Annotated in this window: 51 protein-coding genes (2 of these 51 only partly in view); 28 read left to right on the forward strand and 23 right to left on the reverse strand. The window is 65.1% G+C overall.

Translation table 11 applies throughout. The annotated features are described in order from the left end of the window. The 15 genes from J2X67_RS00545 to gspG all read right to left on the reverse strand — a co-directional run. On the reverse strand, positions 1–1667 hold the 5' portion of the coding sequence (locus J2X67_RS00545; RefSeq protein ID WP_309949557.1) for a phosphocholine-specific phospholipase C. 577 nt of this gene lie to the left of the window's left edge; 1667 of the gene's 2244 nt are visible here — the first part of the coding sequence; it begins with the start codon at positions 1665–1667; its stop codon lies off the left edge, out of view. Positions 1668–1680: 13 nt separating this feature from the next. Beyond that, positions 1681–3885, reverse strand: a complete 2205-nt coding sequence (locus J2X67_RS00550; protein ID WP_309949558.1) for a phosphocholine-specific phospholipase C — start codon at positions 3883–3885, stop codon at positions 1681–1683. Between the two features lie 73 nt (positions 3886–3958). Continuing rightward, entirely contained in the window at positions 3959–4183 is a 225-nt protein-coding gene (locus J2X67_RS00555; protein WP_309949560.1) for a hypothetical protein, read from the reverse strand. Positions 4184–4379: 196 nt separating this feature from the next. Further along, positions 4380–5279 (reverse strand): 5'-nucleotidase, encoded by a 900-nt coding sequence (locus J2X67_RS00560; protein WP_309949562.1) that lies wholly within the window; start codon positions 5277–5279, stop codon positions 4380–4382. 28 nt (positions 5280–5307) lie between these two features. After that, a complete protein-coding gene (gene gspF / locus J2X67_RS00565; RefSeq protein WP_309949564.1) occupies positions 5308–6543 on the reverse strand; it encodes a type II secretion system inner membrane protein GspF in 1236 nt (411 codons plus the stop codon). 15 nt (positions 6544–6558) lie between these two features. Beyond that, complete coding sequence (locus tag J2X67_RS00570) at positions 6559–7950, reverse strand: ATPase, T2SS/T4P/T4SS family (RefSeq protein WP_309949566.1); 1392 nt, start codon at positions 7948–7950, stop codon at positions 6559–6561. 44 nt (positions 7951–7994) lie between these two features. Further along, positions 7995–10313 (reverse strand): type II secretion system secretin GspD, encoded by a 2319-nt coding sequence (gene gspD, locus J2X67_RS00575; protein ID WP_309949567.1) that lies wholly within the window; start codon positions 10311–10313, stop codon positions 7995–7997. Positions 10314–10315: 2 nt separating this feature from the next. Continuing rightward, positions 10316–11116: a type II secretion system protein N gene (gene gspN, locus J2X67_RS00580; protein ID WP_309949568.1), complete on the reverse strand. Its 801-nt coding sequence runs from the start codon at positions 11114–11116 to the stop codon at positions 10316–10318. A gap of 16 nt (positions 11117–11132) precedes the next feature. Further along, positions 11133–11663 carry a type II secretion system protein GspM gene (gene gspM / locus J2X67_RS00585; protein ID WP_309949569.1) on the reverse strand — a complete coding sequence of 177 codons (531 nt, stop codon included), beginning with the start codon at positions 11661–11663 and terminating at the stop codon, positions 11133–11135. After that, a complete protein-coding gene (gene gspL, locus J2X67_RS00590; RefSeq protein ID WP_309949571.1) occupies positions 11660–12871 on the reverse strand; it encodes a type II secretion system protein GspL in 1212 nt (403 codons plus the stop codon). The genes gspM and gspL overlap by 4 nt, the downstream gene beginning before the upstream one ends. A 136-nt stretch (positions 12872–13007) precedes the next feature. Next, a complete protein-coding gene (gene gspK, locus J2X67_RS00595) occupies positions 13008–14009 on the reverse strand; it encodes a type II secretion system minor pseudopilin GspK (RefSeq protein WP_309949573.1) in 1002 nt (333 codons plus the stop codon). Next, complete coding sequence (locus J2X67_RS00600; RefSeq protein ID WP_309949575.1) at positions 14006–14692, reverse strand: prepilin-type N-terminal cleavage/methylation domain-containing protein; 687 nt, start codon at positions 14690–14692, stop codon at positions 14006–14008. The genes gspK and J2X67_RS00600 overlap by 4 nt, the downstream gene beginning before the upstream one ends. Beyond that, positions 14692–15066, reverse strand: a complete 375-nt coding sequence (gspI, locus tag J2X67_RS00605) for a type II secretion system minor pseudopilin GspI (RefSeq protein ID WP_309949577.1) — start codon at positions 15064–15066, stop codon at positions 14692–14694. The genes J2X67_RS00600 and gspI overlap by 1 nt, the downstream gene beginning before the upstream one ends. Beyond that, positions 15063–15527, reverse strand: a complete 465-nt coding sequence (locus J2X67_RS00610) for a GspH/FimT family pseudopilin (protein WP_309949578.1) — start codon at positions 15525–15527, stop codon at positions 15063–15065. Before J2X67_RS00610 ends, gspI begins: the two co-directional genes overlap by 4 nt. Next, positions 15502–15942, reverse strand: a complete 441-nt coding sequence (gspG, locus tag J2X67_RS00615) for a type II secretion system major pseudopilin GspG (protein ID WP_258504315.1) — start codon at positions 15940–15942, stop codon at positions 15502–15504. Before gspG ends, J2X67_RS00610 begins: the two co-directional genes overlap by 26 nt. A gap of 49 nt (positions 15943–15991) precedes the next feature. Here gspG and J2X67_RS00620 point away from each other — a divergent pair, with 49 nt between their 5' ends. Next, a complete protein-coding gene (locus tag J2X67_RS00620; RefSeq protein WP_309949579.1) occupies positions 15992–16639 on the forward strand; it encodes a type II secretion system protein N in 648 nt (215 codons plus the stop codon). Positions 16640–16651: 12 nt separating this feature from the next. Here the strand turns inward: J2X67_RS00620 and ilvA are convergent, their stop codons facing one another. After that, positions 16652–18265 (reverse strand): threonine ammonia-lyase, biosynthetic, encoded by a 1614-nt coding sequence (ilvA, locus tag J2X67_RS00625; protein ID WP_309949581.1) that lies wholly within the window; start codon positions 18263–18265, stop codon positions 16652–16654. Between the two features lie 49 nt (positions 18266–18314). Between ilvA and J2X67_RS00630 the strand changes: the two genes are divergently transcribed. Continuing rightward, on the forward strand, positions 18315–19445 hold the full coding sequence (locus J2X67_RS00630) for a hypothetical protein (protein WP_309949582.1): 1131 nt from the start codon (positions 18315–18317) through the stop codon (positions 19443–19445). Between the two features lie 90 nt (positions 19446–19535). Here the strand turns inward: J2X67_RS00630 and J2X67_RS00635 are convergent, their stop codons facing one another. After that, the gene (locus J2X67_RS00635) at positions 19536–20774 is read right to left on the reverse strand and encodes a porin (protein ID WP_309950805.1); all 1239 of its coding nucleotides are present in this window, start codon (positions 20772–20774) and stop codon (positions 19536–19538) included. Positions 20775–21048: 274 nt separating this feature from the next. On the opposite strand from J2X67_RS00635, the gene J2X67_RS00640 reads away from it, so the two are divergent. Further along, the gene (locus J2X67_RS00640; RefSeq protein ID WP_309949584.1) at positions 21049–21498 is read left to right on the forward strand and encodes an OsmC family protein; all 450 of its coding nucleotides are present in this window, start codon (positions 21049–21051) and stop codon (positions 21496–21498) included. An 11-nt stretch (positions 21499–21509) separates the two neighbouring features. Here the strand turns inward: J2X67_RS00640 and coq7 are convergent, their stop codons facing one another. Next, entirely contained in the window at positions 21510–22139 is a 630-nt protein-coding gene (gene coq7, locus J2X67_RS00645; protein ID WP_309949586.1) for a 2-polyprenyl-3-methyl-6-methoxy-1,4-benzoquinone monooxygenase, read from the reverse strand. 281 nt (positions 22140–22420) lie between these two features. On the opposite strand from coq7, the gene J2X67_RS00650 reads away from it, so the two are divergent. From J2X67_RS00650 to ygiD, 8 genes are all read left to right on the forward strand, one after another. After that, on the forward strand, positions 22421–23677 hold the full coding sequence (locus tag J2X67_RS00650; protein WP_309949588.1) for a porin: 1257 nt from the start codon (positions 22421–22423) through the stop codon (positions 23675–23677). Between the two features lie 192 nt (positions 23678–23869). Beyond that, positions 23870–24850 carry an ABC transporter permease gene (locus tag J2X67_RS00655; RefSeq protein ID WP_309949590.1) on the forward strand — a complete coding sequence of 327 codons (981 nt, stop codon included), beginning with the start codon at positions 23870–23872 and terminating at the stop codon, positions 24848–24850. A gap of 1 nt (position 24851) precedes the next feature. Continuing rightward, a complete protein-coding gene (locus J2X67_RS00660; RefSeq protein WP_281147355.1) occupies positions 24852–26117 on the forward strand; it encodes a M20 aminoacylase family protein in 1266 nt (421 codons plus the stop codon). Positions 26118–26151: 34 nt separating this feature from the next. Beyond that, complete coding sequence (locus tag J2X67_RS00665) at positions 26152–27735, forward strand: ABC transporter substrate-binding protein (protein ID WP_309949592.1); 1584 nt, start codon at positions 26152–26154, stop codon at positions 27733–27735. Positions 27736–27806: 71 nt separating this feature from the next. Next, a complete protein-coding gene (locus tag J2X67_RS00670) occupies positions 27807–28718 on the forward strand; it encodes an ABC transporter permease (RefSeq protein ID WP_309949594.1) in 912 nt (303 codons plus the stop codon). Between the two features lie 21 nt (positions 28719–28739). Beyond that, the gene (locus J2X67_RS00675; RefSeq protein WP_309949596.1) at positions 28740–29810 is read left to right on the forward strand and encodes an ABC transporter ATP-binding protein; all 1071 of its coding nucleotides are present in this window, start codon (positions 28740–28742) and stop codon (positions 29808–29810) included. Next, positions 29807–30844, forward strand: a complete 1038-nt coding sequence (locus J2X67_RS00680; protein ID WP_309949598.1) for a dipeptide ABC transporter ATP-binding protein — start codon at positions 29807–29809, stop codon at positions 30842–30844. The genes J2X67_RS00675 and J2X67_RS00680 overlap by 4 nt, the downstream gene beginning before the upstream one ends. A 62-nt stretch (positions 30845–30906) precedes the next feature. Further along, on the forward strand, positions 30907–31839 hold the full coding sequence (ygiD, locus tag J2X67_RS00685; RefSeq protein WP_409050457.1) for a 4,5-DOPA dioxygenase extradiol: 933 nt from the start codon (positions 30907–30909) through the stop codon (positions 31837–31839). Positions 31840–31846: 7 nt separating this feature from the next. On the opposite strand, the gene zwf is transcribed toward ygiD, so the two are convergent. Beyond that, entirely contained in the window at positions 31847–33313 is a 1467-nt protein-coding gene (zwf, locus tag J2X67_RS00690) for a glucose-6-phosphate dehydrogenase (protein ID WP_309949602.1), read from the reverse strand. Between the two features lie 139 nt (positions 33314–33452). Between zwf and J2X67_RS00695 the strand changes: the two genes are divergently transcribed. The 4 genes from J2X67_RS00695 to J2X67_RS00710 are packed head-to-tail and all read left to right on the forward strand — an operon-like array spanning position 33453 to position 38452. Beyond that, positions 33453–34466 (forward strand): ABC transporter substrate-binding protein, encoded by a 1014-nt coding sequence (locus tag J2X67_RS00695; protein WP_309949604.1) that lies wholly within the window; start codon positions 33453–33455, stop codon positions 34464–34466. Continuing rightward, on the forward strand, positions 34467–36728 hold the full coding sequence (locus J2X67_RS00700; RefSeq protein ID WP_309949606.1) for an iron ABC transporter permease: 2262 nt from the start codon (positions 34467–34469) through the stop codon (positions 36726–36728). It abuts the gene before it with no gap. A 17-nt stretch (positions 36729–36745) separates the two neighbouring features. Further along, positions 36746–37798 carry an ABC transporter ATP-binding protein gene (locus tag J2X67_RS00705; RefSeq protein WP_309949607.1) on the forward strand — a complete coding sequence of 351 codons (1053 nt, stop codon included), beginning with the start codon at positions 36746–36748 and terminating at the stop codon, positions 37796–37798. 12 nt (positions 37799–37810) lie between these two features. Next, positions 37811–38452 carry an HAD family phosphatase gene (locus J2X67_RS00710; RefSeq protein ID WP_309949609.1) on the forward strand — a complete coding sequence of 214 codons (642 nt, stop codon included), beginning with the start codon at positions 37811–37813 and terminating at the stop codon, positions 38450–38452. Here the strand turns inward: J2X67_RS00710 and J2X67_RS00715 are convergent. Further along, the gene (locus J2X67_RS00715) at positions 38439–39116 is read right to left on the reverse strand and encodes a lipocalin family protein (RefSeq protein ID WP_309949611.1); all 678 of its coding nucleotides are present in this window, start codon (positions 39114–39116) and stop codon (positions 38439–38441) included. The genes J2X67_RS00710 and J2X67_RS00715 overlap by 14 nt on opposite strands. 244 nt (positions 39117–39360) lie before the next feature. On the opposite strand from J2X67_RS00715, the gene tal reads away from it, so the two are divergent. Both tal and pgi read left to right on the forward strand, forming a co-directional pair. Further along, positions 39361–40320: a transaldolase gene (gene tal, locus J2X67_RS00720; protein ID WP_309949613.1), complete on the forward strand. Its 960-nt coding sequence runs from the start codon at positions 39361–39363 to the stop codon at positions 40318–40320. Positions 40321–40322: 2 nt separating this feature from the next. Further along, positions 40323–41879 (forward strand): glucose-6-phosphate isomerase, encoded by a 1557-nt coding sequence (gene pgi, locus J2X67_RS00725; RefSeq protein ID WP_309949615.1) that lies wholly within the window; start codon positions 40323–40325, stop codon positions 41877–41879. Between the two features lie 214 nt (positions 41880–42093). Here the strand turns inward: pgi and J2X67_RS00730 are convergent, their stop codons facing one another. Beyond that, positions 42094–43155 carry a 4-hydroxythreonine-4-phosphate dehydrogenase PdxA gene (locus tag J2X67_RS00730; protein WP_309949617.1) on the reverse strand — a complete coding sequence of 354 codons (1062 nt, stop codon included), beginning with the start codon at positions 43153–43155 and terminating at the stop codon, positions 42094–42096. A gap of 54 nt (positions 43156–43209) precedes the next feature. Beyond that, positions 43210–44187: a tripartite tricarboxylate transporter substrate binding protein gene (locus tag J2X67_RS00735; protein WP_309949619.1), complete on the reverse strand. Its 978-nt coding sequence runs from the start codon at positions 44185–44187 to the stop codon at positions 43210–43212. A gap of 92 nt (positions 44188–44279) precedes the next feature. On the opposite strand from J2X67_RS00735, the gene J2X67_RS00740 reads away from it, so the two are divergent. From J2X67_RS00740 to xylB, 11 genes are all read left to right on the forward strand, one after another. Then, the gene (locus J2X67_RS00740; RefSeq protein ID WP_309949621.1) at positions 44280–45215 is read left to right on the forward strand and encodes a LysR family transcriptional regulator; all 936 of its coding nucleotides are present in this window, start codon (positions 44280–44282) and stop codon (positions 45213–45215) included. A gap of 175 nt (positions 45216–45390) precedes the next feature. Continuing rightward, positions 45391–46701, forward strand: a complete 1311-nt coding sequence (locus J2X67_RS00745; protein ID WP_309949623.1) for a sugar ABC transporter substrate-binding protein — start codon at positions 45391–45393, stop codon at positions 46699–46701. 156 nt (positions 46702–46857) lie between these two features. After that, a complete protein-coding gene (locus J2X67_RS00750; protein WP_309949625.1) occupies positions 46858–47715 on the forward strand; it encodes a sugar ABC transporter permease in 858 nt (285 codons plus the stop codon). A gap of 13 nt (positions 47716–47728) precedes the next feature. Beyond that, positions 47729–48553, forward strand: coding sequence for a carbohydrate ABC transporter permease (locus tag J2X67_RS00755; RefSeq protein WP_258504338.1), 825 nt, complete (start codon positions 47729–47731; stop codon positions 48551–48553). 17 nt (positions 48554–48570) lie between these two features. Continuing rightward, positions 48571–49608, forward strand: a complete 1038-nt coding sequence (locus J2X67_RS00760) for a sn-glycerol-3-phosphate ABC transporter ATP-binding protein UgpC (protein WP_309949627.1) — start codon at positions 48571–48573, stop codon at positions 49606–49608. 85 nt (positions 49609–49693) lie between these two features. Then, entirely contained in the window at positions 49694–51091 is a 1398-nt protein-coding gene (dalD, locus tag J2X67_RS00765; protein ID WP_309950807.1) for a D-arabinitol 4-dehydrogenase, read from the forward strand. Beyond that, the gene (locus J2X67_RS00770) at positions 51088–51876 is read left to right on the forward strand and encodes an L-iditol 2-dehydrogenase (protein WP_309949629.1); all 789 of its coding nucleotides are present in this window, start codon (positions 51088–51090) and stop codon (positions 51874–51876) included. The genes dalD and J2X67_RS00770 overlap by 4 nt, the downstream gene beginning before the upstream one ends. A gap of 26 nt (positions 51877–51902) precedes the next feature. Further along, positions 51903–52574 (forward strand): transaldolase family protein, encoded by a 672-nt coding sequence (locus J2X67_RS00775; RefSeq protein ID WP_309949631.1) that lies wholly within the window; start codon positions 51903–51905, stop codon positions 52572–52574. A 23-nt stretch (positions 52575–52597) separates the two neighbouring features. Further along, positions 52598–53566: a carbohydrate kinase gene (locus J2X67_RS00780; RefSeq protein WP_309949633.1), complete on the forward strand. Its 969-nt coding sequence runs from the start codon at positions 52598–52600 to the stop codon at positions 53564–53566. Between the two features lie 14 nt (positions 53567–53580). Then, positions 53581–54519 (forward strand): AraC family transcriptional regulator, encoded by a 939-nt coding sequence (locus J2X67_RS00785; RefSeq protein ID WP_309949634.1) that lies wholly within the window; start codon positions 53581–53583, stop codon positions 54517–54519. 14 nt (positions 54520–54533) lie between these two features. Then, the gene (gene xylB / locus J2X67_RS00790) at positions 54534–56009 is read left to right on the forward strand and encodes a xylulokinase (protein ID WP_309949635.1); all 1476 of its coding nucleotides are present in this window, start codon (positions 54534–54536) and stop codon (positions 56007–56009) included. A gap of 75 nt (positions 56010–56084) precedes the next feature. On the opposite strand, the gene groL is transcribed toward xylB, so the two are convergent. Then, positions 56085–56535, reverse strand: the 3' portion of a protein-coding gene (gene groL / locus J2X67_RS00795) for a chaperonin GroEL (protein WP_281149289.1). The gene runs 1202 nt beyond the window's last position; only the last 451 of its 1653 coding nucleotides appear in the window; its start codon lies off the right edge, out of view; it ends in the stop codon at positions 56085–56087.

Consider the following 56535-nt stretch of genomic DNA (forward strand, 5'->3'; position numbering starts at 1 on the left):
TGCAGTTCGTAAGGCAGCGCACGCGATGGGCGCGTGCCCGTTGGCTGGCGCGGCAGCTGCGGGTCGATCGGCAGCGGCACCTGGCCGAGCGCCTCCTGGCTCAGGCGCAATTGGTCGGCCTGGTTGCGGGTGCTGCGTCCCGCGAGCGTGGGCAGCGGCTCGTCGTTGGGATTGGCAAAGTTGAAGGCGCTGGTGAGGTCGCCGCACACTGTGCGCCGGAAGGCGCCGATATTGGGCTCCTTCACGCCGAAACGCGCTTCGATGAAGCGGATCACCGATGTGTGGTCGAAGGCCTGCGAGTCGACCCAGCCGCCGCGGCTCCAGGGCGAGATCACGTACATCGGCACGCGCGGGCCAGGGCCGTACACGCGGCCGTCGGGCGCAGGCTGCTTGGTGCTGCCGGGCGGCGCCGCATGGGTGAAATACTCGGGAGCCAGGTCGGCCGTGGGCAGGGTGGTCTTGCCGGCAAAGGTGCCGTCGCCAAGCGGCGATGGCGCCGAAGGCGAAGGCACGTGGTCGAAGTAACCGTCGTTCTCGTCGAAGTTGACGAGCAGCACGGTCTTGCTCCACACCTCGGGCACGGCGGTGAGCGCGTCCAGCACCTCTTGCAGGAACCATGCGCCCTGCACCGGGCTCGACGGGCCCGGGTGCTCGCAGTAGATCGACGGGGCGTTCATCCAGCACACCTGTGGCAGCTTGCCTTCGCGAATATCGCGCCTGAAGGCGTCGAGGTAGTCCTCGGGCCGTGTGCCGGGCAATGTGTTTGCCACGCCCTTGTAGAGTGGACTCTTCGCATCGTCCGTCGCTCGGTCGTAGGCGCGGTAGGGCAGCGGCTGGCCGGTATCGGCATAGGGCGAGTTGGGCTCGCCGCCGCTGGACACCGGAAAGCCCGAATCGAGGTTCGCCTGGCGGAACTGCCGAAAGGCACCCAGCATGTTGTCGCCCCATTCGTCCGGCATGTTCTGGTAGCTGATCCAGCGCACGCCGGCCTCTTCGAGCCGTTCGGCATAGGTCTTCCATGTGTAGCCGGTGTTCACCGACTCTGGCCGCCCGTCGATCCAATCCCACTCGTTCTTGACGAAAGCGGTGTTGGTGGGAATCGCACCGTTGGTTCCGGTGAGATGGAAGGCGCGGTTCGCGTCGGTGCCGGTATGCATGCTGCAGTGGTACGCGTCGCAAAGCGTGAAGGCGTTGGCCAGCGCAAACTGGAACGGGATCTCCGCCTCCTTGTGGTAGCCCATGGCCTTGCTGGTCTTGTAGCGCGGCCACTGGTACATGCGGCCGCTGTCCCAGGCGTTCTGGCTGTCGGCCCAGTCGTGGGGTGTGCCGCCGTCGCGCTGCGCGTTGCCCTTGCGGCTGTCCAGGTGGTAGGGCAGCACCAGCTTGCCGCTGCCGTCGGTCTGCTGCCAGACGTTCAGGCCCTTGGGCAGCGGAATGGTGAACCGGTCGCCAAAGCCGCGCACGCCCATGAGCGTGCCGAAGTAGTGGTCGAACGAACGGTTCTCCTGCATGAGGATGACGATGTGCTCGACGTCCTGGATGGTGCCGGTCTTGTTGTTGGCCGGAATGGCCAGGGCGCGCCGGATGCTCGGCGGAAAGGCCGAGAGCGCGAGCGCTGCGGCACCGGTAGTGGCGGTGCCCGTGAGAAACCTGCGGCGTGAGTTCATGCGCGTGCAGCCCTCACAGGTCGGCCAGGCCCATTGCCGGATCACTCACCGAGTGCTTGCCGGTTTCCACGCGGCCCGCAAAGCGGCGCACGAAGCTCGTGTCGGCATCGCAGCTCACCGCAAAGTCGTACCAGGCGCCGCTGGCTGCCAGGTCCCAGTGCAGTTCGGCCTTGGCGCCGCCCGCTACCGTCGCGGTCCACGGGCCGTCGGTGCGGTAGGCCTTGGCGCGCACGGTGAACTTGCAGGCATTCTTGCCGCCGTTGAGCATTTCCAGGTACACGTTGCCGTTGGCAATGTCGTAGCACACGCGCACTTCAGGCGCAGCCGCGTCGCCGCTGCGAAGGGCGTTCAGGTCGCCCTTGAAGTGGCGATGAAAGCCATTCGGCCCCAGCACCCACAGGTCGTAGAAGCCGCTGTTGTCGCTCATCGAGTTCCACGTGTCGTCCAGCGTCTTGCCGGGCTCGACCGTGTAGCGGCGCGGCAGGCGATCGAGGTTGAGCTTGTCGTACACGTGGAACACCGCGGCGGCCGTGCCGGTGTTGGCGAACAGCAGTTGGGTTTTTCCGCCGGTGGCGTCGATGCGGGCGCTCGTGTGCAGCTCGTAGGGCAGCGCGCGCGAGGGGCGCGTGCCTTTGGCTTGAAGCGGCAGTTGCGGCAGCGCCGGAAACGGCACCTGCGAAAGTGCCTCCTGGTCCGTGCGCAACTGGTCGGCCTGCGCCTTGGTCTTGCGGCCTGCGAGCGTGGGCAGTGCTTCGTCGTTGGGCGAAGCGAAGTTGAACGCAGTGGTGAGGTCGCCGCACACCGCACGGCGGAAGCCGCTGATGTTCGTTTCCTTCACGCCGAACCGTGCTTCGATGAAACGGATCACAGAGGTGTGGTCGAAGGCCTGCGAGTTGACCCAGCCGCCGCGGCTCCAGGGCGACACCACGTACATCGGCACGCGCACGCCGGGGCCGTACACGCGGCCGTCGGGCGGCGGCTGGTCGGTGGTGCCGGGCGGATTCGGATGGTTGAAGTATTCGGGAGCGAGCGCTTCGACCGGCAGCGTCGTCTTGCCAGCTGGCGTTCCGTCGGCGTTGATGGACGGCGCGGCCGGCGAAGGAACGTGGTCGAAGTAGCCGTCGTTCTCGTCGAAGTTGATGATGAACACGGTCTTGCTCCACACCTCTGGCACCGCGGTGAGCGCGTCGAGCGTTTCCTGGATGTACCAGCCGCCCTGCACGGGGCTCGAAGGGCCGGGGTGCTCGGAATAGGTGGCGGGCGCGACGATCCACGACACCTGGGGCAGCTTGCCGTTCTTGATGTCCTGGCGGAACCGGTCGAGAAAGCCGCCGTCGGGCATGGTGTTGGCAATGCCCTTGTAGAGCGGATTGCCGGCGTCGTCGCTGGCCGGGTCGTAGGCGGGCGAGGCCACGTCGTTGCTCACGGGCTTGCCGGAAGCTTCGTTGGCGAGGCGGTACTGCTTGAAGCCGGCCAGCGAGTTGTCGGTGAAGTTGTCGGGCATGTTCTGGTAGACGATCCAGCTGACCTTGGCTTCCTGCAGGCGCTCGGGGTAGGTCTTCCAGGTGTAGCCGTTGGCGGAGCTGTCGATGCCGTCCCACTCGTTATTGACCGTGGCCACGTTCGCGCCGGTGGGGCCGTTGGTGCCGGTCCAGAGAAACATGCGGTTCGAATTGGTGCCGGTGTGCATGCTGCAGTGGTACGCATCGCAGACCGTGAAGGCGTTGGCCAGCGCAAATTGAAACGGCAGTTCCGCATCGTTGAGGTAGCCCATCGATTGCGTGAAGGGTGCCGTCTTGGTCTTCTTGTATTTCACCCATTCGTGCATGCGCCCGCCGGCCCATGCAGCCTGGCCGTCGCTCCAGCTGTGCGGCGTGCCGGCCACGCGTTGCGCGTTGCCCTTGGAGCCGTCCAGGTGATAGGGCAGCACTTCCTTGCCCGCGTCGTCGAGTTGCTGCCACACGCTGCGTCCGTTGGGCAGCGGAATGGTGAAGCGGTCGCCGAAGCCGCGCACGCCCATGAGCGTGCCGAAGTAGTGGTCGAACGAACGGTTCTCCTGCATGAGGATGACGATGTGCTCGACGTCCTGGATGGTGCCGGTCTTGTTGTTGGCCGGAATGGCCAGGGCGCGGCGAATGCTCGGCGGAAAGGCGGCGAGTGCGAGCGCTGCGGCACCGGTGGTGGCCGTGCCCTGCAGGAATTTGCGACGTGAATTCATGGCTTGTTTTGCTTGGTCTTGGGGTTTGCGGTCGGGCGCTGGGATGGGCTGTGCAACTTGTTGCAATGGGCGCTCAGGGCGCGCAGCGCATCTCGGGCTTCACGCCGGTGTCGGGTGCAGGCGGGTTCGGGTTGGCCGGCGTGTCGGGTCCGCCTGGTGTAGTGGGCGTCGTGGGCGTGCCGCCACCGGGCAGGAAGCCCGAAAAACCGCCGCCTCCGTCGCCGCCACCGCAGGCGGAAAGAGCACAGGCCAGGGCCACTGCGGAAAAGAGCCGCACGGAGGGAAATGAAAATCGCATGATGGGTTTCCTTGGTGTTGTGGTGTGTGCGCTCGGATGCGGCAAAAAAAATGGCGCCATGAAGGCACCGCGCACCGGACAGACCGCAAGACTAGGGAGAACCCGTTACATCGCCATGAAAGAGCGATGACAACGCAAAGGCGCGAGACGCGCCACCGGAGCGGGGCGCCGCAATGGCGCCCGCGCCGCAAGAGGCTCAGCGCTCGTTGCTGATGCCGCTGGAAACGTGGCCTGCCGGCACGTGGCGTGCCGCGGCGTCGACGTGGCCGGTCTGGTCGTCGAAGAAGAAGTCGGGTTCGAATTCGCGCAGGAATTCGCCCTTGGGCAAACCGCCGAGGAACATCGCTTCATCGACGCGGATGTTCCACTTCATGAGCGTGCGAATCGCGCGTTCGTGCGCGGGAGCGCTGCGTGCGGTAACCAGCGCGGTGCGGATGCGCATTTGCGCATTGCCGGCCATCTGCAGCCGATGCAGCGCGGACAGCAGCGGCTTGAACGGGCCTTCGGGCAGCGGCAGGTCGGCCTTGCTGAGCTCGTGCGCCTGGAACGCGTCGAGGCCCTCGGCCTGGAACACGCGCTCGGCCTCGTCGGAGAACAGCACCGCGTCACCGTCGAAGGCAATGCGCACTTCGTTCGGCCAGGCATCGCTGGCCTTGACCGATTCGACCAGCACCCGCGCGGCCGGAAAGCCCGCGTTGAGCGCCTCGCGCACGTCTTGCGCGTTGACCGAAAGGAACAGGTGCGCACGCAGCGGCCGCAGGTAGCCGAAGGGCGGACGGCCCTGGGTGAACACACCGCGCTGCAGCTTGATGTCGGCCGCCGCGCTGGAGCGGAAGATGCGCATGCCAGAGACGGGGTCGTTGCGCGAGAGAATGACCACCTCGACGCGCTGCACGCCGTCGTCGTTGAAGCGCAGCAGCTTGCGGATCAGCGAGTAGGCAATGCCCGGTGCGGCCGGCACGTCGATGCGGTCGAGCTGCAGCTTCATGTAGCCCTCGTTGTCGCCGGCCTCGAAGATCTTGTTTTCTTCTTCGAGGTTGAACAGCGCGCGCGAAGATATCGCGACCACGAGCTTGTCTTCGAGCGTAACGGGCATGGGGTTTCGGGCTTCCTTGCGGGCGTTGTTACTTGACGAACTGGTTCAGCTGGATGATGGGCAGCATCACCGCCAGCACGATGAGCATCACCACCCCGCCCATGGCCACGATCAACAGGGGTTCGAGAATGGTGGCCAGGTGCATTGCGCGGCGCTGCACTTCGGCGCCGAGCTGGTTGGCCGCGCGCTGCAGCATCAGCGGCAGCGTGCCGGTCTGCTCGCCGAGGCGGGCAAACATCGATACCAGTCCGGGAAAGCGTTTTTTCTGCGCCAGCGCCGAGGCGAGCGGCGCGCCTTCGCGCACCAGCACCAGCGCATCGAGTGCGTCCGCGCGCATTGCGCGGTTGCCCAGCGTTTCGGATGCGGCCTGCAGCGCACGCAAGATCGGCACGCCGGCAGTCGCGAGCATGGCCAGCGTGCTTGCAAAGCGCGCCGCGTTGTAGCCTCGCGCGAGCTTGCCGACCAGCGGCAGCTTGAGCCACGCGGCGTCGAACTTCAGGCGGAAGGCTTCTTGCGCCAGCGCCAATCGCGCAGCGATGGCAACGAACACCACGCCGCCCAGCATCCACCAGCCGTAGTTGCGCACCGCCGCACTCAGCGACAGCATCACGGTGGTGAGAAAAGGCAGCGAGCGCTTGGTGCCCGCGAACACCTGCGCCACCTGCGGCACCACATAGCTCACCAGAAAGATCACGATCACGATGGCAACCAGCGTGACGATGGCCGGGTAGAGCGCCGCGCCGACAAGCTTTTGCTGCAGCACCTGCCGCTCTTCGAGGTCGTCGGCCAGGCGGTCGAGCACGAGGCCGAGGTTGCCGCTCTGCTCACCCGCGCCGATCACGGCCGTGTAGATGGGCGAGAACTCGCGCGGATGCGCCGCAAGCGCACGCGCAAAAGGCGAGCCTGCGTTGACTTCGGCGCGCAGCGATGCGACCAGGTTGCGCTGCGGCTCGGTCTCTGCTTCGTCGGTGAGCGCGGTCAGCGCGCGTTCGAGCGGCAGGCCCGAAGACACGAGCCCCGCGAGTTGGCGCGTCCACACCGCGAGGCCCGTTGAATTGAAAATTCTTGCGCCGCCGCCGAGCCACCGGCGCAGGCCCCCGTTGCCCGTGCCGTTGACGTGGCTGCTGCCGACCGGCGTGACCGACAGCGGAATGAGCGCCTGTGCGCGCAGCAGGCTGCGGGCGCTGCGCGCTGTGTCGGCCTCGAGCACGCCTTCGCGCGACTGGCCGCTGGCATCGATGGCTTCGAAGGAATAGGCGGGCATGGCAGAGCGAAGAGCTTATTCGCGCGTGACCCGCAACAGTTCGGCACGCGACGTGATGCCGGCCTGCACCAGCCGTTCGCCGTCCTCGCGCATGGAGCGCAGGCCGCCGCGCGCGCCGGCCTCGAAGAGCTGGCTTTCCGCGGCCTTGCCGTGGATGAGCGCCTGCACTTCGTCGTCGGCCACCAGCAGCTCGAAGATGCCGGTGCGGCCCTGGTAACCGGTCTGGCCGCAGACCTCGCAGCCGGCGCCGCCGCATGCCGTGCACACCTTGCGCACCAGGCGTTGGGCCAGCACGCCCAGGAGCGACGAGCTCAGGAGGAAAGGTTCCACCCCCATGTCGGTGAGGCGCGTGACGGCGCTCACCGAGTCGTTGGTGTGCAGCGTGGCGAGTACCAGGTGGCCGGTGAGCGAGGCCTGGATGGCGATCTGCGCGGTTTCGAAGTCGCGGATTTCGCCGATCATGATCACGTCCGGGTCCTGCCGCAGGATGGCGCGCAGCGCCTTCGCGAAGGTGAGTTCGATCTTGGCGTTGATCTGCGTCTGGCCCACGCCGGGCAGTTCGTATTCGATGGGGTCTTCCACCGTCATGATGTTGCTGCGGCTCGCGTCGAGCCGGGCCAGCGCGGCGTACAGCGTGGTGGTCTTGCCCGAACCCGTGGGGCCGGTTACCAGGATGATGCCGTGCGGCTGTGCGATGAGTTTTTCAAAGCGCTCCAGCGTGTCGCCCTGCATGCCGACCGATTCGAGTGTGAGCTTCGATTCGGTCTTGTCCAGAAGGCGGAGCACGGCGCGTTCGCCATGGGCGCTCGGCAGCGTCGAAACCCGCACATCGACCGCGCGCGTGCCGATGCGAAGGCTGATGCGTCCGTCCTGCGGCAGCCGCTTCTCGGAAATGTCGAGGTCGGCCATGATCTTCAGGCGCGAGATCAGCGCGGCGTGCAGCGCGCGGTTGGGCTGCACCACCTCGCGCAGCGTGCCGTCGATGCGAAAGCGCACGGACGAAGTGCGCTCATAAGGCTCGATGTGAATGTCGCTTGCGCCGTCGCGCGCTGCCTGTGTGAGCAGCGCGTTCAGCATGCGGATGATGGGCGCATCGCCCGCGCTTTCCAGCAGGTCTTCGACCGCGGGCAGCTCCTGCATCATGCGCGAGAGGTCGGCGTCGCTCTGCACCTCGCTCACCACCGCGGCGGCGCTCGATTCGCCCTGCGCATAGGCCGCGCTGATGCGTTGCGCGAGCGGGCCGTCGGCCAGCACTTCGAAGGCCTGTACGCCATATTTGCGCGTGACCTCACCAAGTGCGCTGCGCGAGGGGTGGCTGGACATCCACAGCGTGTAGTGGCCGTCATCGGCCTCTTCGAGCAGCAGCTGCTGGCTGCGTGCGAACGCGTAGGGCAGGGGGTGGCGCATGGGCGGTAACAGCGGTGCGTTTGTTGGAGCGGCGGACCGGGGCTTCAGGGGAGTTCGCGCGAGCTGGTCGGGTCGGCAGTGGGCGGCAAGGCACCGCGCAGCGGGCTCGGGCGCAAGCTGCGTGTGTCGGCCGGCGGGCGCGGCGGCGGAATGAGTTGCGTGCCCTGGATGCGTTCGCTGCTGTTGCTGCTGCTTGTGCGCTCGGTCTGGCGCGGTGCCGGGGCCTCCGGCAGCACGGGCGCGGAATCGACGCCGCGCAGCATGATGTTGTCGGTGTTCGGCTGGGTGCGCTGCTGCATGCCGCGGATCTCGTCGTAGCGGTCGTAGGCAAAGGCTTCGGTCGAGGCGCCGTCGCGCATGACCGCGGGGCGCAGGAACATCATCAGGTTGCTCTTGTTGCGCGTACGGATCTCGTTCTTGAAGAGGTTGCCGAGCACTGGAATGTCGCCCGCCAACGGCACCTTTTCGACCGTGTTGCCATAGTCGTCCGACAGCAGCCCGCCGAGCATGACGAGGCCGCCGTCTTCCACCAGCACGCTCGATTCGATCGAGCGCTTGTTGGTGGTCGGGCCGTTGGGGTTGTTGACGGTGTTGCCGTCGACCGTGGAGGTCTCCTGGAAGATGGTCATCTTCACGGTGCCGTTCTCGTTGATGGTCGGGCGCACACGCAGCGTAAGGCCCACGTCCTTGCGTTCGACGGTGGTGAACGGGTTGATGCCCACCGAACCCGAGGTGCTGGCGTACTGGCCCGTGACGAAGGGCACGTTCTGGCCGATGACGATCTTGGCTTCTTCGTTGTCCAGCGTCAGCAGGTTGGGCGTCGAGAGCACATTGGCGTCGCCGTCGCTGTTGAAGAAGTTGGCGATGGCGCCCAGGATGTATTGCCCGCCGATCTTGCCCGCGATGCCGAGGTTGAGCCCCGAGGACGGCCGCACATTGGCCACGTCGCGCGTGGCCAGGGCCTGCGTCAGTGCCAGGATGTTGGCGCTGGCCAGGCTTGAATTGGTGCCGATGACCGCGTTGTTGCCCAGCGCGCTCTGCCACTGCACGCCGAAGTTGGCGGCCTTCTTGGCGCTGACCTCGACGATCAGCGCCTCGATCATCACTTGCGCGCGCCGGCCGTCGAGCTTGTCGATTACCGCGCGCATCTGCCGGTATTGGGGCTCTGGCGCCGTGATGATCAGCGAGTTGGTCGAGGGGTCTGCCTGGATCTGCCCGCCGGTGGAAGGCTGGTTGGCATTGTTCAGCGGCGCGTTGGCGGCGGCCGAGCCGCCTTGGCCGCTGAGGTTGACCTGCTGCATGGCCTGCGGAATGTTGGCTTGCTGCTGTGCCTGGGCACCGCCGCCTGCAGCGCCTGGCGTACCCGGCGTGCCGGGCAGCTGGTTGGCTGCCATGGCGGCGCGCAGCGTGGCTGCAAGGCGCACCGCATCGGCGTTCTTGAGATAAACCACGTAGATGTTGCCGGCCGCGCCGTTGCTGCTTTCGGCCGGGGCGCGGTCGAGCTTTTCGACCAGCGTGCGCACCAGCGCAGCGCGCGCCGGATTGGCCGCACGCAGGATCAGCGCATTGCTGCGCGGGTCCGCCAGCAGGGTGGTGCGGAAAGATGCGTCGGCCGTGCCCGGCGCGGCGGCGCCCGGTGCGCCCGAGCCGCTGCCGTCGACCAGGCGGGTGATCAGCGGCAGCATGTCGGTGGCGATGGAATGCTTGAGCGGAATCACCTCGATGTCGGACGCGTTGGGCACGTCGAGCGCCGCGATGATGCGGCTCAGGCGGCGCATGTTGTCCGCGTAGTCGGTAATCACGAGCGAGTTGTTGCCCGGATTCACGTTGATGGTGTTGTTGGGCGGAATGAGCGGGCGCAGCACCGGCAGCAGGCTGTTGGCGGACTCGTAGTTGAGCCTGAAGATCTGCGTGACGATCTGGTTGCCGGCCACCGCGCCGGCGCTGGGCGTGGCGGTATTGACCGTTTGTGTCTGCAGCTTGGCGTCGGCCTCGGGCACCACCTTGTAGAGCCCTTCGGACTCGACCACCGCGAAGCCCTGCAGGCGCAGCGCCGAAGCAAACTGGTTGAACGCAGCGGCTGGTGCAATGGCGCGGTCGGTCACGAGGTTCATGGTGCCCTTCACGCGCGGGTCGACCACCACGTCGCGGCCGGTGACCACCGCCATGGTGCGCGCAACAGCCTCGATGTCGGCGTTGGCAAAGTTGAGCGTGATGGGTTCGCCCCGGCGCGGCGCATCGGGACTGGCGGCTTGCGCGAACGCGGGCGGCACGGCTTGCAGGAAGGTGGCGGCGATCAGCATTTGCGCTGCGAGTGCAACGATGCCGAGGCGGCTGCCGTGCGAAGTCAATGGCTTCATCATGATCAACCCAGGGTGATGATCGAACGCGTGTTGTCACGTCGTCCGATGATGTTCAACAAATTGGAAAGTGCGTCTTCTCGACCGGGCGCGGCACTGGCTTCGCCGTTGAAGCGAAAGGCCGTGCCGTTCCAGCTGCCGCTGCCGTTGAGCTGCAGGCTGCCTTCGCGCGTGCTCAGCAGCAGGCTCGGCCGGCTGCCGCCTTCGAGCGTGAGCCGGTAGCTGCCCATCGGCTTCAGGGTCGAAAGGCTCGACGACACATCGGTGGCGTCGAGCGTGGCCTGGCCTGCGATGCGCAGCACGGGGCCGTCCCACTGCATCGTGAGGGCCCTGGTGGAAAGATCGAGCGTGCCTTCGAGCTTGAGTGTGTTCCAGGGCGCGCCCAGGCCGGTCAGCAAGGTGGCGGGCCAGCGCGAGCTGCCGTCGCCCCATTGCAGCTGCATGCCGTCGGCTCGCGGGCTGGCCTTGAGCTGGATCGGCCGCGCGGCGCAGCAGGGCAGGTCGAGCACGGCGAACATGCCGTTCCAGGTGGGCCGCATGCGCCAGTTGAGAGACCCGGGCAGCGACACCGCTTCGGCGCCGCCTGCACCGCTTGCAAGCACCACTGCGGCCGCACCGTTCCAGACCGTGCCGCGCGGGTTGACGAGCAGCAGCCGGCCCTGGCTCCAGCTGGACAGTGCAGAGGCGAGCCAGCGGGCCGGCGCGAACAGGACGAGCGCCAGCAGCGCACCGATCACGATGCCGAGCAAGGCCCAGCGCCAGCCGCCGCGCGGCGTGGGTTCGGAGAGGGAAGAGCGCGTCACCATGCGGCGGTGCTCGTGCTCAACGGGCCGCGGGCAGCGCCATCACGAGCGTGCCCTCCCAGCGCACCTTTGGAGGTTGCGCGTCTTTGCTGCCCGCCGCCGGCGGCGCCGCGGCCGCACGGGTCAGGTGGGCTTCACGCGGCACGGCGTGGGCATTGCCGCGAGCCTGCGAGAGCCACTGGGCCAAGTCGTCCGGCGTGGCGCGCAGCGTGACGGTAGCGGCACCGTCGCCGCTGGCCGTGATGAGCTGGGCGTTGGTGCCCAGGCTCTGCCGCACGGAAGTTTCGAGGGCACGCAGTGCGTCGTCGCGGTTCAGGCGGGGCTGCGCCTGCAGCGCCTTTGCGCGGTTCTGCAACGTGGCCATCTGCTGCAATTGCGCGTCGAGCCGTGCGTGTTCGGCCGGTGCCGCTGCGAGCGTTCGCAGCGCCGGGGCGAGCGCAATCCACCACAAGAGGGCGAGCACCACGAGCGCCACGGCAACGGCGACCATGCGCCGCTCGCGCAGTTCGAGCGAAGCCCAGCGGGCCCGGAGTTGTTCGGTGAAGTTCATCGCGAAGCCTCGGCTTGCACCAGCAGCAGATCGCCTTCGGCGCGCACGCTGTAGCCACGCGGGCCCATGGCACCCGAGAGCTTTGTGAGTTCGGATGGCTGCAAGCCCAGGCCGCGCAGGCGCAGCTGGCCGGCGCTGTAGTCCACGGCGGTGGGTATGCGGCCCGGTGGCAGATTGGAGGCGAGCGCGCCGATCATCGGTTCGAAGTCGCTGCCTGCGACGTCGCCGACGGCCTGCTGCAGCGCCGCGACTTCGCGAGCCATTTGCACGGGCGCATCGACCACCAGCTTCACCGACGGAAAGGTCTGGGTCAGCATGGTCTTGACTGCCTGCCGCTTGGCATCGAGTGCATTGCGTTCTTTCCAGGCCCAGGCGTTGAGACCGACCAACTGGGTGAGCAGCAGCGCAATGACGCCCCAGCGCGCGGCGCGCCATTCGGGTGCGTAGCGCAGCGTCTGGACCACCGATGCAAATTTTTTGCCGGCGCGGGCGCGGCCCGTGACGGCGAGATCGAACTGCGCGAGCTCCCAGGGCGAGCGCGTGGCCTGCAGCCAGCGCTGGGGTGCCTGCACGATGGGCAACCGGCGCTCTAGCAGTTGCTCGGCGGCCTGGGCGACGGCGGGTTCGGCGGCGATGACGGCGGTGTCGAGTGGCAGGCTGCCGGAGAGCGCCAGCCCGGCACCCGCAAGCGGCAGCGAGACGACGCCGTCGGCATCGCACACCGTGAGCTGCGGCGCCTCGGCTTCGCCGGTGATCTGCAGGAGCGGCGGACCGTCGGCCGGTTGCGGCGCAAACTCAGGAACGATGCGCACCACGCGCCGTCCCGCCGATTCGAGCCCCTGCACGATGCTGCGCAGCCAGATGCGGTTGCAGGCCGCCACCCACACCGGCCCGCCGGCCTTGGCATCGGGTTCGAGGGCAAAGTGCAACGCCTCGGGATCGTCGAGCAAGTGCTCTTCGAGCAGGCCGTCGAGCACGGCGCGCAACTTGGAGGCGCTGCCCATGCTTCCCTTGGGCAAGGTGACGCGGTGCCACGAGAGCGCTGCGGCAGGAATGCCGAGCGTGATGTCCGCGCTGGCCGGCAGCAGTGCGAGCAGGGCGCGGCCATGGTCGCGCAAAGCGATGCCGTCGTCGCCAGCCTGGGCCCAGTCGTACTCGCCCGCGGCGTCCGCCGGAGGGAGGGGGGCGATGAGCAACAGCGGTGTCATTTCGATTTCGGAAGGGCGGCTGATTGTAGGGGTGCGCTTATTGCATTGACGCTACCTTATTTGTAGCGTGTGACGTAGTTGCGACGGGCGTTAGGCAATGATTTTGGTGCAAGAAAACCGGTGGAGGAAGCCGGACTCAGGGTTTAGCCGGAGGTGCTGTCATTCCGGCTCCGCGATTGCGCCAGATCGTCTTCACGGTGATGCCGTCGCGCTGCAGCAGCGACCGCTCTTCTACCCAGGTGCGGTCGAGCCGAAGCCTGCCGTAGACCTCGAAGAACTGGGTGCTCACGCTGTGCTGGGCCGCGTTGAATTGCGTGCCGCCATTAGGCAAGGCGGCGTTGGCGTCGGCAATCTGCTTGAAGAACGAGCGTGTGCGCTTTTCGACCAGCTGGCGCGCATCGCTGATGCTCAAGGACGGCAGGCTGGCGCTGATGGCCTCGGCGCTCGCGGTGTTGATGTTGAGAGGGGTGCGAATCGGCAGGATCGTTACGTAGGGCTCGAGGGCCGCCGCCGTCGAGGGCGAAAGGCCAAGCCACACCAGCTGCGAAACTTCTTGCGGCATGAGCGGCGCGGCGCCGCTGTCGCCGCCGCCGGACGCGTCGGTGCCCGTTGCCAGGGCCCGCAGGAGCGAGCTTGTCATTACGCTGAGCTCGGACGCCGGCAGGCCCAGGATGTTGAACAGCTTGGTGAAGGTGGCAACACTCGCCGGGACAGGCTTGTTTCCATCGATCAGGGACAGCACGTTGAGCTTGGATTGGGCATCGACGATGCGGCCCGACAGAAACGCGTCGGGCAGGCCTTCGAGGTTGTCGCTTGCCACGTTTTTTTCGGCCGACAGAAAACTGGTGAGCCGCGCCTCCGCGAGCGGTACGGCCCACGGTTCGGCCAGGTGGTCGGGGCCGCCGGTGAAGGCGTCTTCGCGCAGGATGAGGCGCGACCAGTCGAGTGCGCCAATCAACACCCACGCCGCCTGCACGCGCCCGCGCTCTGCGGCCTCGACCTCCGACGAACGCCATTGCTGCCACAGCGCCGCCGCCGAGAAGGTTGCGACCAGCATCACCGTGAGCATTGCCGCGAGCAATGCGGCGCCGCGTTGCCGCAGCGGGCGCCGGCGGTTTGCAAAGAAGCGCCCGGTCATGAGCGCGGCGCTCCCACCGTGGGCTTGACCCAGTCGCGCGTGAGCGTGCCGGCGAGCCCTTCGCCGGGAGCGAGGTTCAGCACCAGGCGAATGCCATCCGGCATGTTCACGATGGCGCCTGCCGGATTTGCGGGGTTCGCCGGGTTGGGCGCGCCGCTCGGCAACTCGCCCGCGAGGGTCCAGGTGTTTTCGCGAAAGTAATAGAGCTGCCAGCTGTCCACCGGCATCAGTGCGACGTCTCCGGCGCCGCCCTCCTGCGCCCAGGAGGCGGCCATGTTCCAGGCCTGCTGCCATTCGCCGCGCGTGGTGAATGGCGGCGACTGCCAGCGCCGCCAGCGGGTGCCGTCGGCACCGGAGCGCAGCGTCCATGCGACCACGTGCATGGCCGGCGCTGCCGCATCGCTGCCGCGGCGTGTGAGCCGCAATACGCGGCCGTTCCAGTCGATGGGGCGGGTTTGCGCGAGTGCGGTTACGGCGTCGAGATCGGCGCTCCATTGCGCGAGCGTGGTCTGCAGCGTCAATACTGCGTCGGCGCGCTGCTGGTTTTGCGTGGTGGCGCGTGACATGCCGTCGAGCCCGCGCCAGCTCACGAGCGACAGCAGCGCCATTACCGCAATGGCCACGAGCAGTTCGATCAGGGTGAAGCCCAGCTGTTTTTTTTGCTGGCGGGCGGCGCGGCGCATCAGAAGCGGCCCACCACGGTCGAGATGCGCAGCACCGGCGCGTTTGCTTCGTCGCGCACCTGCACGTCGACGCGCCGGAAGTTGGGGTTGAGCGTGGCGATGGTGGAAGTGGTCACGTTGAACGAGACGCCAGCCTGCACGCAGATCGAACCCGAATCGCCCACGGCCGGCATTTGCCGCGCGAGCCGGGCCTTGGCAAGCTCGTTCTCGGCGCACAGGTCGGCCAGAAGCAGGTCCGACTGGCGCTGCGCATTGCGCGTGAGCGACATGGTGGCTTGCGAACCCGCCGCGAGCGCCAAGGCAACGATGCCGAGCGCAATCAGCACTTCGATCAGCGTGAATCCGCCGTGTGCCGAACGTGGGCTGCTGCTCATGGCGTGGTGACGGTGAAAGGCCGCAAGCCGTCGGTTGCAATGCGCAGCGACCGCGCAGGCGGGCCTTCGGAATACAGCACGATCTGCTGTGCGGCAATGATCGGGTCCGGGCCCAGTTGCACGGCCGCAACCGGCGCGCCGCCTGCCAGCGAAGCCTGGGCACTGATGCCGCTGGAAGCCCATCCGCTGGGCAACGCACCCGGGGCCAATCCGTCGAAGACGAAGCTTCCGCCTTCCACAATGCGCCAGCGCACCGCAACGCCGCTTGCGCGCGACTGGGCACGGGCCGATTCGAGCAGCGCGGCCAGCCGGTCGGCCTCCCGGTCGAGCGTGGCGGCGCTGCTGTCGCGCAAGGCAAAGCTCACGCCGGCAGTGGCCATCGCGATGATCGCGATCACCACGATCAGCTCGAGCAGCGTGAAGCCGCGAGCGCGGCTATTGCCAGCTGCCGATGTCGGCATTCTTGCCCTCGCCGCCGGCCTGGCCATCGGCCCCGAGCGAGAGCACGTCGATTTCGCCCTTGATACCCGGATTCATGTATTGGTACGGATGGCCCCACGGATCGTTCGGCAGCTTCTCGACATAGGGCTTCCAGTTGGGCGCGGCAGGGCCGGCCGTGGGGCGCGTGAGCAGCGCCTGCAGGCCTTGCTCGGCCGTGGGGTAGCGCTGGTTGTCCAGGCGGTAGAGCTTGAGCGCCTGCATCAGGTTGTTGATGTCGGTCTTGGCTGCGGTCACGCGGGCGTCATCGGCGCGCTCGATCACGTTCGGCACGATCAGCGCGGCGAGCACGCCGATGATGACCAGCACCACCATCAATTCGATCAGCGTGAAGCCGCGCTGGGCGGTGCGGGCTGCGTCGCGAAGGATTTTTTTCATAGCTTGGATGACATGTTTCGGAAAGCGCGCTGCATGATAATCCGCGGCCATGACAAGTCCCTATTCCGCTGCCCGCTGGCACGCCCCCGTTGCAACCACGGGACTCTGGGCGCTGGCGGCCGGCGCCGCGGTGTTCTGGGGACTGCGGCTCGCCAGTCCGGCCGAACCGGTAGCGGCGGCGGCAACAATGCCGCGAGCGGCGGTGTCGGCCGATGCGGAGGCTGTCGCAAGACTGCTGGGCGCGATTTCGGGAACCGAAGCGGCGCCTGCGGCACCCGAGGCAGCCAGCCGCTTTGTGCTTTCGGGTGTGGTGGCCGATCCTTTCAACCAGGGCGCAGCGCTGATCTCCATTGACGGCAAGCCGCCGCGACCGTTTCGCGTTGGTTCGCGTGTGGGCGAGAACTATGTGCTGCAGTCGGTGGGCGTGCGTGCGGCAACGCTCGGCACCAGCGCGCAGGGGCCGGCGGCGTTTACGCTGCAGTTGCCGGTGCGGGCGCCGATCAGCGTCGGCAACACGGGCTTGCCGAGCATGCCGGCGGCGCCTTCACCTGCGGCACGGCCCAGCGGGCTCTTTCCGGCAGCGGTTCCGCCGGTGATTGCGCCTTCGCCTGCTGCCGATGCGGCTGCGCAGCAATTGCAGCAACCCCAACAACCCCAACAGGTGCCGCCGCCGGCACCTGCGCAACTCGCGCAATAGGCCGACGGTCGGTCAGGCCTGCAGGAACAGGCGGTACGCGGGGTTTGCCGTTTCCTCGACGTAGGGGTAGCCCAGCGTTTCGAGAAAGGCATCGAACGCAGCCGCATCGCCGGATGGCACCTGCAAGCCCACTAGGATGCGCCCGTAGTCGGCGCCCTGGTTGCGGTAGTGAAAGAGGCTGATGTTCCAGTTCGGCCGCATCAGGTTCAGAAACTTGAGCAGCGCACCCGGGCGTTCGGGAAAGACGAAGCGCAGCAGCCGCTCGTCATGCGCAAGGCCCGTGCGCCCGCCCACCAGATGCCGCAGGTGTTCCTTGGCAAGCTCGTCGTGGGTCAGGTCGAGGGCGTCGAATCCGTGGGCGTTGAAGGTCTGCGCAATGGTCGTCGACTCGCCGCGCGTAGACGTGGTCAAGCCCACGAACACATGCGCCTTGGCCGCATCGCTGATGCGGTAGTTGAACTCCGTCACATTGCGCAGCGCGCCGCCGGTGGAGCCCGCCTCTTGCGATTCGCTCGCCGGCATTTCGCCGACCAGTTCGCAGAAGCGGCGGAAGCTGCCACGCTCTTCGGGGATCGTTACTGCGAACAGCGCCTCGCGCTCCTCGCCCACCTCGGCGCGTTCGGCGACGAAGCGCAGCCGGTCGAAGTTCATGTTGGCGCCGCACAGAATGGCTGCGTAGGTTTCGCCATTGCGGCCATGGCCGGCCACGTATTGCTTGATGGCAGCCACGGCGAGCGCGCCCGCCGGTTCCACGATGCTGCGGGTGTCGACGAAGACGTCCTTGATGGCCGCGCATACGGCATCGGTATCGACCGCGATGTATTCATCGACCAGGTTGCTCGCAATGCGAAAAGTTTCTTCGCCCACGAGCTTGACCGCGGTGCCGTCTGAAAACAGTCCTACGTCGGACAGGCTCACACGTTGGTGCGCGGCCACCGATTGCATCATTGCGTCGGAGTCGTTCATCTGCACGCCGATGATCTTGATCTCGGGACGCACCGCCTTGATGTAGTTGGCCACGCCAGAGATGAGCCCACCGCCGCCGATCGCGACAAAGACGGCATCGAGCCGGCCTTGATGCTGTCGCAGGATTTCCATGGCGATGGTGCCCTGGCCTGCAATCACATCCGGGTCATCGAACGGATGCACGAAGGTCAGGCCTTGTTGCGCCTGCAGCTCGAGTGCATGCAGATAGGCATCGGAATAGCTGTCGCCATGCAGCACGACTTCGCCGCCGAAACCGCGCACTGCATCGATCTTGAGCCTGGGTGTCGTCACCGGCATGACCACCACTGCGCGCGTACCGAGCTTGCGCGCGCCGAGTGCAACGCCTTGCGCGTGGTTGCCGGCCGATGCGCAGATGACCCCACTCGCGAGCTGCTCGGACGTGAGATGCGCCATCTTGTTGTACGCGCCGCGCAGCTTGAAGCTGAAAACCGGTTGCTGGTCTTCGCGCTTGAGCAGCACCGTGTTGCCGAGCCGCTGGCTGAGCGCATTTGCTTTCTCGAGCGCGGATTCGACGGCCACGTCGTAAACACGGGCGTTCAAGATTTTTCTGAGATAGTCGGCAGGCGTCAGCGCCGGTACAGGGGCATCGCGCACGATTTTTTCCAAGGGAGTTTTCATTTGATAACTGACGATGATAAGAGGCATCGGGATTGCTTGTGGATATGACATGGACACAAATGTCATAAACCTCATTCAAAGACCCCCAGCCGCTAACGATTCGGGATTTTTTGCACGTGCTTATCCCGCGGTTCATCCGTCCGCAAGTCAGTTAACAAATGAGCAAAATTTGTTATCAGTTTCTGTCAGCGACCTTTCCAAATGCTTGATGCAAGCAGAAGCTGCGCGCGTACAGCGCGGTGAAATTGGTCGGCCTACCTGGCAGGTGATGGGCAACAGGTTGCGAGCCCACATCGTTCCGCTGCTGGGTGCCGTGCAGGCGCAGGCATTTGCTACGTCTGATGCGCAACGCCTGATCGACCATCTTGGCGAACAAGGCTTTACCAGTACGACGATCGCCCAGTACCTGGTCTTGCTGCGCAAGGTAGTGACGCACGGCGTGAACATCGGGGTACTTCATAGCGCGCCGGCGTTCCCGAAAGTCAAGGTTCGCAGTCAGCCGCGCGGCAGCTTCAGCGTTGCCGAGTACCGGGCTGTTGTGGCGGCTGCGCGCAGATTGCGCGGGCAATCGCACCCAATGCTCGATCAACTCGGTTCGGGTGAGCGCTTCTGGATTGCGCGCGAGTTGCTCGTCATGCCGGAGGAACTGCCCTGGCTGATTCGCTGGATGGTGAACACCTTCGTCCGTCCGAGCGACATCAAGCTCATGAAGCACAAGCACATAGAAGTCGTGCGCGCAAAGCACGTCTATTTGCGAATGAATTTGCCCGAAACCAAGCGGCACAGCCAGCCCATCGTGAGCTTGCGTCCGGCGGTACGAGTTTATGAATGCCTGCTTGCTCATCGTCGCGAGCAAGGCTGTGGCGGGCCGGAAGACTACATCTTCATGCCGCAGCTGAAGAATCGTGAGCACGCACTGGCAGTGCTCAATTTTCTTTTCCATTGGGCGCTCGAGGTCACAGCGCTGGAGAAAGGTCCGCTCGGTCAATCGAGAACGCTCTATTGCCTGCGCCACACCGCAATTACGTTGCGGCTGTTGTACGGGCAGGGCATCGACATGCTGACTCTGGCGCGCAATGCACGCACGAGCGTGAACATGGTCGAGCGGTTCTACGCTTCGGTCCTGAACGGTGAAATGAATGTGGGCCTGCTGCAAAGCAGGCGTGGCCGCGTAAGTTGAACAAAGCCAAAAAGCCGCCCGGCTTGCGCTGGGCGGCTTGACACTGAATCGACTCGAACTGGCTGGAGCCAGCATCGGATCAGACGTCGATCAGAAAGCGTGGCGGATGCCGAAGTCGTAGCCGGTCGAGGTCTTTGGGGTGAAGGCCGCGCCGCCGGCGAAAGGCTGGTTGGCTACCGACAGCGATGCGCCGTTCTTGTTGCTCACGCGAGCCACCGTAGCGTACAGGGCCGTGCGCTTCGACAGGTTGTGCACATAACCAAGAGCCAGCTTGTTGGCCTTCGGATTGCTGTGTTGGTCGTTGAAGAACAGGTCATCGGTGCTGTGGCCCGTCTTGTACTTCACGCCCGAGTAGGCAGCGCGAATCAAGCCAGCGCCCACGGGGACCGTCACGCCCAGCAACCAGCCATTGAGCTTGGTCGACGGCACGGAGCCCGGACGAACGATGAAGTTGCCCTCGATGTCGGTCTTCAGCTTGGCTTGCGACAGTTCGCCGAAGAGCTTGGCGGGACCGAAGTCGTACGAAGCGCCGAGGTTGAGCGTGTTGACCTTGTCGGTCACGCCAGCGTAGAAGTCGTCGCCCACGGTGCTTTGGCCGTAGGCCAGTGCGACGTCCAGCGGGCCGTTGGCGTAGCCGAAGCGGCCACCTACATAGCGGCCGGCACGCGAGTTGTTCGCGACATCAGGCGTGGCCAGGCCTGGGCTGTACTTGGTCTTTTCGTGGAAGGCGTACATCACTTGACCGTAGAAGCCACCCAGGTTCGGCGGCAGGAAGTAGCCGATCGAATTGCTGGCGCGCGTCGAGTTGAGGTTGCCGCCGAAACCACCCGCGCCGCCGTCGGTGTTGAAACCGTTGGCTGTCGAGATCAGGTTGGTGCCAACGCCATTGGTGCCGAACGGATCGAACACGGTGTCGTTCCAGAAGGTCGGGGTGTAGTCACGGCCGAGGCGGACTTCACCGAAACCACCGGACAGGCTCACGGTCGAGCGGCGAGCGAACGTCGAGACACCGGTTGCGCCGTCGTCGTTGGTGATGGGTGCTTCGAGCCAGAAGCTTGCAGCCAGGCCACCGCCGAGGTCTTCGGTGCCACGGAAGCCCAGGCGACTGGAGTTGTAGCCTGAATTGGCCATGCCGGTCTTGCTGGTCTTGACGCTGCCGCGGTTGACGTAGTTCGGGTTGTAGATGGGAAAGCCGAAGGCGTTGTACGAGACGCCGTTGTACATGTCACGCGAGGTGGACGAGTAGCCGCTGATCGACGCGTCGACCACACCGAAGAGCGTGACGGACGACTGAGCCGAGGCAACACCGGCAACAGCCAGGGCAGCCAGAGCAACTGCCCTTTGGGGCGTCGAAACTAGAGTAGGTGTCGGCTCTTCAGGTACCTGACGGCACAAAGAAAAAAGCCCCGAGCTTTGCAGCTCGGGGCTAAATCCACCAATTGGAAGGGTGGAGGAGACAACCGGTGCGCACGTCTTCGTGCGCGATGAAATAAAGTATATCGGTTGTTTGCTGCGTTGCAACAAGCGAGTGACGCTTTTCCCACACACAAATTGATGTCTCAGCGAACTTTTTTCACTGAACATCCTGATTGGATCTGACAAGATGGAATGCACAGTAAGTTGGACCGGCGATTCCGGCACCCGGTCCGCCATGGGATTCGTGGCTGAAACAGGCAGCGGCCATGTATTGACGATGGACGGCGCGCCGGATGCGGCAAAGCCGGAGAACGGCGGCCAAAACCTCGCTCCCAGGCCGATGGAAACCGTACTCGCTGGCACGGGCGGCTGCACCGCCTACGACGTGGTGCTCATCCTGAAGCGCGGCCGCCATCGCGTGGAGCGCTGCAGCGTCAAGTTGACCAGCGAAAGGGCGGAAAAAGATCCCAAGGTCTTTACCAAGATCCACATGCACTTCACGGTTGCCGGAAAGGGCATTCCTGCCGCTGCCGTCGAGCGCGCCATCGCAATGAGCCACGAGACTTATTGCTCGGCGAGCATCATGCTTGCGAAAACCGCCGAGATCACCACCAGCTTCGATCTGATCGAAACCTGAAGCGGCGAGCTTCAGATCCGATGCGCCACCGTGGTCATCACGCGAGAGGCGAATCGCATCAGGGCCTTGGCCGGGGCCGGCAATTCCACGGCTCCGGCATCGATGGCTTGGTCGGCATGCCGGGCCTCATCGATTTTCATTTGTTCGACCACGGCCCTTGAGGCCCGGTCAGCAGGCGGAAGGCGGCCCAGGTGGCTCTCCAGGTGAGCTTCTACCTGGCGTTCGGTTTCTGCGACGAACCCGAGGCTCAGAGGGTCTCCCAGGCGGCCGGCTATCAAGCCCAGGCCGAACGCACCCGCGTACCACAGCGGGTTCAGAGCCGACGGCCGCGCACCCAGGTCGTCCAGGCGTTGCCGCGTCCACGCCAGGTGGTCGGTTTCTTCGTGGGAGGCCTCGAGCAGTCGGGCGCGGAGGACGGGATCGCGTGCGACTGCGGCCTGTGCGGTGTAAAGCGCTTGCGCACACACTTCCCCGACATGGTTCACCCGCATCAGCGCGCCGGCCTCGCGCCGCTCCGAAGCAGTCAATTCACCTGGAGCCTGATCCGGGTGTGGCATGGCCCGTGTGGCATGGGCCCGTCCAAAAAGAGTACGTAATGCCGCATCCGCTGCGGCCAAGGCAGGATCGAGCGAAAAGATCATCGGCCTATTTGAACCCAAGCAAAAAGTGAGCGGGCGAAACCCCGTTTCATTTCATATTGTGGTTTGAGAGGGCGCCCGAGCCCTTTGTTGCAGGACTGCAACGAAACGGATGGACCACCGGAGTTTTCGGGCGAATTGTTTTGCCCTGCCGCAGCGCCTCTGGTGCAATAGCATCAACTTCCCAAAAGGAGGTTGGCCCGGGGTCCGGTGGGAGCACAAAGTGCAAGTCACGGTGAGCCCTTCGCACCGGAGCCCTATGTTTAACCTTGGAGAAACTTGCAATGAAAAAATCTCTAGTTGCTCTGGCTGCCCTGGCTGTTGCCGGTGTTGCCTCGGCTCAGTCGTCCGTCACGCTCTTCGGTGTGGTCGACGCGTCGATCAGCGGCTACTCGTCCACCTCGCGTGACTTGAACCCGACGGTTTTCCCCAATGCTTTCGGCATTCCCGTCTACCTGAACCAAGGCAGCGTCAAGGTCAGCCGTCGCGAACTGGCTAACTCGGGCTACAACTCCAGCCGTATCGGCTTCCGTGGTACGGAAGACCTCGGTGGTGGCCTGGCAGCCAGCTTCTGGCTCGAAGCCCCGATCTCCAACGACGACGGCCAGCAAGGTATCGCGACGTTCGCTCGTCGCTCGACCGTGAGCCTGTCGGGTGGTTTCGGTGAAGTCCGCCTCGGCCGTGACTACACCCCCACCTTCTGGAACGACACCGTGTTCGATCCGTTCGGCACCAACGGCGTTGGCTCGAACCTGATCAACACCGCCAACAACTCGTTCGGCAACTTCCTGACCCCGGCAGCTTCGACGGCTCCGTTCACGAACGTTGGCAACAGCAACTACGTTCGCGCCAGCAACACCATCGGCTACTTCCTGCCGCCGAACCTGGGTGGTTTCTACGGCCAAGTTCAGTACGGCTTCAGCGAGAAGACCAAGTACGACAACGGCACGTTCACGCCTAACGTTGCGAACAACTCGCGCGCTGGTCGTTACGTTGGTGGCCGTTTCGGCTACGCCAATGGCCCGCTCGACGTCGCAGTTGCTTACGGCAGCAGCACGATCGGTGACCAGTTCTATGTTGGCACGACCACCAAGGTCAACACGCTGAACCTCGGCGCTTCGTATGACTTCGGTCCCGTGAAGCTCTTCGGTGAAGTGTCGCGCGCCAAGAACAAGGTTGACTACGAAGTCACCCCCCTGTTCACCGGCGGCCGTCCTGACGTTGACCTGACCGGCTACCTGCTCGGCGTGACCGTGCCGGTTGGCGCTGGCCTGATCCGCGCTTCGTACTCGCGCGTCAAGTACGACTTCAACGAAGTCCAACTGCCGTTCGAACCCGCAACGGCTGACCCGAAGGCTAGCAAGCTGGCTCTGGGCTACGTGCACAACCTGTCGAAGCGCACGGCTCTGTACGCTACGGTTGCTCGCGTGAGCAACAAGAACGGCGCAGCTCTGACCGTTGGCGGCCCTGGCTTCGTGACCGGTGCCTTCACCCCGAAGAACTCCACCGGCTACGACTTCGGTATCCGTCACGCTTTCTAATTTGAGGCTGGCTTACGCCAGCTTTGAATCGAAAAGCTGAAAGCCACTCGACGAAAGTCGAGTGGCTTTTTTTATTTGGGATTTTGCTTCGAGTCGGCTCAGCCACACGCACCATCGGCGTGCACCCCCGGGGAATCACCGTGCGGGCACGCACCTTGCACTGCTAGCATGCCTGCTCACTCTGTTTGCTGAATGATTGCCTTCGTCCTGCGCCGCCTGATCCAGGCCGTGATCGTCATGATCGCGGTTGCGTTCATTGCCTTTCTTCTCTTTCAATACGTAGGCGACCCTGTCGTCTTTCTGCTGGGCCAAGATGCGAAGCCCGAGCAGATTCGCGAAATGCGCGCCGCATTGGGGCTCGACCAACCCTTCTTCGTGCAGTTCTGGCACTTTCTCGCCAATGCAGCGCAAGGCGAGTTCGGCCTCAGCCTGCGTCAGGGCGCAAAAGTGTCGCGCCTCATCGGCGAGCGCTTTCCAGCCACGCTCGAGCTCGCACTCGTGGCTGCTGTGCTGGCCCTGTTCATCGGCATTCCGATGGGCGTCTACACGGCGTTGCGCCGCGGCACATTTCTGAGCCAGGTCTTCATGACCGTATCGCTGCTCGGCGTGTCGCTTCCCACCTTCCTGATCGGAATCTTGCTGATCCTCGTCTTTGCCGTCACGCTGGGTTGGTTTCCGAGCTTCGGCCGCGGTGAAACAGTGCAGTTTGGCTGGTGGAGCACCGGACTTCTCCGGGCCGATGGCTGGCATCACATCGTCTTGCCTGCAGTCACGCTCGCAATATTCCAGCTCACCCTGATCATGCGATTGGTTCGCGCGGAAATGCTCGAGGTCTTGCGTGCCGACTACATCAAGTTTGCGCGGGCTCGTGGCTTGACGAACCGCGCCATTCACTTCGGCCATGCGCTCAAGAACACGCTGGTGCCGGTCATGACCATCACCGGCCTGCAGCTTGGTGGCCTGATTGCCTTTGCCATCATTACCGAGTCGGTGTTCCAGTGGCCGGGCATGGGCTTGCTGTTCATCCAGGCCGTGACTTTCGCCGACGTTCCGGTGATGGCAGCCTACCTGTGCCTCATTGCGCTGATCTTCGTGGTGATCAACCTGGTGGTCGATCTGTTGTACTTTGTGGTCGATCCAAGGCTGCGCGTTGGCAAGGCGGGAGGACATTGAGATGACGGCTGTCGCAGCACCCCGGCTGCAAGCTTCGGGAAGGGCATTTGCTCACATCGCGAGTTTTTATCCGGAGATCACGGCCTTTCGCCGCGACCTTCATGCGCATCCTGAACTCGGCTTCGAAGAGGTCTATACGGCCGGCCGCGTGCGCGAAGCACTGCGTGCCTGCGGGGTCGACGAAATTCACGACCGCATCGGCAAGACCGGCGTGGTGGGCGTCATCCGTGGAAAGTCCACTGCAAGCGGACGAATGATCGGACTTCGTGCAGACATGGACGCACTGCCCATGCGCGAAGACAACGACTTCGGCTGGCGCTCGGCCAACGACGGCCTGATGCACGGTTGCGGGCACGACGGGCACACTGCCATGCTGGTGGGTGCCGCGCGCTACCTTGCCGAAACCCGCAACTTCGACGGCACGGCGGTGCTGATTTTCCAGCCGGGCGAAGAAGGCTTTGCCGGTGCGCGCGTGATGATCGAAGACGGCCTGTTCGACCGCTTTCCGGTGCAGTCGGTCTATGCAATGCACAACTGGCCCGGTATGCCGGCCGGCACTGTCGGCATCAACCGCGGCGCCATGATGGCTGCGGCCGACCGCATCACCATCGAGATCAAGGGCAAGGGCGGTCATGGTGCCCATGCGTACCAGACCATCGACCCCGTGGTGGTTGCCGCGCACATCATCACTGCTGCGCAAACCATTGTGTCGCGCAGCGTGCGTCCCATCGACGCGGCGGTCGTCAGCATCTGCGCCGTGCAGGCGGGCGACCTGGGCGCTATGAGCGTCATTCCGGGCGAGGCCACGCTGGTTGGCACCGTGCGCACCTTCAGTGCGCGCGTGCAGGCGCAGGTCGAGCAGCGGTTGACCGAGCTTTGCACGGCCGTTGCCGCGGGCTTTGGCGCGACCGCCACCATCAAGTACGAGCGCATCTACCCGGCCACCATCAACACAGCCCCCGAGGCGATGTTCGCGGCCGACGTGGCCGAATCGCTGGTGGGTGCGTCCAATGTCGACCGCAGCATGGAGCCCAGCATGGGCGCCGAAGACTTCTCTTTCATGCTGCAGAAAAAGGCGGGCGCCTACCTGCGCATTGGCCAGGACGTGAAGAACGGCGCCTTCCTGCACAACAGCCGCTACGACTTCAACGACGAGATCCTGCCGCTCGGCGCCGCATTGCATGCGGGGCTGATCGAGCAGGGCATGCCGCTGGCTGCTACCCGCAGCGGGCAGCCCGTGAAAGATGCCGCTACAGCGGCACCTTGATGTATTTCCGATTCCAACCCGAGGAGTGTTCCCAATGAGTTTCAAGAAGAAAGTGGCCGCGGCCACGGTTCTGTGCGCCCTGGGCGCCATCAGCCTGGTCGCAAGCGCGCAGACCATCCGCATCGCCAACCAGGGCGACGCGCTGTCGCTCGATCCGCACTCGCTCAACGAGTCGCTGCAGTTGAGCGTTACCGCCAACGTCTATGAAACCCTTGTGGGGCGCAACAAGGACCTGAGCCTGGCGCCGCTGCTCGCTACCAGCTGGAAGCAGACCTCGCCGAACATCTGGCGCTTCGAACTGCGCAAAGGCGTGGTGTTCCACGACGGCACGCCGTTCACCGCCGACGACGTCGTGTTCAGCTTTGCGCGTGCGCAGGGCGACGGCTCCGACCTTCGCGCCACGCTGAGCGACATCAAGGCCGTGCGCAAGGTGGGCGACCTCGCCGTCGAGATCGAAACCAACGGCCCGTTCCCGATCCTTCCCGACGTGATCTCGCTCACCATGATCATGAGCAAGAAGTGGTGCGAGGAAAACCAGGCCACCAAGCCTGTCGACCGCCGCAAGGGCATCGAGAACACCGCATCGTTCAAGGCCAACGGCACCGGCCCGTTCCGCGTGCGCGAGCGCCAGCCCAACGTGCGCACCGTGTTCTCGCGCAACGGCACCTACTGGGGCAAGATCGACGGCAACGCGCAAGAAATCGTCTTCACGCCCATCGCCAACCCCGCCACCCGCGTGGCCGCACTGGTCTCGGGCGAGGTCGACGTGATGGAGCCGGTACCCGTGCAAGACATTGCGCGCATCAATGCGGCGCCTACCGCCCGCGTCATTACCGGCCCTGAACTGCGCACCATTTTCCTGGGCATGGACCAGAAGCGCGACGAACTGCTGTACTCCAACATCAAGGGCAAGAATCCGTTCAAGGACAAGCGCGTGCGGCAGGCCGTCTACCAGGCCATCGACATCGCCGGCATCCAGCGCACCGTGATGCGCGGCGCTTCGCGTCCGACCGGCCTCCTGGTCGGCCCCGGCATCAACGGCTGGACGGCCGAGCAGGACAAGCGCCTTCCCTTTGACGTCGAAGCCGCCAAGAAGCTCATGATCGAGGCCGGCTACCCGAACGGCTTTGAAGTGACGATGAACTGCCCGAACGACCGCTACGTGAACGACGGCCAGATCTGCCAGAGCGTGGCTGCCAACCTTGCGAAGATCAACGTCAAGATCAACCTGGCCGCGGAGACCAAGGGTACCTACTTCCCCAAGATCCTGCGCCGCGACACCAGCTTCTACATGCTGGGCTGGACCCCGACCACCTACGACTCGCACAACGCGTTGAGCTCGCTCACCGCCTGCCCGGACGACAAGGGCACCGGCCAGTTCAACCTGGGTGCGTACTGCAATCCCAAGCTCGACGAACTGACGAAGAAGATCCAGTCCGAAAGCGACAAGACCAAGCGCAACGAGCTGATCAAGGAAGCCTTCAAGATCCATGCGGACGACATCGGCACGTTGCCGCTGCACCAGCAGTCGCTGGCATGGGGCGTGAGCAAGAAGGTCGAGCTGGTGCAACTGGCCGACAACTTCATGTACTTCAAGTGGATGAGCATCAAGCCGTGATTCCACCGGCCGTCCACCGGGCGGCCTGACCATGGGCCCGCTTCTTGCGGGCCCATTCCTTTTGCTACACGATGAAAAAAACACTTGCCCGCTGGTTCGACAGCGACGTCGGCTACAGCTTCCGTACTTCGCCCGTGGCAATCGGCGCGGCGCTCATCGCGCTGGCCTGCGTGTTCTGCGCGGTCTTTGCCGGATGGGTGTCGCCGCACAACCCGTTCGACCTTGCCACGCTCGAACTGGGCGATGCTCGCCTGCCGCCCGCATGGAGCGCCGATGGCTCTTCCAAGTACCTGCTTGGCACAGATGACCAAGGCCGCGACATTCTCTCGGCCGTGATCTACGGCGCACGCATCTCGTTGATCGTCGGCGTCGTCTCCGTGTTGCTGTCGATCACAGTCGGCGTCGTGTTCGGCCTGCTCGCGGGCTTTCTCGGCGGCTGGCTCGACTCTTTCCTGATGCGCGTATGCGACGTGATGCTGTCGTTTCCGCCCATTCTGGTGGCACTGCTCATCGCGGGCGTCGGCCGCGCTCTGTTTCCGGGCGCCCATGAGTCGCTCGCGTTCGGCGTGCTCATCATCTCCATTTCTTTGACGGGCTGGGTGCAATACGCGCGTACGGTGCGTGGCTCCACGCTGGTGGAGCGCAACAAGGAATACGTGCAGGCAGCCCGCGTGACCGGCGTGGCGCCGCTGCGCATCATGCTGCGCCACGTGCTGCCCAACGTGATGGGACCGGTGATGGTGCTTGCAACCATTCAGGTGGCCACCGCCATCATCACCGAGGCGACCCTGTCGTTCCTCGGCGTCGGCGTGCCGCCGACATCTCCTTCGCTTGGCACGTTGATCAGTATCGGCAACCAGTACCTGTTCTCGGGCGAATGGTGGATTACCGTGTTTCCCGGGTTGATGCTGGTGCTGATTGCGCTCAGCGTGAACCTGCTCGGCGACTGGCTGCGGGACGCCCTCAACCCGCGCCTGCGCTGAAACCAAAAAGGACAACGCCACATGACGCTGCTCCAGGTCAAAAACCTCGTCGTCGAGTTTCCGCATCGCCGCGGTACGCTGCGCGCGCTCGACGGCATTTCGTTCGACATTGCACCCGGTGAAATCCTGGGCGTGGTGGGCGAATCGGGTGCCGGCAAGTCGCTCACCGGTGCCGCCATCATCGGGCTGCTCGAACCGCCGGGCCGCGTGGCCAGCGGAGAAATCGTGCTCGAAGGCCAGCGCATCGACAACCTGGGCTTCGATGCGATGCGCCCCATTCGCGGCCGCAAGATCGGCGCGATTTTTCAAGACCCGCTCACTTCGCTCAACCCGCTCTACACCGTGGGCCGCCAGTTGGTCGAAACCATTCGCACCCATCTGCCGGTGACCGAAGCCGAGGCGCGGCGCCGCGCCATCGGCCTTCTGCAGGACACCGGTATTCCGGCCGCCGAGCAGCGCATCGATCATTTTCCGCATCAGTTTTCGGGTGGCATGCGCCAGCGCGTGGTCATTGCACTGGCGCTGGCGGCCGAGCCCAAGCTCATCGTCGCCGACGAGCCGACCACCGCGCTGGACGTGTCCATCCAGGCGCAGATCATCCAGCTGCTCAAGCGTGTCTGCAAGGAGCGCGGCGCCGCCGTGATGCTGATCACGCACGACATGGGCGTGATCGCCGAAACCTGCGACCGCGTGGCCGTGATGTATGCGGGCCGCGTCGCCGAGATCGGCCCGGTGCACGAGGTGATTCACCAGCCGGCGCATCCCTACACCTCGGGCTTGATGGCGTCGATTCCCGACATGGCCAGCGACCGCGAGCGCCTGAACCAGATCGACGGCGCCATGCCGCGGCTCAATGCCATTCCGCAGGGCTGCGCCTACAACCCGCGCTGCCCGCGCACATTTGCACGCTGCCTTTCAGAGCGGCCCGAGCTCATGCATGCCGGCGCCACGCGCGCCGCCTGCTGGCTGCACGATGCCGCCGATCCGCACAAGGGCCAGGCCGAACTCGCGGCCCGGCATCACGATGCGCAGCTTGCCGGCGAACGCGCCGTTCCCGATGCGGTGGCACCGATTGCAGAGGTCACCCGATGAGCGCAGTACTCGCACCCAACCCCGCACTCACCGCAGGAGGCGGCGAGCCGCTCGTCGTCGCCCACGACCTTGCCCGCACTTTCGATGTGTCGCCGCCCTGGCTCAACCGCGTGCTCGAACGCAAGCCGCGCGTGCTGCTGCACGCGGTGGATGGCGTGAGTTTTTCCATTGAGCGCGGCAAGACGCTGGCACTGGTCGGTGAGTCGGGCTGCGGCAAGAGCACCGTGGCGCGCTTGCTTGTCGGCCTGTATGCACCGACGCGAGGCGGCCTGCAGTTCGACGGACAGGATGCGCACGCCGCGTTCAAGACGGCCGAAGGCCGCAAGTTGCGCCGCCGCATCCAGATGATCTTCCAGGACCCGTACGCGAGCTTGAACCCGCGCTGGATCGTCGAAGACATCATTGGAGAGCCGCTGCGCGAGCATGGCATCCTGAGCGGCAAGGCAGAGCTGCGTGAACGCGTGGGCGAACTGCTCAAATCCGTCGGCCTTTCGCCGCTGGACATGAGCAAGTACCCCCACCAGTTCTCGGGCGGCCAGCGGCAGCGCATTTCAATTGCGCGGGCGCTCGCCACGCAGCCCGAGTTCCTGGTGTGCGACGAGCCCACGTCCGCGCTCGACGTGAGCGTGCAGGCGCAGGTGCTCAACATCATGAAAGACCTGCAGCGCCAGCAGGGGCTCACCTATCTCTTCATCTCGCACAACCTCGCGGTGGTGCGGCACGTGGCCGACCAGGTCGGCGTGATGTACCTGGGCCGGCTGGTCGAGGTGGCGGACAAGCAAAAGCTTTTTGCCGAGCCGCAGCACCCGTACACGCGCATGCTGCTGGACGCCATTCCGCAAATGAAGCACACCGGCCGCGCACGCACGCCGGTTCGGGGCGAGGTGCCGAACCCGCTCAATCCGCCTGCGGGCTGTGCGTTTCATCCGCGCTGCCCGCATGCGAATGCCCGGTGCTCGGCCGAGCGGCCGAAGCTCTTGAACATCAAGGGCGTGCAGGTGGCTTGCCATGCGGCGGAGGAAGGCCGCATTTAACTAAAGGTGTGCGCAAACGCACTGAGCTGCGCGGCAAACTGGCGCAGAGTGCGGCCATGACAATGAAGATGCACCCGAGCGAAGGCACGCAAGACAGCGACCAGGCAATGCGAACGGAACTCGGCCGCCGCGGTTTTCTGATGAGTTCCGCGCTCGGTGCAACCGCGACGCTTGCATCCCTTTGTTCGTTGTCCCATGCCGCCGATGCCCCGGCGCGGCGCATACCCGTCATATTCATCGGCCACGGCTCGCCCATGAACGCGCTGGCCGACAACGCCTTCACCCGGCGCCTGGCTGCATGGGGCAAAGAGCTTCCGCGGCCTTCGGCCATTCTGAGCGTATCGGCCCACTGGTTGAGCCGCGGTGCCACCGGTGTCGGAATGCAGGAGCGGCCAAAGACGATTCACGATTTTGGCGGCTTTCCACAGGCGCTTTTCGATATCGACTACCCGGCGCCCGGCCATCCCGCGCTGGCGCGCGAGACCATCGGCGCGGTCAAGCAGGCGCCGGTTGTGGCCACGCAGCAATGGGGCCTGGACCATGGAACGTGGACGGTGCTGAGGCACCTGTACCCCAAGGCCGACATTCCCGTGTTCCAGCTCAGCATCGACTACGACAAGCCGGCGGCGTTTCACTACGCCATCGGCCGCGATCTGGCGGCGCTGCGCGACAAGGGTGTGCTGGTGATGGGAAGCGGCAACGTGGTGCACAACCTGCGCGCCACCGATCGCGGCACGCCCGACGGGCTCATGGCCAGCAGACCGTGGGCGCAAGGGTTCGATAACGCGGTAAAGGCCGCGCTGGCGGGCCGGGACGACCGAGCACTGGTCGCCTACGAAAAGCTGGAAGGCGCCGCGACCGCTGTCGCAATGCCTGACCACTACTTTCCGTTTCTGTACGCGCTCGGCGCCTCGGGCGCCGGCGAGCGCGCGAAAACGGTTTACGAAGGCTTTCAGTCAGGCACGCTGAGCATGCGCTGCATTCAGTTCGGCTGACGTCGGCCTACTGCTCCTCGCCCCAGGAGAAACCGTCGCGCGCAATCATCGCGCTCGACGCGCTGGGGCCCCAGGTTCCGGCCGCATAAGGACGAGGTCCGCCATCCGATGCCCAGCTGTCGATCAGCGGCTCGACCCAGCGCCACGCTTCTTCCTGCTCGTCGCTGCGCACGAACAGGTTCAGGCGCCCGTCGATCACATCGAGCAGCAGCCGTTCGTAGGCGCCCACGCGCTCGGCGCCAAAGCGCTTGTCGAAGTCCAGGTCGAGCTGCACCGGTGCCAATTGCGCGGCGCTCTGGTGGCCATTGCTGCGCCGGTTGTCCTGCGCCTGTGCAAGCATGTGCAGTTCGAGCCCGTCCTTGGGCTGCAGGTTGATCACCAGTTTGTTGACTGCGCCCGATGGCGCACGATAAATCGCGTGCGGCGTCGGCCGGAAGTTCACCTCGATGCGTGCATCGCGCGAGGCCAGCCGCTTGCCGGTGCGAATGTAGAGCGGCACGCCCGCCCACCGCCAGTTGGCGATTTCGGTGCGCAGCGCCACGAAGGTCTCGGTGCGGCTGTCGGGATCGACGCCGGGCTCGTCCCGATAGCCCGGCACACGCTCGCCGTAGGCCGTGCCTGCCGTGTACTGCCCACGAATGGCATGCAGGCCGAGCGTTTCGGGTGTCCACGGCTTGAGCGCGCGCAGCACCTTGAGCTTTTCGTCGCGAATGGCGTCGGCATGCGAGTTGATCGGCGGCTCCATGCCAATGGCGCAGACCAGCTGCAGCGCGTGGTTCTGCACCATGTCGCGCAGGGCGCCGGTCTGGTCATAGAAGGCGCCTCGCTTTTCAACGCCCAGGTCTTCCGCAATCGTGATCTGGATGTTCGCGATGTGCTCGCGGCGCCAGATCGGCTCGAACAGCGCATTGCCGAAACGCATGGCGAACAGGTTCTGCACCGAAGGCTTGCCCAGGTAGTGGTCGATGCGAAAAACCTGCTTTTCCTCGAGCACCTTGCAGACTGCGGCGTTGATTGCGCGGTTCGACGCCAGGTCGTGTCCCAGTGGCTTTTCGAGCACCATGCGCGTCGTCGGCCCGTTGAGGCCCGCCGCGGCAATCTGCTCCACCACCTGGGTAAAAAGCGCAGGTGCCGTGGCCACGTACATCACCACCGTATCGGCATTGCGTTGCTTCAGCAAGTCGGCAAGCCGTGTGTAGTCGGCCGGCTTGGACAGGTCCATGCGCAGGTAGTGCAGCAGCGAGGCGAACTTCTCGAATTCTTCGGCCGAAGGGCGCTTGGCACCTTCGACTGCGTTGAAGCGCGACTGGATCAGTTCGCGGTACTGGTCGTCCGAGAGGTCGTCCCGCGCCACGCCCACGATGCGTCCGTCTTTCGGCAGGCTGCCGTGCCTGAAGGCCTGGAACAGCGCGGGCATCAGCTTGCGCCATGCAAGATCGCCAGTACCGCCGAACAGAACGAGATCGAAGCTCATGTGTCGAATTTCCTTTTGTCTTGGTGCCGAGTGGGCTCGTTGACCGAATGGTACTTGTACCGATTCATGAAACCTGTACGAAAGCTACGCTCCACCCCGGCCGGGAGGCCTATTTTTGTTTTCGAGGCGAGGTTTTCACATGAAGAAGCTTTTTACTGCAGCGGCATTGGTGGGTTTGTCGGCCGCTGCGTCGGCGCAGGGCACGGTCAACGTGATCTGCTCCGTACAGGCCGAATGGTGCAACGTGATTGCCACGGTGTACGCACGCACCACCGGTACCCGCATCAATATGTCGCTCAAGGGCTCTGGCGAGGCGCTCGCTCAGCTCATTGCCGAAAAGGACAACCCCAAGACCGATGTGTGGTTTGGCGGCACCGGCGATCCGCACCTGCAGGCGGCCGAGCAAGGCCTCACGCTCGAATACAAGTCGCCCACGCTGGCGCAGCTTCACCCCTGGGCGCAACAGCAGGCCAAGCAGTCGAGCTACAAGACAGTCGGCATCTATTCGGGCCCGCTGGGCTTCGGCTACAACCCCGAGCTGCTTGCCAAGAAAAAGCTGCCCGTACCCAAGACCTGGGCCGACCTGCTCAAGCCCGAATACAAGGGCGATATCCAGGTAGCCAACCCTGCCTCCAGCGGTACGGCCTACACCATGATTGCCACGCTGGTGCAGCTCATGGGCGAGGACAAGGCCTTCGACTACCTGAAGGCGCTGCACAAGAACGTGGGGCAGTACACCCGTTCGGGCACCGGCCCCATCAAGGCGGTGGCCCGCGGCGAAACAGCCGTTTCCATCAGCTTCGTGCACGACGGGCCGGGCGAGAAGATGCAGGGCTTTCCGGTCGAGACAATCACCCCCAGCGACGGCACAGGCGCCGAAATCGGCTCCATGAGCATCATCAAGGGCGCCCGCAATCTCGAGGCCGCGAAAAAGTTCTACGAATGGGCCCTGACGCCCGGCGCGCAGGAGCTTGGCGCCGCCAACAAGCAGTTCCAGCTGCCCAGCAACAGCACTGCCAAGCTCGATCCGCGCATTCCGGATTTCAAGAAGATCAAGTTCATCAACTACGACTACGCCAAGTACGGTGCCAGCGCCGAGCGCCGGCGCCTCATTGCGCGCTGGGAAAAAGACGTCAACTCGCTGCCGCGCTAAGTGGGCACCTTCGTTGCCGGCGCCGCGCCGGTCAATCCGGCTGCCGCAGCTTCGGCCCGGCGCTCGCAGCGCTGGATATGGGCCTGGGTGGCACTGGGCTTTGCGGCCTACCTCGTGCTGCCCTGGTACGCGATCCAGGATTCGACCTGGTACGAGGCCGTTCCCCAGGTGTTTGGCCAAGCCGAGGGCGCCAACGGCTTGATGCAGGCGGCCACGCAAGGCCGCAGCTGGCTCTTCATAGGCCTCGCGGGGCTGGCCATGTGCGCCATCGGCGCGTGGCTGCCGGCCGGCCGGCCGCAAGGGCGCTGGTTGCTGGCAGGCGGTGCCTTGGGCGCCATAGGCCTTGCAGTTGCGGGCTTCACGATTGGCGCGCGCGGCTGGAGCGTTGCAGCCCTCAACACGCAGTTCGGCGAGCTGGCCGTCAACCAGTTCGGCATTGGCGCGGGCGGCTTCGTGGCGCTCACCGCGCTCACGCTGCTGGCGGCGTTCGGCATTGCGCGGCTCGGGCTCTTCAAGGGCGACCTGTTCGTGGCTGCTGCCGTCATCGGCTGCGGCGTGCTGATGGCGCTGTTCATTGCTTACCCGGTCAGCAAGGCGCTGGCGGGTGCGTTTTTCGACGAAGACGGCCGATGGTCGATCACAGCCTTTGCCGCACGGGTGTTTACCGAGCGTATCTGGGGCCTGGGCTGCGTTGCAGGTGGCGTGCGCTGCGGTGTTGCATGGAACACGCTGGTGCTGGCCTTGCTCACGGCGGCCGGCACCACGTTTCTCGGCACGCTGATGGCATTGATGGCCGAGCGTGGCAGCAAGCGCGGACAGGGCGTGCTGCGGGTGCTGGCGCTGCTGCCCATCATCACGCCGCCCTTTGTGGTGGGCCTGGGTCTCATCCTGCTGTTCGGCCGTGCGGGCATCGTCAACCAACTGCTCGAGAACGTCTTCGGCATCGAGCCGACGCGCTGGTTCTACGGCATGCCGGGTGTGCTGGTGGCGCAGCTCTTCGCCTTTACGCCCATTGCTTTCATGATCATGCGCGGCGTGGTGCAAGGCATCGCGCCCAGCCTGGAAGAGGCCGCGCAGATGCTGCGCGCCGACCGGCGCCGCACCTTCTTCACCATTACGCTCCCGTTGTTGAAGCCGGGGTTGGCCAATGCGTTCCTGGTCGGCTTCATCGAAAGCATTGCGGACTTCGGCAACCCGGTGGTGGTCGGCGGCCAGTTCTCGGTGCTGTCGACCGACATCTTCTTTGCCATTGTCGGCGCGCAGTACGACCAGGGCCGCGCGGCTTCGCTGGCATGGGTGCTCACGCTTTTTGCGCTTGGCGTGTTCGCGCTGCAGCGCGGTGTGCTCGGCAAGCAGAACTACACCACGGTGAGCGGCAAGGGCGATGCGGGCATTGCAATGGCGCTGCCAGACGGCGTGCGCCGCACCATCCAGTGCATCGCACTGCCGTGGATTGCCTTTACTGCCGTGGTCTACCTGTTCGCCTTTGCGGGCGGCTTTGTGCAGACCTGGGGCCGCGACTACAGCTTCACGCTCAATCACTTCAGGAGCGCGTTCGCGTTGGAGTGGGGCCAGTTCGGGCTGGTGTGGGCCGGCACGGCGTGGAACTCGCTCATCACCACGCTCAAGCTCGCGGGAATATCTGCGCCCATCACCGCGGCTCTCGGCCTGCTCATTGCATGGCTGCTGGCCCGCAACGAGTTCAAGGGGCAGGGCATGTTCGAGTTTGGTGCGCTGCTGGCCTTTGCCATTCCGGGTACGGTGCTGGGCGTGAGCTATATCCTGGCCTTCAACGTTCCGCCGTTCGAGTTGACGGGCACCGGGCTCATCATCGTGCTGTGCTTCATGTTCCGCAATTTACCGGTGGGGGTGCGGGCCGGCACCGCGGCCTTCAAGCAGCTCGACCGCTCGCTCGACGAGGCCTCGCTGATGTTGCGGGCATCCACATCGCAAACGCTGTTCAGGGTGGTGCTGCCGCTCTTGAAGCCTGCACTGGTGGCCGCGCTGGTCTACAGCTTCGTGCGGGCCATGACCACGGTGAGCGCGGTGATTTTCCTGGTCACCGCCGAGAACGAGCTTGCCACCACCTACATCATCGGCCGCGTGGGCAACGGCGACTACGGCATTGCGCTGGCCTACTGCACGGTGCTCATGATCCTGATGTCGCTGGCGATTGCGCTGGTGCAATGGGTGGTCGGGGAGCGCAAGCTGGGGCGGCGCAAAGCAGGCGTGCCGGTGGTGGCAGCGCCCGTGGTGCATTGACCGGGAGAAGAACACACATGAGCAACGGCATCGAGTTTCGCAACGTCACCAAGCGCTACGGCACCGACAAGAACGGCCCGCTGGCGGTCAAGGGCATCAGCTTCGAGGTGCCGGTCGGCACACTCACCACCATCCTCGGGCCTTCCGGCTGCGGCAAGACGACTACGCTGCGCATGATCGCGGGGCTCGAATCGCCGACGTCGGGCTCGATCCTGATGGGCGGACGCGATGTCACCACGCTCGGGCCGGGCGAGCGCAACGTGAGCATGATGTTCCAGAGCTACGCGTTGTTTCCCCACATGAACGTGATCGAGAACGTGGGCTACGGCCTGCGCATGAGCGGTGTCAAGAAGGACGAGGCCACCGTTCGCGCACGCGATGCGCTCAAGGGCGTGGGCCTGGTGGGGTTCGACGATCGGCTGCCCAGCGAGCTTTCGGGTGGCCAGCAGCAGCGCGTCGCATTGGCGCGCGCGCTGGTGCTGGAGCCCGCTGTACTGCTGTTCGACGAGCCGCTTTCCAACCTCGACGCCCGCCTGCGCCGCGAAATGCGCGAAGAGATCCGTGCACTGCAGCAGCGCCTGAAGCTCACGGTGGCCTATGTCACGCACGACCAGAGCGAGGCCCTCGCGGTGAGCGACCAGATCATCGTGATGGACCACGGCGTGATCGCCCAGCGCGGCACTCCCGAGCAACTCTATGGACGGCCGGAGAGCGAGTTTGTCGCCGGCTTCATGGGCGAGGCGATGGTTTTTCCGGCCGTTGCGCAGGCCGATGGAAGCGTTGCGGTCGGCCCGCTGCGCCTGCAGCCGCGCCATGCGGTGGCTCCCGGCGCCGTAAAGGTGGCGGTGCGGCCCGAGGCGTGGGAGATTGGTGCCGCCGGGGCTCCAGGCGGCCTGCCCGCCACGCTGCGGAAGGCCGCTTACCTGGGCAGCTTCTACGAATACGGATTCGACACCTCGCTGGGTCCGGTGTTCGTGGTGTCGACCGATCTTTCGCGCCCCTTGGCCGCGGGCGCGCAAGCCTCGCTGTCGCTGGCGGCGCATGGCGTCAGCGTGGTGCCCGGCGCATGAAACAATGGCGCCATGAACGTGGTTTTCGATCTTGGCGCTGTGCTGCTGGCATGGGAGCCCACTCGGCTGGTGCAGACCCATCTTCCCGAACACGCGCCCACTGAGCTTGCCGCCGCGGCGTTGGGCCGCGCGCTCTTTCATCACGACGACTGGATGTGCTTCGACTGCGGCACGCGCTCGCTCGAAGACGCCATTGCACGCATGGCCCAGCGGCTGTCGCTTCCTGTCGCACGCCTTCACGAGATGCTCGGCACGCTGGGCGAGCGCCTGGAGGCGATTCCGGTCACTCTCGACCTGCTGGAAGGGCTGTTCGCGCGGCGGGACGCCGGCGAGGCGCTGCGCCTTTACTACCTCTCGAACATGCCAGGGCCGTATGCACGGGCTGTTGAACGCCGGCACGGCTTCATACACCGGTTCGACGGCGGCGTGTTTTCGGGCGATGTGAAGTTCATCAAGCCCCAGCGCGAAATCTACGAGCTGCTGGCCGTGCGCCATGCGCTCGATCCGCAGCAGACGGTGTTCATCGACGATTCGGCCGCCAACGTGGAAGCGGCGCGCGCCTTTGGCTGGCACGCCATTCACTGCACCCATCCCGCCGCGCTGGCGGCGCAACTGGGGCGCTATCTGCCGGCAGGTTCGGCTATCGCCCGGTAAGCACCACCTTGGCGGTGTCGAATCCGAGGCTGGCAGCGTAGTCCAGCTCGGCCTTCAGCACATCGTCTTCCAGGCGCGGGGCACGCGAAAGAACCCAAAGGTACTGGCGATCCGGCGTGCCGACCAGCGCCACCTGGTAGTCGCGGTCGAGCTTCAGGATCCAGTAGTCGCCCCACACCATCGGCAGCCAGCTCAGCCACGAAGGCGCAAAGCGCACCTCCAGGCGGCCTGCGCCCGGCTGGCCTGCCACCGGCACCACGCGTGCCGTGCCTACCGCCTCGTCAAAGTTGCCGTCGGGCCGAACGCAGCGATTGATGACCTGCAGCGTTCCGTCGGGCTGTGGGGTGTATTCGGCGGTTACCGGGCCGGCGCACTGCTTCTGAAAGCGGTTGGGTAGCCGGGCCTGTTCGTGCCACAGCCCGGCGTAGCGCTGTATGTCCACCGGCGCCACTACCTGCAGCGGGGCGCGCATGAGCGGTGCTCCGTCGGCAGGGCCGGGCACTTGCGCACGGGCAGTACGTCCGGCACCGAGCGCGAGCCAGGTTGCAACGCCACCCACCACGAAGGCGGTGGCCAGCGTGCCAATGGCGGAGCTGGTGCGGCGGTCGTCGAACGGAGCGCGGTTCGCCGCGGCGGAGGCTGCGGTGCGGTGGCGGAAGGACATTGGAGGCACTCCTGTAGTCAGTCGAAAGCATCAAGGCGGGAAGCCGCAGCCTAGCCCGCGAACGCAAGCGCTGCCGTCAGCGGCGGACCACAGCCCATGTAGGGCAGGGCAGCCGGCGTACAACCCTGTCGGCCGAAGGCCGATGCAGCAGAGCGAAGAGCCGTGCTACGGTGCGCATGAAAACATCGGCCCCAGCGCAACAGCGTGCAGGACTTGTCATCACCCGCACAGGATAATCTTCGACATGAATCAACTCGATGCTCTCCGTCAATGGACCACCGTGGTCGCCGACACCGGCGACTTCAAGCAACTCAGCATTTCCAAGCCGCAGGACGCGACCACCAATCCGTCGCTCATCCTCAAGGCAGTGCAAAAGCCCGAGTACCGGCCACTGCTCGACGACGCCGTCAAGAAGCACGACGGCAAGCCGCTGGATGAGGTGATCGACCGGCTGCTGGTGCGCTTCGGCGCCGAAATTCTTTCGATCATTCCGGGCCGTGTGTCGACCGAGGTCGATGCCCGCCTTTCGTTCGACACGGCCGCCACCATTGCACGCGGCGAGCGCATCGTGGCGCTCTACAAGGCCGAAGGAATCGACACCGAGAAGCGCCTGCTGATCAAGGTGGCCTCTACGTGGGAAGGCATTCAGGCGGCGCGCGCGCTCGAGCAGAAGGGCATCCGCACCAACCTCACGCTGCTGTTTTCGTTTGCGCAGGCAGTGGCTTGTGCCGAAGCCGGCGTACAGCTCATCTCTCCCTTTGTGGGCCGCATCTACGACTGGTACAAGAAGTCCGCCGGCGCCAACTGGGATGAGGCCGCCAATGCGGGCGCGAACGATCCGGGGGTCAAGTCGGTGCGCGAAATCTTCAACTACTACAAGCAGCACGGCATCAAGACCGAGGTCATGGGTGCGAGCTTTCGCAATGTGGGACAGATCCAGGCGCTGGCCGGTTGCGACTTGCTGACCATCAGCCCCGAACTGCTGGCCGAACTTGCCGCAAGCAACGAGCCGCTGGCACACGCACTCGACGCCAGCAAGGCCGCCGGAGCAGCCAACGCACAGAAGCTGAGCTACGACGAAGCCGGCTTCCGCTTTGCGCTCAACGAAGACGCCATGGCCACCGAGAAGCTCGCAGAGGGCATTCGCGCCTTTGCGGCCGACGCCGTGAAGCTGGAAAAACTCATGCAGGAAAGCGGCAAGTAACTATGGCCATGACCGTTCGTTGCGACCGAGCGCCCGCGTGGGCGCAACTGCAGAGCTACTTCGAAACCGCCGGCCGGCAGTTCGACGTGCGGCATGCCTTCGTTGACGACGCGGGGCGCTTCGAGCGCTTCAGCCAGGAGGCGCCCTGTGTTTTTGCCGACCTGTCGAAAAACCTGATCGACGCGCGCATCGAAGAAATGCTGTTCACGCTGGCCCGCGAATGCGGCCTGGAGGCGCATCGCGATGCCATGTTTGCCGGCGAGCACATCAACAACACCGAGGACCGCGCCGTGCTGCACACGTTGCTGCGCGCGCCTGCAAATGCCGCGGTCGGCAAAACTGCGCCCGAACTGCGCGAAGTGCACGCCACGCTCGACGCGATGCTGGCCTATGCGGAGAAGGTGCGCAGCGACCACACCATTACCGATGTGGTCAACATCGGCATCGGCGGCTCCGATCTCGGCCCGCAAATGGCGGTAATCGCGCTGGCCGAGTTCGTTGCACCGGGCAAGCGCTTCCACTTCGTCTCGAACGTCGACGGCCACGAGCTCGACGGCGTGCTGCGCGACCTGGCACCCGAGCACACGCTGTTCCTCATTGCTTCCAAGACCTTCACAACGACAGAGACGATGACCAATGCGCTCTCGGCCAAGCGCTGGTACGAGCAGTCGGGCGGCACGGACATCGCCGGCCACTTTGCCGCGCTCACCACCAATGTGGCGGCCGCGAAGCAATTCGGCATCGACACCACCTTCGGTTTCTGGGACTGGGTGGGCGGCCGCTATTCGCTGTGGTCGGCCATCGGCCTGCCGATTGCACTGGCAATCGGCGCCGACGGTTTCCGCCGGCTGCTGGCGGGTGCCCACGCCATGGACGAGCACTTTCGCACCGCCCCGCTAGAGAAGAACCTGCCTGTGCGCCTGGGCCTGCTCGACGTCTGGTACCGCAACTTCCACAAGTTCACCAGCCGCGGAATTGCGCCGTACCACAGCGCCCTGAAGCGCTTGCCGGCCTACCTGCAGCAGCTCGAGATGGAGAGCAACGGCAAGCAGGTCGACGCAAGCGGCGAGCCGCTGCCGAATGGCTTGGGCACTTCGCCGGTGCTCTGGGGCGAGCCCGGCACCAATGGCCAGCACGCCTACTTCCAGATGCTGCACCAAGGCACGGATGTGATCCCGCTCGAGTTCGTGGCGGTGCGCGACCCAGCACACACCCTCGAAGGCCACCACGCCAAGCTGCTGGCCAATGCGCTCGCACAGGCGCAGGCATTGATGGTCGGAAAGCTCGACGCCGGCGGCCACAAGAACTTTCCGGGCAACCGGCCGAGCACCTTCTTTGTCTTCGAGAAGCTCACGCCAGAATCGCTCGGTGCGTTTCTCGCGCTGTATGAACATCGCGTGTTCACCAGTGGTGCGCTGTGGGGTATCAACAGCTTCGACCAGTGGGGTGTGGAGCTCGGCAAGGTGCTTGCTAAGGACATCGAACCGCGCTTGGCGACGGGCGACATCATGGGGCTTGATGCCTCGACGGCCGGGCTGCTGAAGCGGCTGGGGGCCTGAGCTGCTTCGGTTTCTAGGGCCGCCGGGGATATTCAGGGCGGCGCACCCGCCGACGAGGTACCTTACTCCGCGAATGTCCCCCGGCCTGCGGCCTCCTCCTTTATTTCGCTGCGCAAGGCACCCCATCGACGGGAGCGTTGCAAAGAGCGGTGGCTGATCAGCGATGCACCAGTAGCGCGCCCTGCGCACACGTCCTGAAAAGCGGCGCTATTCCTCAAGCAGTAGCAGCTTCTGCAACCGTCCGGACAGGCGAGCCACTGGCCATTCGCACGCACAAGTCGAAGGCCTGCTGCAGACCTTCAATCTGCGCAACCCCCTTGCCGGCAATGTCGAAAGCGCTGCCGCTGGCCGAGGTGGCCACCGGAACCGGCAGGCCGCCGTGCAGCGTTACGCCCTGCTCGAAGCCCATGAGCTTCATCGCAATCTGGCCCTGGTCGTGGTACATCGACACCACCGCATCCACATCGCCGCGGCGGGCGCCGATGAACACCGTGTCGGGTGAGAACGGACCGCGAGCGTCGAAGCCTTCGGCACGCAGTTGTTCGATGGTCGGCGCGATGATCTCGATTTCTTCCATGCCAATGGAGCCGCCGTCGCCTGCGTGCGGGTTGAGCCCCGTTACCGCAATGCGAGGCTGCGCCACTCCGGCACGGCGCAGGGCCGATGCAATGATCTTCACCGCATCGCTCACGCCCTCCCTCGTGATGTGGCTTGCCACGTCTTTCAGCGGAATGTGCGAGGTCACGCGCGAAGTCCAGAGCGAACCCGTCAGGTTGAACTCGCAGACGAATCCCTTCACCGCGAAACGCTCCTGCATGTAGCGCAGCTCGTCTTCATGCACCAGACCGCCCAGGCGAAGCGAGTGCTTGTTGAGCGGCGCGAAGAGAATGCCGTCGGCCTGCCCGCGCCGCACCGCCGCGGTGGCGAGCTCCAGTGCTTCGAAGGAGGCGCGGCCTGAAGCCTCGTTCGATTCGCCGAGCACCGGCTCCCGGCCTTCCATCCAGTCGCGCAGGAGCAGCGTGGGGCGGCCGTCCTCGAAGCGCAGGTCGTCGAATCGGTCGATCTGAAGCGGGTCGAGCTTCACGCCCGCCACGCGCTCGCCTGCGGCCAGCACCATCGGGTCGGCAATCAGCAGCACGCGCGCGGCGTCCAGGTTGCGTTGGCGCGCGAGCAGCTTTACAGCCATCTCGGGGCCGATGCCGCTCGGGTCGCCGAGCAGCACGGCGATGCGGGGCTTGGCGGAGATCACGCTCGGGGTCTTCGATGGGGTGGACATGTCGTCAGGAAGGAAGTGGAGGAAAGGGAAGGACGGAAGAAAAAACGCAAAGCCTCATTCGGCCTTGATGTTGGCGTCGCGCACGAGCTGCCCGTAGTGGTCGAACTCCTGCTTGTTCATTGCCGCAAAAGCTTCGCCGGTGATCACGCCGGGCTCGCCGCCGAGGCCTTTGATGCGCCCCTGCACATCGGGCAGCTTGAGCGTGCGGGTGAGCTCCGTACCGAGCCGCTCCACCACGGGACGCGGCGTGCCGGCCGTCACGTAGAGCCCGTACCAGGTGGACACGTCGGCGCCTTTGATGCCTTGCTCGGCGAGCGTGGGCACGTCGGGCAGTTCGGGCGAGCGTTGCGGCGCGCTCACGGCCAGCGCGCGGAACTTGCCGGCCTTGATCTGGCCCATGGCGGAAGAGGTGCTGTCGAACATCATGTCGACTTCGCCGCCGATGATGTCGATGTGTGCCTGCGAACTGCCCTTGTAAGGCACATGGATCGACTTCATGCCCGTTGCGAGGTTGAAGGCCTCGCCGCCCACGTGCTGCGTGCTGCCGATGCCGGACGAGGCGTATTTCAAGCCGCCCGGCTTGGCTGCCATGGCCGCCACCAGGTCTTTGACCGACTTGTAGGGCGAGGTGGCCGACACCACCAGCACGTTGGGCATTACGGCCACAAGGCCGATCGGCTGCAGGTCTTTCAGCGGGTCGTACTTGAGCTTGAGGATGTGCGGCGCCACTGCCTGCGCGGTGTTGGTGGCCAGCAGCAGCGTGGTGCCGTCGGCTGCCGCGCGTGCGGTGAGTTCGCCGGCAATGGTGTTGGAGGCGCCGGGCCGGTTCTCCACCGTCACGGGCTGCTTGAGTACCGGCGCAAACTTGTCGGCCAGCACGCGCGCCAGGATGTCGGTGCCGCCGCCGGGCGAGGCGCCGACCATGATGCGCACTGGCTTGTCGGGATACGCCGGCTGCGCAGCGGCCACGGCGCCAATCAGTGCCATGGTGGCTGCGCTTGCCATGCGGGCAAGAAAAAAAGAAAGCTTCATCGGGGGTGTCTCCTGCTTGTTTGGCGCCAGCTTAGGGAGCTTCGCGCTGCCGATCCAATCGAAAAAGCCCGAAGCTCCATATACTTTTGTGCATGACATCTGGTTCTGGCCTGACCGACGCATCGCTGATGCTCCATGTGCGGCCGCGCCAGTTGCTGCTGTTGGCCCGGCTCGACGCCCACCGCCATCTGGGCCGCGCGGCCGAGGCCATGAACATCAGCCAGCCGGCCGCTACCAAGCTGCTGCAGCAGCTCGAAGACTCGCTGGGCGAAAGGCTTTTCGAGCGCCTTGCGCGCGGCATGGAGCCCACGCCGTACGGCGAGATACTGATCCGTTACGCCCGCCGCGTGCTCAGCGACTTCGGCAGCGCCCGCGAGGAAATGCTCGCGCTGCGCTCGGGCCTCAGCGGTTCGCTGCGCGTGGGCAGCGTGCCGGGCGCGGTGCCCGAGCTGCTGGCGCCGGCGCTCGTCGAGTACCACCGCCGCCATCCGCAGGTGGCCGTCTCGGTAATCGTCGAAACAAGCGATGTGATGCAGGCGCAGCTCGAGCAGGGCGACGTCGACCTGGTGCTGGGCCGGCTTACCGACAGCCACGACGAGGCCAGGTACGCCAGCGTGCCGCTCCTGGGCGAGTCGCAGGTGGTGGTAGTGCGCGCCGCGCACCCGGTGTTCGAGCGCGCGACCGTCACGCTGGCCGAAATGGCGAACTGGTCATGGGTGCTGCAGCCGCCCGGCTCGCCGCAGCGCGGCCGCTTCGAGGCGGCCATGCGTGAGGCGGGCATCCAGGCGCGGCTGGACATCATCGAAACGGCATCGCCCATTGCCATTACCGCCTTGCTCGAGAACTCCGACATGGCCGCCGTAATGCCGGCTTCGCAGGCGGGCCATTACGCGCGGCTGGGCGTGCTGCGCACGGTGGCGGTGGAACTGCCGGTGCGCGTGCCGCCAATCTGCCTCATCACCCGCCAGGACCGCGCGCTTTCGCCAGCGGCGGCGCAGTTTCGGCGGCAGCTGCTGGGCGGTGCCTGAAGCCTTTGGATTGCAGCTTTCCATGCTGTATTGCACCAACTAGGGAATCTCCTAGCCGATTGGTGCATGAAAGTACCACCATGGGCAAATCAAGTACCAAGGCCGCAAGCGCGTTTCTCCAGAATCCCGCCACGGCGACCCAAACATAGGGCGTCGCTCACCTCTAGGAGACAACATGAAGCGTTTTCTGAAAGCGGGCCTCGTCCTCGCACTCGCCGGCACGGGGCTCGCCTCCTACGCCGCCACCGAACTCGTGATTGCCACCGTGAACAACGGCCACATGATCGAGATGCAAAAGCTGACGCCCTTCTTCGAAAAAGCCAATCCCGACATCAAGCTCAAGTGGGTGACCCTCGAGGAAGGCACGCTGCGCCAGCGCGTGACCACCGACATCGCGACCAAGGGCGGCCAGTTCGACGTGATGACCATCGGCCTGTACGAAGCGCCGATCTGGTCGAAGAAGGGCTGGCTCCAGCCCATTGCCACCGACGCAGCCTATGACGCGGACGACCTGCTGCCCGCCATTCGCGCCGGCCTGTCGTACGAAGGCAAGCTCTACGCCGCACCGTTCTATGGCGAGAGCTCCATGCTCATGTACCGCAAGGACCTGGCCGACAAGGTCGGCTTCCAGATGCCCGAGCAGCCCACCTGGGCGCAGGTGAAAGAGCTCGCCGGCAAGATCCACGACCCCAAGGCGGGCGTGTACGGCATGTGCCTGCGCGGCAAGCCGGGCTGGGGCGACAACATGGCGTTCCTGACCACCCTGGTCAACACCAACGGCGGCCAGTGGTTCGACATGCAGTGGAAGCCGCAGATCGACACCAAGCCCTGGAAGGACGCGATCAACTTCTATGTCGACATGATGAAGTCGTATGGCCCGCCCGGCGCATCGGCCAACAGCTTCAATGAGAACCTTGCGCTCTTCAACGAAGGCAAGTGCGGCATGTGGGTGGACGCGACCATTGCCGCCTCGTTCATCAGCGACCCCAAACAATCGAAGGTGGCCGACAAGGTGGCCTTCGCACAGGCACCTGTGGCCGTCACTCCCAAGGGCGCCAACTGGCTGTGGACCTGGAACCTGGCCATTCCCGCAAGCTCGACCAAAGGCGCCGCCGCGCAGACCTTCGTGAAGTGGGCGACCTCCAAGGAGTATGTGAACCTTGTTGCCAAGGAGCATGGCTGGGGCTCGGTGCCGACCGGCACGCGCAAGTCGACTTACGCGAACCCCGAGTTCCAGAAGGTCGCCAAGTTTGCAGCGGCCGAGAAGAAGGCCATCGATACGGCCAACCTCAGCGACAGCACCCTGCCCAAATCCCCATACGTGGGTGTGCAGTACGCAGCCATTCCCGAGTTCCAGGCCATCGGCGTGGCGGTGGGCCAGCAGATGAGCGCGGCGCTGTCGGGCAAGGTGACGGTGGACCAGGCGCTGAAGACTTCGCAGACGGCGGCCGAGCGTGAGATGAAGAAGGCTGGGTACTACAAGTAAGCCGGCTTTCTTCCTTGCTCCCTCCCCTTCGGGGGGGGGAGGGCAGGGGTGGGGGCACGCGGCGCATCGATCACCGCGGCGCTTGATCCGGGAGCCCCCATCCCAGCCGCCCCCCAGTGGGGGAAGGTGCCAGAGACAACGAGAAGGGACTTCCTCATGAAACGACTCCTGCCCCGGGCCCTCATGGCGCCTGCCGTGCTCACGCTCCTCCTGTGGATGATCGTGCCGCTTGCCATGACGTTGTACTTCTCGTTCGTGAACTACAACCTCATGCAGCCCGGCGAGCGCACCTTCGCGGGCATCGAGAACTTTCACTATTTCGTTACCGACCCCGACTTCTGGCCCGCAACGTGGAACACGCTGATGCTGATCGGCAGCGTGATCGTCATCACGGTGGTGCTCGGCGTGCTGCTTGCACTATTGGTGAACGAGCCCTTTCCGGGCCGCGGCATCGTGCGCGTGCTGCTGATCTCACCGTTCTTCGTCATGCCCGCGGTCAACGCGCTGCTGTGGAAGCACATGATGATGAACCCCATCTACGGCATCCTTGCCGACGTATGGCGCTTCTTCGGCGCGCAGCCGGTCGACTGGCTCACCGACGTGCCGCTGTTCTCGGTGATCGTCATGGTGGCGTGGCAATGGCTGCCGTTCGCCTGCCTGATCTTCATTACCTCTTTGCAGTCGCTGGACCGCGAGCAGATGGAAGCCGCGCGCATGGACGGCGCAAGCGCGTTCCAGCGCTTCTTCTACCTGACCATTCCGCACCTCGGCCGGCCGATGGCGGTGGTGATCATGATCGAGATGATCTTCCTGCTCAGCGTGTTCGCCGAGATCGCCATCACCACCAACGGCGGCCCGGGCAACGAGAGCACCAACATGACCTACCTGATCTTCAAGCAGTCACTCATGAACTTCGACGTGGGCGTGGCATCGGCCGGTGCGCTGTTTGCGGTGGTGCTGGCCAACATCGTGGCCGTGTTCCTCATCCGGATCATCGGCAAGAACCTTGATTGAAGAAGGAACGACCATGCAACCCAGCAACTTCCTTCCGCAACTGCTGCGCACCGTGGGTGCGTGGGCCGTGGCGCTGCTCCTGTTCTTTCCGCTCGGCTGGCTGTTTCTTACAGCCTTCAAGACGGAACTGCAGGCGATCCACGTGCCGCCGCTCTTCATCTTCGAACCCACACTGGACAACTTCGGCGAAGTGCAGCGCCGCAGCGACTACCTCCTGTATGCGCGCAACTCGCTCATCACCAGCCTGGGCTCGACCATCATCGGCCTGTTGATCGCAGCGCCGGCCGCTTATTCGATGGCCTTTTTCCGCACAAAGAAGACGCGCGACATCCTGATGTGGATGCTCTCCACCAAGATGATGCCGGCCGTGGGTGCGCTGGTGCCGATCTATGTGCTTGCGCAAACCGCAGGCCTCCTCGACTCGCTCACTGCGCTCACAGTCGTGTTCACGCTGTCGAACCTGCCGATCATGGTGTGGATGCTCTACAGCGCCTACAAGGACATTCCAAACGAAATTCTCGAAGCCGCGCGCATGGACGGTGCCAGCCTGTGGACCGAGTTTCGCCACGTGGTGCTGCCGCTGTCGGTGGGCGGCCTTGCCTCGACCGGCCTCCTGTGCCTGGTGCTGAGCTGGAACGAGGCCTTCTGGGCGCTCAACCTCAGCTCGGCCAAGGCCGGCACGCTGGCCACGCTCATCGCCTCTTACTCCAGCCCCGAGGGCCTGTTCTGGGCCAAGCTGTCCGCCGCTTCGCTGATGGCCATAGCGCCCATCGTCGTGTTCGGCTGGTTCAGCCAGAAGCAACTGGTGCAAGGCCTGACCTTCGGCGCCGTCAAGTAAAGAAAGGGAGACACCTCATGGCCTACCTGCAACTCAAAGACATCAAGAAGAGCTTTGGTGACGTCAACATCATCAAGGGCGTAGATCTCGAAATCCGGAAGGGCGAGTTCATCGTCTTCGTCGGGCCCTCGGGCTGCGGCAAGTCGACGCTGCTGCGCCTCATTGCGGGGCTCGAGCCTATTACCAGCGGCAACCTGCTGCTCGACGGCAAGGACATTACCTGGGCGCCGTCGGGCAAGCGCGACTTGGCGATGGTGTTCCAGAGCTACGCGCTTTACCCGCACATGAGCGTGTACGACAACATGTCCTTCGCGCTCAAGCTGGCCGGCGTTTCAAAGAGCGAGATCAAGACCAAGGTCGAGTACGCGGCCAAGACGCTCAACCTTACGCAATACCTCGACCGCACGCCCAAGGACTTGTCGGGCGGGCAGCGGCAACGGGTGGCCATTGGCCGCGCCATCGTGCGGGCGCCCAAGGTGTTCCTGTTCGACGAGCCGCTGTCCAACCTCGACGCTGCCCTGCGTGGCAACACCCGCGTCGAAATCCACAAGCTGCACCGTTCGCTCGGCGCCACCACCATCTACGTGACGCACGACCAGGTCGAAGCCATGACGCTCGCCGACCGCGTGGTGGTGCTCAGGGACGGCCTCATCGAGCAGGTCGGCACGCCGCTCGAACTGTACGACCGCCCGGCCAATCAGTTTGTTGCGCAGTTCATCGGCATGCCGTCGATGAACATGGTGGCGGCGAGTGCGATTCCGAGCTTTTCCGCTGCCACCGGTGGGCGCCTTCCGAGCGACGGCTTCCTGGGCGTGCGGCCCGAAGGCCTGCGCGTGCATCCGAAGCAGGTCGCCGCTGGGGGCGTGCCCGGGCGTGTGGAGTTGATCGAAGCACTGGGCGCCGACACGCTGATTCACGTCGATGTGGGCGGCGTGCCGCTGATCGCGCGCCAGAACGAGCGCACGCCGCTGCATGCGGGCGACGAAGTGGCCGTAGAGCTCGACCCCAGCGTGCTGCATCTCTTCAACCGTGAAGGCCGCGCGGTCTCCGCCTGACCCTTCATTTTTCTTCCGGACATTTCCCGTGACTCTCGCAGCAGCGCCACTCGCACAAACACCACCGGCTCCTTCGGAGTTCACGGTGCTCCACCTTGGGCTCGGCTCGTTCCACCGAGCCCATCAGGCGGTCTACCTTCAACGACTGACCGATGCGGGCGACACCCGCTGGTCGCTTTCGGGCGCCAATATCCGGCCCGACATGCCCGATGTGGTGGCGGCGCTGCAGGCACAAGGCGGGCGCTACACGATCGAAACCGTGTCGCCCGCCGGCGAGTACCGCTACGAGCAGATCGAGGCCATTCGCGAGGTGCTGCCTTTTGAGCCCTCGCTGGCTGCCGTGGTTGCGCGCGGCGCGGCAGCGTCCACGCGCATCGTCTCCTTCACCGTGACCGAGGCGGGCTACTACCTGGACACCAAGGGCAAGCTGGACCTTTCGTTCGGCGACCTTGCGGCCGACATCGAGCGGGCGCGCCGCGGCCAGACGTGGAGTGGAGGCGATGAAGGCGTCACCATCTACGGCGCCGTGTGCGCGATCTTGCGCGCACGCAAAACTGCACAGGCCGGCGCGGTCACGCTGCTCAACTGCGACAACCTGCGCCACAACGGCGACCGCTTTCGCGCTGGTTTGCTGGAGTTCATCGAACGCGCGGGCGACACCGAACTGCTCGCCTGGGTGCAGGCGAACACGACTTGCCCGAACGCGATGGTCGACCGCATCACCCCGCGCCCGCCACCCGAGCTGCGTGCGCGCGTGAAAGCCGCAACCGGCCGCGACGATGCGGCTGCGATCACCGGGGAGAGCTTCATCCAGTGGGTGATCGAAGACAACTTTGCAGCGGGCCGCCCCGATTGGGGCCGCGTGGGCGTGGAGCTTGTCGATTCGGTGCAGCCGTACGAAGAAGCGAAGATCCGCATCCTCAATGCCACGCACAGTTGCATTGCGTGGGCCGGCACGCTGATCGGGTTGAGCTTCATCCATGAAGGCACGCACCACGCTGCCGTGCGCAAGATGGCGTTCGACTACGTGACCGATGACGTGATTCCGTGCCTCAGCCCGAGCCCGATCGATCTTGCGGCGTATCGCGACGTGGTGCTCGACCGCTTCGGCAACCCCGCGATCCGCGATACCAACCAGCGCGTGGCGGCCGATGGCTTTTCGAAGATTCCGGGCTTCATTGCACCCACGGTGCGCGAGCGGCTTGCCGCGGGGCAGCCGATCGATAGCGTCGCGATGCTGCCCGCATTGTTTCTTGCGTTCTTGCAGCGCTGGCATCGCGGGGCGCTGCCCTACGCGTATCAAGACCAAGGCATGGACGAAGCCGCGGCCCATGCCATTTGCGATGCCGCCGATCCGGTGCTGGCGCTGTGCTCGGACGCGGGACTGTGGGGTGGCATCGCAGGCGATGAACGGCTGGTAGAGGCCGTGCGCGGCGCGAGCGCACGCGTGGCAAGTTTCATGAATGCAGGAGCAACGAGATGAGCGAACGTTTGAAGAACCGCCACGTGCTGCTGACCGGTGCCGGCGGGGGCATTGGCCTTGCAGTGGCCGAGGCGTGCATTGCCGAGGGCGCACGCTGCAGCGTGGTCGACCGCATGGCCGCTGCGCCTGAAGCAGTACGAGCTGTGTTGCAGAAGCACCCCGACCGTCTCGCCTACATCGCGGCCGACGTTACCGACACAAAAGGCATTGCGCACCTTCTCGCGGAGGCGCAGGTCGCCTTCGGCCCTATTCACACACTGTTCAACAACGCGGCAGTGTTCGACCTCGCGCCGCTGCTCGACAGTGACGAAGCATCCTTCGACAGGCTGTTCGCAGTCAACGTGAAGGGCATGTTCTTCGTCATGCAGTCCGTGCTGCGCCACATGGTCGAAACCGGCACACAGGGTGCATCGGTGATCAACATGGCGTCGCAGGCGGGGCGCCGCGGCGAGGCACTCGTGTCGCACTACTGCGCCACGAAGGCGGCGGTCATCAGCTACACCCAGAGTGCCGCGCTGGCCATGGCCCCGCACGGCATTCGGGTCAACGGAATCGCTCCCGGTGTGGTCGATACGCCCATGTGGGACCATGTCGACAGCCTGTTTGCCAAGGCCGAAGGGCTGCCGCCCGGCGAGAAGAAGCGGCGCGTGGGCCTGGAGGTGCCGCTCGGCCGCATGGGCATGCCGAGCGACATTGCCGGCGCAGCGGTTTTTCTTGCCAGCGACGAGGCGCGCTACATCACGGCGCAGACCTTGAATGTCGATGGCGGGAATGTCATGAGCTGAGATGACATTCGCGGAGGGGAGTGCCCATGAACCAAGATTTCCATTTGTATCTGGACAGCGCCGACTTGACCGAACTCAAGATGTGCCTGCCGCACCCAGTCGTTCACGGCGTAACAACCAACCCCACGCTGCTTCAACGCGCAGGCATCGGCCGCGACGAAGTACCGGGTCTGCTGAAGCGCTGCATCGAGCTGGGCGCGCGGCAAGTGCAAGCCCAGGTGTATTCGAGCGATGTCGACGGCATGCTCCAGGACGCTGAAAAACTGCTCTCGCACTTCGACCGCGGTCAACTCGTCATCAAGATTCCAGCCACGCGCCAGGGCCTGGATGCCGGCGCGCGTCTCATCGCGCAAGACGTGTTGGTGACGTGGACCGCTGTGTACGCACCCGAGCAGGCGCACTTTGCCGCGCAACTGGGCGCGGCGTACGCAGCACCGTATCTGGGCAGACTCGAAGATGCCGGCATCGACGGGCTGGCGCTGATTGCGCAGATGCAGGCCCTGGTGGCGCAGCGGCCTTCGTCCGGCACGCGGCTTTTGGTGGCGAGCATTCGCTCGCGCGAGGCGTATCTTTCGCTGCTGGGGCTCGGCGTGGGCGCAATCACCATTCCGCCGCGCCTTTTTGCCGAACTGCTCGATCACCCGGCCACGCTGGCTGCCGAGAGCGGCTTCCTGGCCGACGCACGCGCCTTGGGCTGAGAGAAGAAGAGAATCCAACCACCATGCGCATTGCACTCACGGGCGAAGCCCTGATCGATTTCACCGCCACCGAGGCAGGCACCCTCGGGTTTTTGGGTCACGAGGGCGGCTCGCCGCTCAACACTGCCGTTGCCTGTGCGCGCCTCGGCGAGCCCACCGGCTTTCTCACGCAATTGTCGACCGACCTCTTCGGCGAGCGGCTGATGGGTTTTCTCGAGCGCAACGGCGTGGACACCAGCTTTATTCTGCGCAGCAATGCGCCGTCGACCCTGGCCTTCGTCGAGCGTACGCCGCAGACCAACCGCTATGCGTTCTATACCCGCGGCAGCGCCGACGCGACCTGGGCGCCCGAGCCGCTGCCGCAACTGCCGGCGGACTGCCGCTTTCTGCATTTCGGATCGATCTCGCTGCTGCAGGAGCCGGCGGCGACGCGCATTGCCGAGCTGGTAACGGCCAACGCCGGGCGCCGCGTGATCGTGTTCGATCCCAATGTGCGGCCTAGCCTGATTCCCGACATGCCCGCGTATCGCACGCGGGTCATGGAATGGCTTGCAATGGCCGACATGGTCAAGCTCAGCGATGAAGATGCCGAACTGCTCGCCCCCGGCCGGCCGATCGATGCACTGGCGGCGGAGTGCCTGCAAGCCGGCGTGCATGCGGTCATCGTCACGCGCGGCGGCGCCGGTGCCACGCTCTGGCGCACGGGGCGCGAACCGGTGACCGTGGCGGCGCCCCGCGTGGAGGTGGTCGACACCATCGGCGCGGGAGACACCTTTACGGCAGGCCTCTCCGTATCGCTGCTTGCGCACGGCGTGGGGCATCCGGCCCAGCTTGGCGATTTGAGCGACGACGCCTGGCGCGAGGTGATGCGCTTTGCCGCCACTGCTGCGGCGTTGAACTGCACCCGCGAAGGCGCCGATCCACCCACGCTCCAGGCGGTTCAAGCCGCGCTGGCGCAGCAAGACAATGAGGCCGCCGCTTTCCGGCCCTGACCCCCCGTGCTGCCATGACAACGTCTACCCGCAAACGCGCAATTCCCCGTCAACGCCAGCCCGAGCTGGAGCGGGACATTGCGCGCTCCCCCTCGCTGGGCTACGAAGCCCCCGAAACCGGATTGGTGCGCTGCCTTGCGCACGGCTTTCCGAGCCCGTTGGTGCGATGGCACTTTCATGAAGACTACGAGCTGCACCTGATCACGGAGACATCGGGCAAGGCTTTCGTCGGCGACTGGATCGGGCCGTTCCAGCCAGGGCATCTTGTGCTCTGCGGGCCGCGGCTGCCGCACAACTGGATATCCCTGGACGTGCCCGAAGGCGGTGCGGAGGGGCGCGACCGGGTAATCCAGTTTCGCCATGAGCCCATAGAGAGCGCCGCGGCGGGAATTCCGGAATTGCGGGAGGTGATGCAACTGCTCGAACGCGCGCGCCACGGCATCGAGTTCTTCGGCATGTCGCAGCGGGCGCAAACGCACTGGGACAACATCAAGGCGGCGCGCGGCGTGCGACGTCTCGGGCTGTTCTTCGAGTTCATGGCCGACCTGGCACAGTGCACCGACTACCGGCTGCTCTCGAGCGTTCAGATGCAGGGCGCCCAGGGCATCGAGGGCGATGCGCAGGTCGACCAGATCAACGACATCGTCAACCGCATCACCGCCAACCTGGCGGAGCCGATTTCGATGTCGGACGTGGCGGCCGAGCTGGGCATGAGCGAGAGCCGCTTCAGCCGCTTCTTCAGGCGCTCTACGGGCAACAGCTTTACCGATTTCGTCAACCGCGTGCGCATCAATAGCGCGTGCCATCTGCTGATGCAGACCGATCACTACGTGACCGACATCTGCTACCAGGTCGGTTTCAACAACGTGGCAAATTTCAACCGGCGTTTTCTCGAAATCAAAGGCATGACACCGAGCGAATTCCGGCGCCAGGCCGACACCCGCTTCGGCTGACCTGGAGCACTATCTTGTATCTGGGACTCGACCTCGGCACGTCCGAGCTCAAGGCGCTGCTGCTTGCCGATGATCACCGCATCGTCGGCGTAGCGCGCGCACCGCTCACGGTCGAACGGCCGCAGCCGCTCTGGTCGGAGCAGGCGCCAAGCCAATGGTGGCAGGCTCTGGAGCAGGTCATGGCCGATCTGCGACAGGCGTACCCCGAGGCGCTGCGCGCGGTGCGTGCCCTCGGCCTCTCGGGCCAGATGCACGGCGCCACGCTGCTCGATGCGGCCGGCGAGGTGCTGCGGCCCGCCATTCTCTGGAACGACGGCCGCAGCGGCGCGCAGTGCGAGGCGCTTTCACGCGCCGTACCGCGCCTGGGCGAAATTGCGGGCAATCTTGCGATGCCGGGTTTCACCGCGCCCAAGCTGCTGTGGGTGCGCGAACACGAGCCAGCCATCTTTGCTCGCGTGGCGCGCGTGCTGCTGCCGAAAGACTGGCTGCGCTTCATGCTCAGCGGAGAAGCGGTCAGCGAAATGTCCGACGCGGCCGGTACCCTGTGGCTCGACGTAGCCGTGCGCGACTGGTCGGACGAGCTGCTCCTGGCCACGGGGCTCACGCGAGTGCACATGCCCCGGCTGGTCGAAGGCAGCGAAGTGTCGGCGCAACTCAAGCCCGAACTGGCCGCACGCTGGGGTGTAGGCCGTAGCGACAGCGTCGTGCTCATTGCCGGCGGTGCGGGCGACAACGCCGCGAGCGCGGTCGGCATGGGGTTGGTGGAGCCGGGGCAGGGTTTTGTGTCGCTCGGCACGTCGGGCGTGGTGTTTGTATCGACCGACCGCTTTTTGCCCAACCCTGCGCAGGCGATGCACGCCTTTTGCCATGCACTGCCCAATCGCTGGCACCAGATGTCGGTGATGCTCTCGGCCGCCAGCGCGGTGAGCTGGGCCGCCAAGGCATTCAAGTTTGCCGACGAGGCGGCGTTGCTGGAGGCCGCGGCGTCGGTTGCCCTTGCGCAGCGCGCGCATTGCCCGTTGTTCCTGCCCTATCTCTCGGGAGAACGTTCACCGCACAACAACCCGAATGCACAAGGCGCGCTGTTCGGACTCACCCACGCCCACGGGCCGGCCGAGATCGCCTATGCCGTGGTCGAAGGCGTGAGCTTCGGCTTGAGCGACGGCTTCGACACCTTGCGCCTGCCGGCCGATATGCCGCTGCGCGAGATGGCGCTGGTCGGTGGCGGCGCGCGCAGCGTGTGGTGGGGCCAGTTGCTGGCCGACATCTTCGAGGTGCCGCTCACGCTTTATGCCGGCAGTGAAACCGGCGGTGCGCTCGGGGCTGCGCGGCTTGCGTGGCTGGCTGACGGTGGCGCTGTGGCCGAAGTGTGCACGTTGCCGCCGGTCAAGCAGCAGTTGACGCCTTCGTCCGAAGGTGCCGGTGATCACAAGACGCGCCATGCGCGCTTCCAGGTGCTCTATAGGGCGCTGCGCGACCAGTTTCAATGAATGAAGGTACGCGCAATAAAAAAGGGCCGCTTTCGCGGCCCTTCTTGTTGGTGAGCAATGGAGCTCAGCCGGGCATTACATGCCCATGCCGCCCATGCCACCCATGCCGCCCATGTCGGGCATGCCGCCGCCGGCACCGGCTTCTTCCTTCGGTGCGTCAGCGACCATGGCTTCGGTCGTCAGCAGCAGCGAAGCAACCGAAGCGGCGTTCTGCAGCGCGGTGCGGGTCACCTTGGTCGGGTCCAGAATGCCCAGCTCGAGCATGTCGCCGTAGCTGTCGTTCGCAGCGTTGAAGCCGTAGTTGCCCTTGCCGGCCAACACAGCGTTCACCACCACCGAGGCTTCGCCGCCGGCGTTGTTCACGATTTCGCGCAGGGGCGCTTCGATTGCCTTGAGCACCAGCTTGATACCGGCGTCCTGGTCGGCGTTGTCGCCCTTCACGCGGTCGCCCACGGCTTGCTTGGCACGCAGCAGAGCCACGCCGCCGCCGGCCACAACGCCTTCTTCCACTGCAGCGCGGGTGGCA

Source organism: Variovorax sp. 3319, assembly GCF_031456585.1.
GTDB classification, from domain to species: domain Bacteria; phylum Pseudomonadota; class Gammaproteobacteria; order Burkholderiales; family Burkholderiaceae_C; genus Variovorax; species Variovorax paradoxus_P.

What these genes read in the sequence shown, in the direction of transcription:
- J2X67_RS00550 (WP_309949558.1), bottom strand. Translation starts at nt 3,885, where the DNA reads ATGAATTCACGTCGCAAATTCCTGCAGGGCACGGCCACCACCGGTGCC.
- J2X67_RS00555 (WP_309949560.1), bottom strand. Translation starts at nt 4,183, where the DNA reads ATGCGATTTTCATTTCCCTCCGTGCGGCTCTTTTCCGCAGTGGCCCTG.
- J2X67_RS00560 (WP_309949562.1), bottom strand. Translation starts at nt 5,279, where the DNA reads ATGCCCGTTACGCTCGAAGACAAGCTCGTGGTCGCGATATCTTCGCGC.
- gspF (WP_309949564.1), bottom strand. Translation starts at nt 6,543, where the DNA reads ATGCCCGCCTATTCCTTCGAAGCCATCGATGCCAGCGGCCAGTCGCGC.
- J2X67_RS00570 (WP_309949566.1), bottom strand. Translation starts at nt 7,950, where the DNA reads ATGCGCCACCCCCTGCCCTACGCGTTCGCACGCAGCCAGCAGCTGCTG.
- gspD (WP_309949567.1), bottom strand. Translation starts at nt 10,313, where the DNA reads ATGATGAAGCCATTGACTTCGCACGGCAGCCGCCTCGGCATCGTTGCA.
- gspN (WP_309949568.1), bottom strand. Translation starts at nt 11,116, where the DNA reads ATGGTGACGCGCTCTTCCCTCTCCGAACCCACGCCGCGCGGCGGCTGG.
- gspM (WP_309949569.1), bottom strand. Translation starts at nt 11,663, where the DNA reads ATGAACTTCACCGAACAACTCCGGGCCCGCTGGGCTTCGCTCGAACTG.
- gspL (WP_309949571.1), bottom strand. Translation starts at nt 12,871, where the DNA reads ATGACACCGCTGTTGCTCATCGCCCCCCTCCCTCCGGCGGACGCCGCG.
- gspK (WP_309949573.1), bottom strand. Translation starts at nt 14,009, where the DNA reads ATGACCGGGCGCTTCTTTGCAAACCGCCGGCGCCCGCTGCGGCAACGC.
- J2X67_RS00600 (WP_309949575.1), bottom strand. Translation starts at nt 14,692, where the DNA reads ATGCGCCGCGCCGCCCGCCAGCAAAAAAAACAGCTGGGCTTCACCCTG.
- gspI (WP_309949577.1), bottom strand. Translation starts at nt 15,066, where the DNA reads ATGAGCAGCAGCCCACGTTCGGCACACGGCGGATTCACGCTGATCGAA.
- J2X67_RS00610 (WP_309949578.1), bottom strand. Translation starts at nt 15,527, where the DNA reads ATGCCGACATCGGCAGCTGGCAATAGCCGCGCTCGCGGCTTCACGCTG.
- gspG (WP_258504315.1), bottom strand. Translation starts at nt 15,942, where the DNA reads ATGAAAAAAATCCTTCGCGACGCAGCCCGCACCGCCCAGCGCGGCTTC.
- J2X67_RS00620 (WP_309949579.1), top strand. Translation starts at nt 15,992, where the DNA reads ATGACAAGTCCCTATTCCGCTGCCCGCTGGCACGCCCCCGTTGCAACC.
- ilvA (WP_309949581.1), bottom strand. Translation starts at nt 18,265, where the DNA reads ATGAAAACTCCCTTGGAAAAAATCGTGCGCGATGCCCCTGTACCGGCG.
- J2X67_RS00630 (WP_309949582.1), top strand. Translation starts at nt 18,315, where the DNA reads ATGGACACAAATGTCATAAACCTCATTCAAAGACCCCCAGCCGCTAAC.
- J2X67_RS00640 (WP_309949584.1), top strand. Translation starts at nt 21,049, where the DNA reads ATGGAATGCACAGTAAGTTGGACCGGCGATTCCGGCACCCGGTCCGCC.
- coq7 (WP_309949586.1), bottom strand. Translation starts at nt 22,139, where the DNA reads ATGATCTTTTCGCTCGATCCTGCCTTGGCCGCAGCGGATGCGGCATTA.
- J2X67_RS00650 (WP_309949588.1), top strand. Translation starts at nt 22,421, where the DNA reads ATGAAAAAATCTCTAGTTGCTCTGGCTGCCCTGGCTGTTGCCGGTGTT.
- J2X67_RS00655 (WP_309949590.1), top strand. Translation starts at nt 23,870, where the DNA reads ATGATTGCCTTCGTCCTGCGCCGCCTGATCCAGGCCGTGATCGTCATG.
- J2X67_RS00660 (WP_281147355.1), top strand. Translation starts at nt 24,852, where the DNA reads ATGACGGCTGTCGCAGCACCCCGGCTGCAAGCTTCGGGAAGGGCATTT.
- J2X67_RS00665 (WP_309949592.1), top strand. Translation starts at nt 26,152, where the DNA reads ATGAGTTTCAAGAAGAAAGTGGCCGCGGCCACGGTTCTGTGCGCCCTG.
- J2X67_RS00670 (WP_309949594.1), top strand. Translation starts at nt 27,807, where the DNA reads ATGAAAAAAACACTTGCCCGCTGGTTCGACAGCGACGTCGGCTACAGC.
- J2X67_RS00675 (WP_309949596.1), top strand. Translation starts at nt 28,740, where the DNA reads ATGACGCTGCTCCAGGTCAAAAACCTCGTCGTCGAGTTTCCGCATCGC.
- J2X67_RS00680 (WP_309949598.1), top strand. Translation starts at nt 29,807, where the DNA reads ATGAGCGCAGTACTCGCACCCAACCCCGCACTCACCGCAGGAGGCGGC.
- ygiD (WP_409050457.1), top strand. Translation starts at nt 30,907, where the DNA reads ATGAAGATGCACCCGAGCGAAGGCACGCAAGACAGCGACCAGGCAATG.
- zwf (WP_309949602.1), bottom strand. Translation starts at nt 33,313, where the DNA reads ATGAGCTTCGATCTCGTTCTGTTCGGCGGTACTGGCGATCTTGCATGG.
- J2X67_RS00695 (WP_309949604.1), top strand. Translation starts at nt 33,453, where the DNA reads ATGAAGAAGCTTTTTACTGCAGCGGCATTGGTGGGTTTGTCGGCCGCT.
- J2X67_RS00705 (WP_309949607.1), top strand. Translation starts at nt 36,746, where the DNA reads ATGAGCAACGGCATCGAGTTTCGCAACGTCACCAAGCGCTACGGCACC.
- J2X67_RS00710 (WP_309949609.1), top strand. Translation starts at nt 37,811, where the DNA reads ATGAACGTGGTTTTCGATCTTGGCGCTGTGCTGCTGGCATGGGAGCCC.
- J2X67_RS00715 (WP_309949611.1), bottom strand. Translation starts at nt 39,116, where the DNA reads ATGTCCTTCCGCCACCGCACCGCAGCCTCCGCCGCGGCGAACCGCGCT.
- tal (WP_309949613.1), top strand. Translation starts at nt 39,361, where the DNA reads ATGAATCAACTCGATGCTCTCCGTCAATGGACCACCGTGGTCGCCGAC.
- pgi (WP_309949615.1), top strand. Translation starts at nt 40,323, where the DNA reads ATGGCCATGACCGTTCGTTGCGACCGAGCGCCCGCGTGGGCGCAACTG.
- J2X67_RS00730 (WP_309949617.1), bottom strand. Translation starts at nt 43,155, where the DNA reads ATGTCCACCCCATCGAAGACCCCGAGCGTGATCTCCGCCAAGCCCCGC.
- J2X67_RS00735 (WP_309949619.1), bottom strand. Translation starts at nt 44,187, where the DNA reads ATGAAGCTTTCTTTTTTTCTTGCCCGCATGGCAAGCGCAGCCACCATG.
- J2X67_RS00740 (WP_309949621.1), top strand. Translation starts at nt 44,280, where the DNA reads ATGACATCTGGTTCTGGCCTGACCGACGCATCGCTGATGCTCCATGTG.
- J2X67_RS00745 (WP_309949623.1), top strand. Translation starts at nt 45,391, where the DNA reads ATGAAGCGTTTTCTGAAAGCGGGCCTCGTCCTCGCACTCGCCGGCACG.
- J2X67_RS00750 (WP_309949625.1), top strand. Translation starts at nt 46,858, where the DNA reads ATGAAACGACTCCTGCCCCGGGCCCTCATGGCGCCTGCCGTGCTCACG.
- J2X67_RS00755 (WP_258504338.1), top strand. Translation starts at nt 47,729, where the DNA reads ATGCAACCCAGCAACTTCCTTCCGCAACTGCTGCGCACCGTGGGTGCG.
- J2X67_RS00760 (WP_309949627.1), top strand. Translation starts at nt 48,571, where the DNA reads ATGGCCTACCTGCAACTCAAAGACATCAAGAAGAGCTTTGGTGACGTC.
- J2X67_RS00770 (WP_309949629.1), top strand. Translation starts at nt 51,088, where the DNA reads ATGAGCGAACGTTTGAAGAACCGCCACGTGCTGCTGACCGGTGCCGGC.
- J2X67_RS00775 (WP_309949631.1), top strand. Translation starts at nt 51,903, where the DNA reads ATGAACCAAGATTTCCATTTGTATCTGGACAGCGCCGACTTGACCGAA.
- J2X67_RS00780 (WP_309949633.1), top strand. Translation starts at nt 52,598, where the DNA reads ATGCGCATTGCACTCACGGGCGAAGCCCTGATCGATTTCACCGCCACC.
- J2X67_RS00785 (WP_309949634.1), top strand. Translation starts at nt 53,581, where the DNA reads ATGACAACGTCTACCCGCAAACGCGCAATTCCCCGTCAACGCCAGCCC.